This window comes from Acinetobacter sp. P1(2025) (assembly GCF_051390655.1).
Lineage (GTDB): Bacteria > Pseudomonadota > Gammaproteobacteria > Pseudomonadales > Moraxellaceae > Acinetobacter > Acinetobacter junii.
The window spans coordinates 1-57,671 of the sequence record NZ_JBPKBJ010000006.1 but is presented as its reverse complement, the minus strand read 5'-3'; the positions used below and the strand labels follow the sequence as shown (position 1 = coordinate 57,671).

49 protein-coding genes, 6 tRNA genes and 1 pseudogene (1 of these 56 running past the window's edge) are annotated in these 57,671 nt (G+C 38.9%); 36 read left to right on the top strand and 20 right to left on the bottom strand.

Annotation, left to right across the window (positions count from 1 at the left end; translation table 11 throughout):
• The 3 genes from dapE to ACSC97_RS02855 form a co-directional block, all read right to left on the bottom strand.
• Positions 1 to 881 carry the 5' portion of a succinyl-diaminopimelate desuccinylase gene (dapE, locus tag ACSC97_RS02865; protein ID WP_087539791.1) on the bottom strand. Its footprint begins 256 nt before the window's first position, so the window shows 881 of its 1,137 coding nt (coding positions 1-881); the start codon lies at positions 879 to 881; its stop codon lies beyond the left edge, outside the window.
• Positions 882 to 1,005: 124 nt separating this feature from the next.
• Positions 1,006 to 1,149 carry an entericidin A/B family lipoprotein gene (locus ACSC97_RS02860; RefSeq protein ID WP_005402122.1) on the bottom strand — a complete coding sequence of 48 codons (144 nt, stop codon included), beginning with the start codon at positions 1,147 to 1,149 and terminating at the stop codon, positions 1,006 to 1,008.
• A 118-nt stretch (positions 1,150 to 1,267) separates the two neighbouring features.
• Complete coding sequence (locus tag ACSC97_RS02855) at positions 1,268 to 2,125, bottom strand: DUF1853 family protein (protein WP_378223779.1); 858 nt, start codon at positions 2,123 to 2,125, stop codon at positions 1,268 to 1,270.
• Positions 2,126 to 2,226: 101 nt separating this feature from the next.
• Here ACSC97_RS02855 and ACSC97_RS02850 point away from each other — a divergent pair, with 101 nt between their 5' ends.
• The 9 genes from ACSC97_RS02850 (at position 2,227) to ACSC97_RS02810 (ending at position 4,810) form a co-directional block, all read left to right on the top strand.
• Positions 2,227 to 2,598: a YbaN family protein gene (locus ACSC97_RS02850; protein ID WP_233738931.1), complete on the top strand. Its 372-nt coding sequence runs from the start codon at positions 2,227 to 2,229 to the stop codon at positions 2,596 to 2,598.
• Between the two features lie 196 nt (positions 2,599 to 2,794).
• Positions 2,795 to 3,298 (top strand): cell wall-recycling L,D-carboxypeptidase ElsL, encoded by a 504-nt coding sequence (elsL, locus tag ACSC97_RS02845; protein ID WP_378223776.1) that lies wholly within the window; start codon positions 2,795 to 2,797, stop codon positions 3,296 to 3,298.
• 169 nt (positions 3,299 to 3,467) lie between these two features.
• Positions 3,468 to 3,543 (top strand) — tRNA-Val (locus ACSC97_RS02840).
• 23 nt (positions 3,544 to 3,566) lie between these two features.
• Positions 3,567 to 3,643 (top strand) — tRNA-Asp (locus ACSC97_RS02835).
• Between the two features lie 42 nt (positions 3,644 to 3,685).
• Positions 3,686 to 3,762, top strand: a tRNA-Asp gene (locus tag ACSC97_RS02830).
• Between the two features lie 79 nt (positions 3,763 to 3,841).
• Positions 3,842 to 3,917 (top strand) — tRNA-Val (locus ACSC97_RS02825).
• Between the two features lie 40 nt (positions 3,918 to 3,957).
• A tRNA-Asp gene (locus ACSC97_RS02820) sits at positions 3,958 to 4,034 on the top strand.
• 138 nt (positions 4,035 to 4,172) lie between these two features.
• Positions 4,173 to 4,248: transfer RNA gene (locus ACSC97_RS02815), tRNA-Val, on the top strand.
• Positions 4,249 to 4,342: 94 nt separating this feature from the next.
• Complete coding sequence (locus ACSC97_RS02810) at positions 4,343 to 4,810, top strand: DUF2750 domain-containing protein (protein ID WP_436659221.1); 468 nt, start codon at positions 4,343 to 4,345, stop codon at positions 4,808 to 4,810.
• A gap of 31 nt (positions 4,811 to 4,841) precedes the next feature.
• Here the strand turns inward: ACSC97_RS02810 and ACSC97_RS02805 are convergent, their stop codons facing one another.
• From ACSC97_RS02805 to yccS, 4 genes are all read right to left on the bottom strand, one after another.
• Positions 4,842 to 5,627, bottom strand: a complete 786-nt coding sequence (locus tag ACSC97_RS02805; protein WP_004950576.1) for a YdcF family protein — start codon at positions 5,625 to 5,627, stop codon at positions 4,842 to 4,844.
• Positions 5,628 to 5,751: 124 nt separating this feature from the next.
• The gene (locus ACSC97_RS02800; RefSeq protein WP_436659219.1) at positions 5,752 to 8,289 is read right to left on the bottom strand and encodes a PepSY domain-containing protein; all 2,538 of its coding nucleotides are present in this window, start codon (positions 8,287 to 8,289) and stop codon (positions 5,752 to 5,754) included.
• Positions 8,290 to 8,451: 162 nt separating this feature from the next.
• A complete protein-coding gene (locus ACSC97_RS02795) occupies positions 8,452 to 9,036 on the bottom strand; it encodes a YcxB family protein (protein WP_004908704.1) in 585 nt (194 codons plus the stop codon).
• Positions 9,037 to 9,115: 79 nt separating this feature from the next.
• Positions 9,116 to 11,290, bottom strand: coding sequence for a YccS family putative transporter (yccS, locus tag ACSC97_RS02790; RefSeq protein ID WP_005402127.1), 2,175 nt, complete (start codon positions 11,288 to 11,290; stop codon positions 9,116 to 9,118).
• 143 nt (positions 11,291 to 11,433) lie between these two features.
• On the opposite strand from yccS, the gene ACSC97_RS02785 reads away from it, so the two are divergent.
• Complete coding sequence (locus ACSC97_RS02785) at positions 11,434 to 12,648, top strand: multidrug effflux MFS transporter (protein WP_436659216.1); 1,215 nt, start codon at positions 11,434 to 11,436, stop codon at positions 12,646 to 12,648.
• 21 nt (positions 12,649 to 12,669) lie between these two features.
• Here the strand turns inward: ACSC97_RS02785 and ACSC97_RS02780 are convergent, their stop codons facing one another.
• Positions 12,670 to 13,377, bottom strand: a complete 708-nt coding sequence (locus tag ACSC97_RS02780; protein ID WP_099949078.1) for a nitroreductase — start codon at positions 13,375 to 13,377, stop codon at positions 12,670 to 12,672.
• A 424-nt stretch (positions 13,378 to 13,801) separates the two neighbouring features.
• On the opposite strand from ACSC97_RS02780, the pseudogene ACSC97_RS02775 reads away from it, so the two are divergent.
• From ACSC97_RS02775 to sbmA, 5 genes and pseudogenes are all read left to right on the top strand, one after another.
• Positions 13,802 to 15,130 (top strand): annotated as a pseudogene (locus ACSC97_RS02775) (DcaP family trimeric outer membrane transporter).
• Between the two features lie 179 nt (positions 15,131 to 15,309).
• Positions 15,310 to 16,545, top strand: a complete 1,236-nt coding sequence (gene gltS, locus ACSC97_RS02770; protein WP_004950593.1) for a sodium/glutamate symporter — start codon at positions 15,310 to 15,312, stop codon at positions 16,543 to 16,545.
• A 95-nt stretch (positions 16,546 to 16,640) separates the two neighbouring features.
• Positions 16,641 to 18,116 carry an alanine/glycine:cation symporter family protein gene (locus tag ACSC97_RS02765; RefSeq protein ID WP_004950597.1) on the top strand — a complete coding sequence of 492 codons (1,476 nt, stop codon included), beginning with the start codon at positions 16,641 to 16,643 and terminating at the stop codon, positions 18,114 to 18,116.
• 134 nt (positions 18,117 to 18,250) lie between these two features.
• Complete coding sequence (locus ACSC97_RS02760) at positions 18,251 to 19,228, top strand: patatin-like phospholipase family protein (RefSeq protein WP_087539813.1); 978 nt, start codon at positions 18,251 to 18,253, stop codon at positions 19,226 to 19,228.
• 225 nt (positions 19,229 to 19,453) lie between these two features.
• On the top strand, positions 19,454 to 20,653 hold the full coding sequence (gene sbmA / locus ACSC97_RS02755) for a peptide antibiotic transporter SbmA (RefSeq protein ID WP_004908683.1): 1,200 nt from the start codon (positions 19,454 to 19,456) through the stop codon (positions 20,651 to 20,653).
• A gap of 44 nt (positions 20,654 to 20,697) precedes the next feature.
• On the opposite strand, the gene ACSC97_RS02750 is transcribed toward sbmA, so the two are convergent.
• Both ACSC97_RS02750 and ACSC97_RS02745 read right to left on the bottom strand, forming a co-directional pair.
• Positions 20,698 to 21,213, bottom strand: coding sequence for a chromate transporter (locus tag ACSC97_RS02750; RefSeq protein WP_112987287.1), 516 nt, complete (start codon positions 21,211 to 21,213; stop codon positions 20,698 to 20,700).
• Complete coding sequence (locus ACSC97_RS02745; protein ID WP_436659212.1) at positions 21,210 to 21,782, bottom strand: chromate transporter; 573 nt, start codon at positions 21,780 to 21,782, stop codon at positions 21,210 to 21,212. The genes ACSC97_RS02750 and ACSC97_RS02745 overlap by 4 nt, the downstream gene beginning before the upstream one ends.
• Before the next feature lie 102 nt (positions 21,783 to 21,884).
• On the opposite strand from ACSC97_RS02745, the gene ACSC97_RS02740 reads away from it, so the two are divergent.
• The gene (locus ACSC97_RS02740; protein ID WP_436659210.1) at positions 21,885 to 22,805 is read left to right on the top strand and encodes a LysR family transcriptional regulator; all 921 of its coding nucleotides are present in this window, start codon (positions 21,885 to 21,887) and stop codon (positions 22,803 to 22,805) included.
• On the opposite strand, the gene ACSC97_RS02735 is transcribed toward ACSC97_RS02740, so the two are convergent.
• Positions 22,795 to 23,544, bottom strand: coding sequence for a DUF4850 domain-containing protein (locus ACSC97_RS02735; protein ID WP_436659208.1), 750 nt, complete (start codon positions 23,542 to 23,544; stop codon positions 22,795 to 22,797). The genes ACSC97_RS02740 and ACSC97_RS02735 overlap by 11 nt on opposite strands.
• A 135-nt stretch (positions 23,545 to 23,679) precedes the next feature.
• On the opposite strand from ACSC97_RS02735, the gene ACSC97_RS02730 reads away from it, so the two are divergent.
• From ACSC97_RS02730 to ACSC97_RS02715, 4 genes are all read left to right on the top strand, one after another.
• Positions 23,680 to 24,756 carry a DUF1176 domain-containing protein gene (locus tag ACSC97_RS02730; RefSeq protein ID WP_436659251.1) on the top strand — a complete coding sequence of 359 codons (1,077 nt, stop codon included), beginning with the start codon at positions 23,680 to 23,682 and terminating at the stop codon, positions 24,754 to 24,756.
• Between the two features lie 36 nt (positions 24,757 to 24,792).
• Positions 24,793 to 25,563 carry a hypothetical protein gene (locus tag ACSC97_RS02725; protein WP_436659206.1) on the top strand — a complete coding sequence of 257 codons (771 nt, stop codon included), beginning with the start codon at positions 24,793 to 24,795 and terminating at the stop codon, positions 25,561 to 25,563.
• 122 nt (positions 25,564 to 25,685) lie between these two features.
• Positions 25,686 to 26,207 carry a hypothetical protein gene (locus tag ACSC97_RS02720; protein WP_436659204.1) on the top strand — a complete coding sequence of 174 codons (522 nt, stop codon included), beginning with the start codon at positions 25,686 to 25,688 and terminating at the stop codon, positions 26,205 to 26,207.
• A 263-nt stretch (positions 26,208 to 26,470) separates the two neighbouring features.
• Entirely contained in the window at positions 26,471 to 27,880 is a 1,410-nt protein-coding gene (locus ACSC97_RS02715; RefSeq protein WP_436659202.1) for a hypothetical protein, read from the top strand.
• 101 nt (positions 27,881 to 27,981) lie between these two features.
• Here ACSC97_RS02715 and ACSC97_RS02710 read toward each other — a convergent pair whose 3' ends face one another.
• Entirely contained in the window at positions 27,982 to 28,848 is an 867-nt protein-coding gene (locus tag ACSC97_RS02710; RefSeq protein WP_436659200.1) for a metal-dependent hydrolase, read from the bottom strand.
• Positions 28,849 to 28,960: 112 nt separating this feature from the next.
• Here ACSC97_RS02710 and ACSC97_RS02705 point away from each other — a divergent pair, with 112 nt between their 5' ends.
• The gene (locus ACSC97_RS02705; protein WP_436659249.1) at positions 28,961 to 29,581 is read left to right on the top strand and encodes a TetR/AcrR family transcriptional regulator; all 621 of its coding nucleotides are present in this window, start codon (positions 28,961 to 28,963) and stop codon (positions 29,579 to 29,581) included.
• Positions 29,582 to 29,623: 42 nt separating this feature from the next.
• On the opposite strand, the gene gatB is transcribed toward ACSC97_RS02705, so the two are convergent.
• From gatB to gatC, 3 genes are read right to left on the bottom strand one after another with little or no spacing between them, the layout of a single operon-like run.
• The gene (gene gatB / locus ACSC97_RS02700; protein ID WP_099949067.1) at positions 29,624 to 31,093 is read right to left on the bottom strand and encodes an Asp-tRNA(Asn)/Glu-tRNA(Gln) amidotransferase subunit GatB; all 1,470 of its coding nucleotides are present in this window, start codon (positions 31,091 to 31,093) and stop codon (positions 29,624 to 29,626) included.
• A complete protein-coding gene (gatA, locus tag ACSC97_RS02695) occupies positions 31,093 to 32,571 on the bottom strand; it encodes an Asp-tRNA(Asn)/Glu-tRNA(Gln) amidotransferase subunit GatA (RefSeq protein WP_005402135.1) in 1,479 nt (492 codons plus the stop codon). Before gatA ends, gatB begins: the two co-directional genes overlap by 1 nt.
• 53 nt (positions 32,572 to 32,624) lie before the next feature.
• Complete coding sequence (gene gatC / locus ACSC97_RS02690) at positions 32,625 to 32,942, bottom strand: Asp-tRNA(Asn)/Glu-tRNA(Gln) amidotransferase subunit GatC (RefSeq protein ID WP_004908649.1); 318 nt, start codon at positions 32,940 to 32,942, stop codon at positions 32,625 to 32,627.
• 133 nt (positions 32,943 to 33,075) lie between these two features.
• Here gatC and ACSC97_RS02685 point away from each other — a divergent pair, with 133 nt between their 5' ends.
• The 6 genes from ACSC97_RS02685 to ACSC97_RS02660 all read left to right on the top strand — a co-directional run bounded on the left by ACSC97_RS02685 (position 33,076) and on the right by ACSC97_RS02660 (position 37,833).
• Entirely contained in the window at positions 33,076 to 34,116 is a 1,041-nt protein-coding gene (locus ACSC97_RS02685) for a rod shape-determining protein (RefSeq protein ID WP_004908648.1), read from the top strand.
• 17 nt (positions 34,117 to 34,133) lie between these two features.
• Positions 34,134 to 34,991 carry a rod shape-determining protein MreC gene (gene mreC, locus ACSC97_RS02680; protein WP_004908644.1) on the top strand — a complete coding sequence of 286 codons (858 nt, stop codon included), beginning with the start codon at positions 34,134 to 34,136 and terminating at the stop codon, positions 34,989 to 34,991.
• Positions 34,978 to 35,469 carry a rod shape-determining protein MreD gene (gene mreD / locus ACSC97_RS02675; protein WP_004908641.1) on the top strand — a complete coding sequence of 164 codons (492 nt, stop codon included), beginning with the start codon at positions 34,978 to 34,980 and terminating at the stop codon, positions 35,467 to 35,469. Before mreC ends, mreD begins: the two co-directional genes overlap by 14 nt.
• A complete protein-coding gene (locus ACSC97_RS02670) occupies positions 35,457 to 36,023 on the top strand; it encodes a Maf family nucleotide pyrophosphatase (protein WP_436659196.1) in 567 nt (188 codons plus the stop codon). Before mreD ends, ACSC97_RS02670 begins: the two co-directional genes overlap by 13 nt.
• Before the next feature lie 45 nt (positions 36,024 to 36,068).
• Positions 36,069 to 37,523: a ribonuclease G gene (gene rng, locus ACSC97_RS02665; protein WP_019383818.1), complete on the top strand. Its 1,455-nt coding sequence runs from the start codon at positions 36,069 to 36,071 to the stop codon at positions 37,521 to 37,523.
• Between the two features lie 136 nt (positions 37,524 to 37,659).
• Positions 37,660 to 37,833, top strand: coding sequence for a PA1571 family protein (locus ACSC97_RS02660; protein WP_004775299.1), 174 nt, complete (start codon positions 37,660 to 37,662; stop codon positions 37,831 to 37,833).
• A gap of 33 nt (positions 37,834 to 37,866) precedes the next feature.
• Here ACSC97_RS02660 and ACSC97_RS02655 read toward each other — a convergent pair whose 3' ends face one another.
• Together ACSC97_RS02655 and ACSC97_RS02650 are read right to left on the bottom strand one after the other, a co-directional pair.
• A complete protein-coding gene (locus ACSC97_RS02655) occupies positions 37,867 to 39,252 on the bottom strand; it encodes a WS/DGAT/MGAT family O-acyltransferase (protein ID WP_004950647.1) in 1,386 nt (461 codons plus the stop codon).
• A gap of 183 nt (positions 39,253 to 39,435) precedes the next feature.
• Positions 39,436 to 40,167, bottom strand: coding sequence for a phosphoadenylyl-sulfate reductase (locus tag ACSC97_RS02650; RefSeq protein ID WP_004950650.1), 732 nt, complete (start codon positions 40,165 to 40,167; stop codon positions 39,436 to 39,438).
• A 172-nt stretch (positions 40,168 to 40,339) separates the two neighbouring features.
• Between ACSC97_RS02650 and thrH the strand changes: the two genes are divergently transcribed.
• Positions 40,340 to 40,957, top strand: coding sequence for a bifunctional phosphoserine phosphatase/homoserine phosphotransferase ThrH (gene thrH / locus ACSC97_RS02645; protein ID WP_087543234.1), 618 nt, complete (start codon positions 40,340 to 40,342; stop codon positions 40,955 to 40,957).
• An 86-nt stretch (positions 40,958 to 41,043) separates the two neighbouring features.
• Here the strand turns inward: thrH and ACSC97_RS02640 are convergent, their stop codons facing one another.
• Positions 41,044 to 42,327, bottom strand: coding sequence for a transporter (locus ACSC97_RS02640; protein WP_436659191.1), 1,284 nt, complete (start codon positions 42,325 to 42,327; stop codon positions 41,044 to 41,046).
• Positions 42,328 to 42,623: 296 nt separating this feature from the next.
• The gene (locus ACSC97_RS02635; RefSeq protein WP_436659189.1) at positions 42,624 to 43,823 is read right to left on the bottom strand and encodes an OmpP1/FadL family transporter; all 1,200 of its coding nucleotides are present in this window, start codon (positions 43,821 to 43,823) and stop codon (positions 42,624 to 42,626) included.
• 492 nt (positions 43,824 to 44,315) lie between these two features.
• Here ACSC97_RS02635 and kdpA point away from each other — a divergent pair, with 492 nt between their 5' ends.
• Genes kdpA through ACSC97_RS02610 form a run of 5 tightly spaced genes read left to right on the top strand, consistent with a single transcriptional unit; the run spans position 44,316 to position 52,035 of the window.
• Positions 44,316 to 46,019, top strand: coding sequence for a potassium-transporting ATPase subunit KdpA (gene kdpA, locus ACSC97_RS02630; RefSeq protein WP_436659187.1), 1,704 nt, complete (start codon positions 44,316 to 44,318; stop codon positions 46,017 to 46,019).
• Between the two features lie 13 nt (positions 46,020 to 46,032).
• A complete protein-coding gene (gene kdpB, locus ACSC97_RS02625) occupies positions 46,033 to 48,042 on the top strand; it encodes a potassium-transporting ATPase subunit KdpB (RefSeq protein ID WP_436659185.1) in 2,010 nt (669 codons plus the stop codon).
• A 9-nt stretch (positions 48,043 to 48,051) separates the two neighbouring features.
• Positions 48,052 to 48,663, top strand: a complete 612-nt coding sequence (gene kdpC / locus ACSC97_RS02620; protein WP_436659183.1) for a potassium-transporting ATPase subunit KdpC — start codon at positions 48,052 to 48,054, stop codon at positions 48,661 to 48,663.
• Between the two features lie 13 nt (positions 48,664 to 48,676).
• Positions 48,677 to 51,319, top strand: coding sequence for an ATP-binding protein (locus ACSC97_RS02615; RefSeq protein WP_436659181.1), 2,643 nt, complete (start codon positions 48,677 to 48,679; stop codon positions 51,317 to 51,319).
• An 11-nt stretch (positions 51,320 to 51,330) separates the two neighbouring features.
• A complete protein-coding gene (locus ACSC97_RS02610; RefSeq protein ID WP_436659179.1) occupies positions 51,331 to 52,035 on the top strand; it encodes a response regulator in 705 nt (234 codons plus the stop codon).
• A gap of 61 nt (positions 52,036 to 52,096) precedes the next feature.
• Here the strand turns inward: ACSC97_RS02610 and ACSC97_RS02605 are convergent, their stop codons facing one another.
• Complete coding sequence (locus ACSC97_RS02605) at positions 52,097 to 53,557, bottom strand: coniferyl aldehyde dehydrogenase (protein WP_125298514.1); 1,461 nt, start codon at positions 53,555 to 53,557, stop codon at positions 52,097 to 52,099.
• Positions 53,558 to 54,191: 634 nt separating this feature from the next.
• Here ACSC97_RS02605 and ACSC97_RS02600 point away from each other — a divergent pair.
• The 3 genes from ACSC97_RS02600 (at position 54,192) to ACSC97_RS02590 (ending at position 57,537) form a co-directional block, all read left to right on the top strand.
• Positions 54,192 to 55,529 carry a CitMHS family transporter gene (locus tag ACSC97_RS02600; RefSeq protein WP_004908617.1) on the top strand — a complete coding sequence of 446 codons (1,338 nt, stop codon included), beginning with the start codon at positions 54,192 to 54,194 and terminating at the stop codon, positions 55,527 to 55,529.
• A gap of 142 nt (positions 55,530 to 55,671) precedes the next feature.
• Positions 55,672 to 56,781: a porin gene (locus ACSC97_RS02595; protein WP_436659176.1), complete on the top strand. Its 1,110-nt coding sequence runs from the start codon at positions 55,672 to 55,674 to the stop codon at positions 56,779 to 56,781.
• A gap of 195 nt (positions 56,782 to 56,976) precedes the next feature.
• Positions 56,977 to 57,537, top strand: coding sequence for a phosphatase PAP2 family protein (locus ACSC97_RS02590; RefSeq protein ID WP_004963780.1), 561 nt, complete (start codon positions 56,977 to 56,979; stop codon positions 57,535 to 57,537).
• The last annotated feature ends 134 nt before the right edge of the window (positions 57,538 to 57,671 follow it).

The window sequence follows — 57,671 nt, the reverse complement described above, 5'->3', positions numbered from 1 at the left end:
AAACCAGACAAGGTCCATTGAATGTCGTAGGTTAATTGGTGTTTATCTAAAGTTTCGATAACACGTTGTTTTAATATTTCAGCTGTAACTTCAGTCGAATAACGGAAGTTAAAAGTCACTTTCAAAGTCCCTGGTACGACATTGGTTGCGCCAGTTCCTGCATGAATATTTGAGATTTGGAAAGAAGTTGCAGGGAAGTATTCATTACCATTGTCCCAAACTGTTTCACATAACTCATTAATTGCTTTAGAGGCGAGGTGAATTGGATTCTGTGCAAGATGAGGATAAGCCACATGTCCTTGCTTGCCGTGGATGGTTAAAACTGCATTTAAAGATCCACGACGACCATTTTTTACAATGTCACCCAATTGATGAGTACTCGAAGGTTCTCCAACAAGACACCACGTCATTTTCTCATTGCGCGCTTCTAAGGTTTCAACAACTTTGACAGTACCATTGATTGATGGGCCTTCTTCATCAGAGGTAATTAAGAACGCAATAGAACCTTTATGATTTGGATGTTTTGCTACGAAACGCTCAGAAGCAACAACCATTGCTGCCAAAGCTGTTTTCATATCAGCTGAACCACGACCATATAACTTGCCATCACGAATGCTTGGCAGAAATGGATTTGAGTTCCATGCATCTAAATGACCTGTTGGGACTACATCTGTGTGCCCAGCAAAACAAAAAACAGGTTGTTCTGTACCCCGACGCGCCCAAAGATTATCAACGTCTTCAAAGCGCATATTCTCAATTTTAAAACCTGCTTTCTCTAATCGATCAGCCATGATTTTTTGACAATCATGATCGACTGGAGTGACAGAAGGTTGACGAAGAAGTTGTAAACTGAGTTCTAAAGTATCGGAATGCTGGTTCATGCGAGATGTAGCTAGATCTGGTGAATTCTGAACCGATATAATAGGGGAATCTGATTAAGAAAGGTATGTAAAAATAAACCTTATCTGAGATGAGATAAGGTTTTGTGAACTTGCTGGATCAAGATTACATTTTTTCTTGAGTTTTTTCAGCAGTCTGAGTAACTTTGTCACCTGCTTTAGATACGTCCTGACCAAAACCTTTAAATGTATTACAACCAGTTAAAACAAAAGCAGTCATGATCGAAGCAACTAAGATTTTTTTCATCATCTTCTCCGTTTAAATGTAATTATGATGTTCTTAGAGGCTAAAAAAAATACTATAAAATGAACATGATGGTTTGTTTGTAGAACTGTTATGAAATGTTACTTTATAAAAGTTAAACAACTTAAGTTTGCTTGAACAATGATGTCCTAAACATATAAAACTGAGGTTCACTATTGGGATCGTGATAGAGCCCATCTGTCCACCATTTAGTTGAGGTAGAACTTACTTCACGATTTGGGCACAACCATTCATGCCGTTGTAAGCGATGATATTGAGCGATTGGAATATGTGTTCCCCATTTTCCTATTCTGCGACGATTATTTATCCATGTGGGGAGGGGGCTTTGACCGTTGCAAACAGTCGGTAAATACAATTGACCTTTTAAAACACAAAATTTTCTTTGAATTTTATAATCATTTATTTCAGAAAACTGAAATTGTCGTTCAGTGAAATGTTGTAATTTCCTGTTCAATGTATCTTGTCGGTTGAGCCCGTACCAATGTTTTAATTCTAGATCCATTTCACCTAGATAATACTTTAATGCCACCTCCCAATGTTCAATTTCATTACTTCGCTGATTTAAAACTAAAAAATCGAGCTCTCCAATTGTTACTGCGCCGTTGATGATTTGTATGCTATGACCAAGTAATTGATAATGATGAAAATCCTGATCTAAAAGCCAAAACCACAGTAAATTTTCGAAACGCAACCCAAGTCGTGTGCTTTTTAAGCGAGCTATAAATTCGATTAAAGGGCTTGGATCATCATCTAACTGAAATAAACGTGCTTCGTAGGATTGGTAAAGCTCTTGCCAATGATGGTCATCGTGTAGCTCAAAATTGTTTTTTATTACTAATTCATGTGGCTTTTGTGAAAGGATATTCGGGCACGAGATGCAAAATGCGAGCTGCCTGACGATTGGAGTTTTAAATTGTATCCAAGGTTCAAAAAACAGCGGCGTAGAATCGGCTTCAGACATCATTTAATCCAATCATAGAAATAAGCCAGCCAAGTTTAAGAAAGCAGCTTAAAAACACTTTATACTAGCACGCTTGTGTTGACGTATTGGTTAATAGCGCAATGAAAACTTTATTTTGGCGAAGTCTGGTCGTAATTTTCATTACGCTCGGTATTATTGGTGCAATTTTACCAGGTATGCCAACAACGGTTTTCTTGATCCTTGCTGCTTGGGCTGCATCAAAAGGATGGCCACAAATGGATGCTTGGTTACTCAATCATCCCAAATATGGAGCTACTTTACGCAACTGGCGTGAATATGGCACTGTGCCACGCAAAGCAAAATGGATTGCATCAATTATGATGCTAATCAGTGGAGTTTTGATGTTATTTACCAATGCACCAATCTTAGTCAAAGTATTCACTGATGTGACGATATTGATCGTTGCAATTTGGCTGTGGTCACGCCCTGAGCCTGATTCAAAAAATGATTAAGTAAATCTTAGAGATGGCTTTAATGCTGCGTTGATTTACGCTTAAATTTAACAAACCAAATGCTACAATGAGAATACTCATAATTTTTTAGTCATTTTAAACGCCGATAGATCCAAATTTTTAAAAAATCAAAACTACAGAAATCAGCTATTATTTGTGTTGAAATAATTTAGCGTTATTTAATCTTGAGATAAAAATGTCGTATACCATCGAACAAGCTGATATTTTGATCGATCTAGCACAACAAACCTTATATTTGCCCAAACATAATAAGTTCTATGTGATTTCATCTGGCAAGAATGGCATTGGTGAACAAGAAAATAGTGGTAAAACACCACGAGGCTGGCATCGTGTTGCTCAGAAAATCGGTCAGAAAGCAGCAAAGAATTCAGTCTTCATCGCTCGTCAACCTACTGGTGAAATTTATAATCAGCAATTAGCGGAACAGTTTCCAGAACGGGATTGGATTTTATCTCGTATTCTTTGGCTAGATGGCTTAGAAGTTGGTTTTAATAAAGGTGAGGGCTGCGACACGTTCAATCGATATATCTATATTCATGGAACACCTAAAAGCCAACCAATGGGTATTCCAATGTCGCATGGCTGTATTCGTATGCAGAATGATGAGATTCTTGAATTGTTTGAACTGGTTCCTGAACATGCACTGGTCTACATTTCTGAATCGCCTTTAGAAATTTAGCTGTTAGAAATCGAATAAGTGTTTAAATAAAATACTGAAATATTAGATTTTATCGTGAATTACCTATTTTTTAATCATTCACACTGTTTTTTTAGAAAAGATGAGGAAAAGCGTTTGACAGGCTGTAAAGATTCTCTATAATGCACCTCACAAACGATGAAGACGTTAAGGGCGCTTAGCTCAGTTGGTAGAGCGTCTGCCTTACAAGCAGAATGTCGGCGGTTCGATCCCGTCAGCGCCCACCAAGCCTTTACGTTAAAACTCAAGTGCAGCGGTAGTTCAGTTGGTTAGAATATCGGCCTGTCACGCCGAGGGTCGCGGGTTCGAGCCCCGTCCGCTGCGCCACTTAAGTTTTAATAATCGTTTTTGAAATTGCAAGATTATAGTGCAGCGGTAGTTCAGTTGGTTAGAATATCGGCCTGTCACGCCGAGGGTCGCGGGTTCGAGCCCCGTCCGCTGCGCCACTTAAGGATTGCAAATTCAGTTAGAGTTAAGTAAATTAGACGTTTACTTAAACAAAGCCAAGCTTTGTTACCTCGCTCAGGGCGCTTAGCTCAGTTGGTAGAGCGTCTGCCTTACAAGCAGAATGTCGGCGGTTCGATCCCGTCAGCGCCCACCATAATTTGTGACATTAACTATCAAATAGATAGTTACCCAGTGCAGCGGTAGTTCAGTTGGTTAGAATATCGGCCTGTCACGCCGAGGGTCGCGGGTTCGAGCCCCGTTCGCTGCGCCATTTTCTTGATACCTTATTCAAGAAAATAAATGTTTTAACAAGTATCTTTATACTTGATCTCTGATACGAGATGCCATTAGGGAAATCAAAGATTTTTCTCTTGCGCTCAGACAAAGCCAAGCTTTGTTACCTCGCTCAGGGCGCTTAGCTCAGTTGGTAGAGCGTCTGCCTTACAAGCAGAATGTCGGCGGTTCGATCCCGTCAGCGCCCACCATAACTTCCATACAATATCTTGCTATCTTGATTGTGATTTTAAGTCATTTCTTTTATCATTAGCCGCAATAATGATTCTAAAATTGAAGTGATTTATGAGAAATCCTTATCAACGCAAGGCTGCGTCGAAATCTCAAACTAATTCTAATCATTCTCCAAAAGATACTTATCGTCAGTTCATTGAACAAATTGTTATGCAGCGTCAAGTGATTGCTTTGTATCATGATGGGTGGGCGTTGTGTGCAACACCTTCTGGGCAACATGCTTTATCAATCTGGCAAAGTAAAGGATTGGCAAAATTATTAATTAAAGATAATTGGGCAAACTATCATCTACAGGAAGTTCCATTATTGGCTTTTATTGAAAAGATGATTCCCTTTTTAAAGGAAAATAATACGATCCTTTCTTTAGATCTGACACCTGAAGGTAATAATTTATTGGTGCCACCTGATACATTATTGTTAGATATTAAAAACTTTCTTTATCAAGTCTATTTACAGCGCCCTGATGTATTTGCTGAGTTAAAATTGCCCCTGCCACGTGATATCCGTTTGCATAATTAAATCAAAAAAAGATTGGGGCAGAGCCCCCCAATCAATATTCATTTAATATCCATCCGCTTGCATAAGCGAAATACTCTCTTAACCATGCATTATATCGAGTGCTTAAAGGCGTAGTTGATCCAAGTAAAATGGTTTGGCTATAACCTTGTTTTTTTGCAATCGCTTGCGCACGTAAGGTATGAAAGTCACTGGTTACGATTGCAATGGGTTGTTGAAGAGTAATGTGATGCGCTGATAGCAGAGGCTGGCTATTCTTGAGGTTAAGTTCAGTGCTGGTGCTTTTGTCTTCGAGTAAAATCTGAGTGGCAGGGATTTGATGTTTTTGCTGCAAATAGCGTGACATAACAATTGCTTCGCTATCTTTCTCGCCAAAATCAATTCCACCAGAGACAATCACTTTTGCATCTGGTTGAGCTTTTGCCAATGGTGCTGCACGATCAAGACGTTTTGCAAGTGTTGCTGATGGTTGACCATTCTCGATGCCTGTTCCTAAAACAATAATTGCTTTAACAGGTGGAATAGATTGAGGTTTCTGATTGTTATCTGTCAGATAATTAAAGAAATACCCTAGACTAATGATCCAAATCCAAAAACATGCCCATGCAAAGCGCCAAATAGAATGCAGACGGAAGTGATAAAAGAAAAACCGTTCAAAATGATAATAGAAATAAGCGTAAATACAGAAAAATAGTCCAATTAAAAAGGGTAAAACTGTACCGATGTGAATTTTTTTAAGCGCAATTAGAATAGCTCCATCTAGGAATAAAATAGAACCGACTATAGCTAAAATGATACGAATCCATGAGCTTGCTTGCATAATCTTTTTCGTAAGCGATATAAAACGTGCTAAGTGTATGCAAAATTCATCGAAAGGCAAACGCTTCTATTGATGAATAAAAAATGGGTGAATATCACCCATCTTTATCTATATTCAATAAAGCTTAGTAAACATCTCGACGATAACGACCTGATAATCGTAATTCATCCAATTTTTCCTCTCCTAGAAGATCGATCAATGCAGCTTCAACACCTGTTGCCATACCTTCAATGCTTCCACAAATGTATATGACAGCATCTTTAGCGATCCATGCTAAAAGCTCTTCAGCATTGTTGCGAAGAATATCTTGTACATAAATACGTTGAGCTTGATCTCTAGAGAATGCCAAGTCTAGACGTTTTAGAGTTCCCATGTTTTTCCATGCTTCGATGGTATCTTTATAGAAATAGTCACATTCACGTTGACGCTCACCAAAAATTAACCAATTTTCAGTGTAATTTTGACGATTACGTTGTTGCAACAGGCTCATCAAACCTGCGATACCTGTGCCATTACCGATACAAATGATTGGACGATTATCACCAATCAGATGGAATGATTCATTCGTGCGAATTCGTAAAGCTAGTTTATCTTTGATTTGGATATGTTCTGTTAACCATCCAGAGCCTAACCCAAGTTCACCTTGTGGGTCACGCTGTTGACGAACGACAAGTCTGAGAATTTGCTGCGGAGGAATACTAGCGATAGAGTATTCTCGAGTGGGTAGGGTAGGAAGCTGCTCGATAAGCTCATCAAGATGATTGTATGCCAGAACATCTACGCGTAAATTTTTATTCCGTAATGCCTGATCAATTTTCTGATTCAATGATTCGATTTTGGATTCAGCTGAGATTTGGTACTTTTCTAAAAAGCGTTGAATCTCTGTAGGAGTATTTTCTGGTTGAATTTCTGCAATATCACCAGGATGCCAAGTCATATCATGAGGAGCGGTGAATTCAATATTGTAAGCAGGTTGCCCAAGACTATTTGGGTTGAGGAGTGTACGAGAACTTAATGTCCAGTGATCAAATACTTTTTCAATGTTCATTGCATGTAGTTCTGTGTGCGTAATCTCTGATAAAGCCTGATTCCAGCGTTGGATATCATTAGGATTGACGTTATCGACTTCAATTAAGTCAAATAAAGGTGATGCCTTCGATGCTAATAACCATTGGTTTATTGCATGCCCAAAACTACAGAAACTTTCAGGATATTCTTTAGAACCCAATGCAAGCACTGCAAACTGCATTGAACTTAAATCTAGTGATTGCTTCATCATCTTTTTGCTGAAGCTAGTTGCTAAGTCAGGTGCCTCACCAGTTCCATAGGTACTCACCACAAATAAGACAAGCTCAGCTTGCTGAAGCTCACGCTCAGTCAACTGTTGAAGAGGTTTAACAATTGTTGCTTGCTGTGCTTCTTGTAAGCATGTTGCTGTACGCCATGCGAGTTGCTCAGCCACACCTGTTTGACTTGCGTATGTGATGAGCCATGGTTTTGTATTTGGGTCAATAACTTGAGAACCGATCGTATTTCGTACCGCGAGTGTGAGTTTTTTTTGTTTGCGACGTTTTAAATAAAGCATCCAACCTGTGACGAAAAATAAAGGCATTGTTAAAGATGCCAGCATTGCTAAAAATTGATAAGTGTCACCAAAAAAGCTTCCACGATGTACAGGGAGCATACTGCTCATAATCTTTTCATTTAGCTTCTTATCTTCGTAGAGCTCAAATTTCTCAAAAGTGTTGGATTGATAATTATAAATAGCCTGGTTACGAGCACGTTCATGTTGGGGGATAGCATCAACAAAAGATAGCTCAAGCTTTGCATCGTTCTTTTTCGGAATATTAAACGTTAATGATGAATATTCACGTCCAATTTGGGCATTCACGCCTGTCCACGATTGCGACAATATGTTGGTCACTTGCTCAGGTTTAAGTTTTTCTTTTTCAGGTTTTTTTCTATCTTGGTTCGGTTCGTTGCGTTTAGGTTGTTCAACTCCCATGACTTTGAACATACCAGCACGCCACCAGTCATATGACCAATACAAACCAGTGCATGCAAATAAGAGATAAAAGACGACAAGCCAAGTTCCAACTACAGCATGTAAATCCCAAATAAAATTGCGACCCTTAAGTTTAGGCTTAATAAAGAACCATTGTTTAAAAGAATGTTTTTTAGGGAAGCGGAGATAAAGTCCACTCAGCACAAAAAAGATAAGCATCAAGGTTGATGCACCTGTAATTTGTGCTCCAAACTCGCCTGCTGTTAAGTTCCGATGCAATCGTTGGATAAATTGTAATACTTCACGACCTTTGACTTCTGGTAACACTTCAGCTGTATATGGATTGACCATCATGTTATGGCCACGACGAGCACCTTCTTTTTTAATATTTACTGTAGAAGATGCGGTAGGGTCAGCTGCGATGGTAATACTATTAATCTCAATATCGGGTTGTTTTTTATTGAAGTGTTGAAATATCTGGGCTGGGGTTAACTTTGGAGTAGAAGCAGCTTCAACAACATAGCTCTCTTTATTGATGAATTCTAAGATTTGCTGATCATATGAATAAATTGCTCCAGTTATGCCCATCAATGAAAGGATTAAACCTGCAGTGATCCCTAAAAACCAATGAATTTGGAAGAAGACTTTTTTAAGCATGGTCAAAAAATGTAAATAAAGTGGAGTTCATGTAAAAAATTATAACTCAAGATTGAGAATATAATATGGATTTTGTAGGTAATATTGATTTTGATTCTCATTTAAATTTTTCATATTAAAAAAAACCTCTCATTTTGAGAGGCTTTTTTTGAATATTTTTAATTATAGCGTTTTCGGAGCGCCTACAGTTTCATTCAAATGTTTACGAACAGTATTGAATGAAAAGTTTTTTGAATCCATGCGTTTAGGAAGGATATATGCACCTTGTTGTTCATCACCTTTTGGTGTTTTTACTTTAAAGTTCACCAAAATGAAGTCAGGTGAGCTATACCACTCATAAATATCTTTCCAACCGATTGTTGCAGTACCTTCTTGAACGCCCATTTTTTGGCGCATGACGATACCGTGTGGTTGAACACCAAGACGAAGACCTTTAATTTCCTGAACTGGGAATTCATTCATTTTACGTTTCACATACCACTCAAGACCGAATCGTTTAATCAGGTAGAAGAGGGCAACGAACACGATAACAACCCAACAAAATACAGTTGAGTAAGTAGAGTAGTAGTTAATCAGTCCAGCGGTCACTAAAGAAAGCACCACAAGCGAAATCATAATGATCCACGCTTTGCGACTAAATTTATTAGTACTACGCCAAATCATAAGTTGAGCTTGACGTTGTTCAGCTTCGGAAACTTCGTAGGGAACAGGTTGTAGCGTATAAGCGTATAGCGTTTTGGCGGTCATAGTATAAAAAATGAGTGTAGAACTAGGTTAAGTTTAGCATTAATTAGCAGTCAAAGATATTATGCCAATGGTGGATAAATCAAAGAGATGCAAACTCAGTGCCATCCTGATTTGGCTCATGACTCAAGCTTTGTTTAAGCATGCTTAAGCGAGTCAAAATACCAAACATGAGTGATAATTGTTGCAAAATAATCAAGGATTTTGGATCCCCTTCATCATGAGTACTGAGTCGTTGACGTATGGTTTGTAACATGTTTTGCGCGGATAAATCTGGAACCTCATCACGCAATAATGTGCCTTTAATATCATCTAGGGCTTGATCAAGTAAAGCCAATACTTCTTGATCATGGATTTGTGCACGATGTGCACCTAAGGCTGCGATATAGCTCAAAAAGGTATGACTCAAACACAAGAACTCGAATGCAAGTGACTTTTGTGTTGGATCAATATTTGGCTCAGTTGCTAATGTGGAAATTAAAGAAGCAACTTCCGCATCGGTATTGTGCGCTGCGCGACGAACTACACGATAATTCAGTGCATTATTTTTACCTTCGTGGTATTGCTGAACCACTTCCGTAAGATAATTACATTGAGCTTCTATAGAACGCTGGATGGTACGAGGCAGCCGGCGAAATTTCCAATCGGGCCAAATAAAACTCACGCCAAACCATGCGAGGGCACATCCGATAAGTGTATCGATAAATCTTGGAAAGCCAGCAGCAAATGCAGAACCATCAAGATTAAAGTTGATCAGTGCCAAGATAGTGATGAATGCAGTTGCTTGAGCATATTGCTTACTTCTTAGTTCGAAAAATAACACACCGCTTAAAACAAGCATCACCAATTGCCCTTCAAGTGAAGGAATAAAATAGATAATCGCCAATCCAACAATAATGCCGATTAATGTACCCACTATACGCAAATATAAGCGGCGTTTTGTGGCGTTGAAGTTTGGCTGACATACGAACAGTGCAGTGAGTAAAATCCAGTATCCATATGCAATATTGGTAACTTGAATAAAAATATAGCCAATAAATAAAACGATAGATAAACGGACCGCGTGTCGGAATAAAACAGATTCAGGTGTGAGATGCTGTTTGACTCGAACAAAAATATCATTCCAACCTTTGAGATCATCATCTTTAAGTTGGTGTTCAGTCTGTTGAGCGTTGATCAGTTGCAAATCGCGTTCTGTTTCTAAGTTTTGCAGTTGGGCATCGATCGATTTTAAATTTTGATAGAGTGCAAATAAGGCATTCACACGTACTTGATCATAAATATTATCTTCACGTAATTTTTCTAATGACAGTCTAAGATTTTCAAAACTATGTTGAAATCTTTTGTTATGCGTATAACGTGTGCGATTCAAGATACATTGCGCTAAGTCCTGACATGCTTTACCTTGAATGGTAAGAATACGTTGGAAACGAAATAAAATATCACTGTGCTGAAACAGTTTAGCGAGTTTTTGGTAATCAATATGAGCGGAATCAGCACGCTCGTGAATATCTTGAGCTACAAAATAATACTGTAAGCTGCGTCGCGTATCTTTTTGACCTCGGTCTCCTTTGAGGCGAGTGACTAGTGCTACACGTAAATTATTGAATAATGTAATTAATTTTCCATTTTCTAGTGCTAAATCAATCATGCTTTGTTGGTAGCTTGATGCGGTCATATCCACATCAAACAGGTTTGATTTAGCATATAAAAAACTACCTAAAGCATTATAAGATGCTGATAGTTGATCTTGTAACTGACGGACTGGAAATAATAAGAAGCTGATAGTTGAAATCAGACCATACCATGCTGCTCCGATCACAAGTAATGCAGGTTGCAAATACCAGTCTTCAAATAGATGAACACCAAGCATGGTATATACCGAAACCACCAAGCATCCATAAGCAATCGTTGCGTAACGTCGCCCTAACGAACCTAACAGAATCCAGCCAATACAAGAGGCGATCAAACCAAAAGCAAATGCGAAAGGGTATGGAAATAATAATTGAACGGATGCTGCGGTAATAAAAAAACCGATGTAGGTGTAGATTAAGTTCATGATCCGCACAGAAAAGCGATCATCAATATCACTGATACCCGCAGCGACTACACCTAAAGTTAATGGAATCGTAGCCAGTTGAAAATCCAATAAATAAGGAACAAAAGCTGTACCTACAAAAGCGATCAACATCCTCACGTTATACATAAACGTGGTGTTATAAGTTAATTGTTTTAAACGTCCAAACCAAGGATTCAAGCGCTGTCCTTTTCGTATCGTGTCATGGAATTATTGTATGGGAACTGACATCTCAAAAGTGCTAGTCAGCCTGTATTATTATGCACAAAATAGCATGAGAGTGTTAAGCTTAGATCAGGAATAAACTTGAAAAGTGAAGTATTATGAAGGTCGAGCAGTCTAATTCACGTCAATATTCAACAACTTGGATTATGTTGCTTGCACTCCTTACCGCTTTAGGTCCTTTATCAATTGATATGTATTTACCCGCTTTGCCTGAAATGGCAGAGGAGTTTGGGGTGAGTACACAAATGGTCGCAAATACTTTGCCTGCTTATTTTTTAGGGCTTGCGATTGGTCAACTTATCTATGGTCCAGTGAGCGATCGGATTGGTCGAAAAAAACCTTTGTATTTTGGTTTAACCCTTTATGTGATTGCCAGTTTGGCATGTGTGTTTGCAAGTAATGAATGGGCATTAATCGTTGCACGTATTTTTCAAGCGCTTGGGGGCTGTGTCGGTGTCGTTATTGCGCGCGCTGCGATTCGTGATCGACTGGATGTTCAAGGTTCAGCTCAAGCATTTTCAAGTATGATGATTGTCATGGGGCTAGCACCTATTTTAGCACCTATGTTTGGCGCTTGGATTCTGAACTTTTTCCCTTGGGAAATGATTTTTGCTGCATTGGCTATTATTGGTGTGATCTGTTGGTTATGTGTCCATTTCTTTTTTAAAGAATCTTTGCCAATTGAGCGTCGTCTCAAGCTTTCCACTTATCAAGTCACAACGCTTTATGCCGCAATTCTAAAAGATGCGAGCTTTAGAGTCCCCATGTTTGCAGGCTGTCTGACAGGTGCAGCTTTGTTTTGTTACATCAGTTCTGCATCAGCGGTCTTTATGGGACAATATGGATTATCTCAACAGCAATTCTCCTATGCATTCGCTTTTAATGCTGCTGGAATTATGTTGATGTCTTCTTTGAATAAGCATCTCAATACACGAATGGATATTTATCCCCGTCTTCGTTTAGGCGGTTCGATTCAGTTCCTTGGTGCTGTATGTGTTGTGTTTGCAGGATCAATGCATAACGCTCCGTTGTGGATATTGATGTCTGGTTTATTTTTTGTAGTGTCTGGAATTGGTTTGACTGGTCCAAATGCAATGGCTTTGGCAATGTCTAAACAAGGTGCTCGAGCTGGAACTGCGAGTGCGATCATGGGAAGTATGCAGTTTGCATGTGGTTTATTAGGTGGTGTTATTCTGAACTTTTTGATTTGGAAAGCATCATTGAACATGGGGCTCATGATGTTGATGTTTACTTCAGCAGGACTGGTCGCTATCTTTAAGGTTGGAAGACAACAGAACAGTATCTCTCTGTAGAGATACTGTGGTCATTAAAGTTTACTCACCAACAAAGACAGTAAAATTTTCGACAGGTTCGCGCGGCGTAATAAAGGTATTCACGATGTGATCTGGATCGGCATATCCTAATGCAATTGCACAAATAAGCTCTTCATCATCTGGTGCTCCAAGTACATCTAAGACAATTGGATAAAAGTGATTCCATGCAGCTTGAGGGCAAGTATCCAAACCACGTGCTTTAGCAGCGACCATCACATTTTGAATCATCATCGAAATATCCATCTTCGATCCGATTCCCATCGCTTTGTTGACAGTAAAGAAAAGTCCAACAGGCGCATCAAAAAGCTGAAAGTTACGCAGTTGTTGTGCTGCCATTTTTTCCTTTTCGCCTTTTTGAATACCTAATAATCCGTATAGACCCCAACCATTTGCACGACGACGATCAATAAACGGTGAAATCCAATTTTCTGGATAATATGCAAAAGTTTCTTTGTACTGCTCTGCTAATTCTGGTTTTTGAAATAACTCAAGCTGAGCTGCACAGACGCGTTCAATCATCTCTGCGCGTTTGTTTCCAGTAAGCACATAAACCTTCCATGGTTGAGTGTTTGTACCTGATGGTGCTCGGCTTGCGACTGACAAAATGTCTTTAATCGTTTGTACATCAACAGGTGTGTCTAGAAATGCACGTACTGAGTGGCGAGAAGTTATTGCTTCATCAACATAACGGACTTGTTCCGTATTCATATAAACTCCAGCTCTTTTAGCTATTTTCTCATTGGGTGAGACTATAAATGAATCTGGTGTTTTTGCAGATGGTTTTTTAGTCGTATTGCAAAATTTGTTTTAAAAGTAATCGTATTTTCGTTTCATTAGTAAAAGCTGAATAATTTATGCGCGGTTTTGTTTTGTTTGTGTGAAAAAGAAATATATTTGTAACATAATGAAATAGAACTATTATTTAGCCAAAATTGTTTAAAACTGAGTTTTTATTCGAATAAAAAAATACACACAATATTCTAAATTTATGCATAATACGCCCTTTTTAAAAATTGATTAGGCTTTCCTTACTGATTGGGTGAGGGGGATTTTCTATTACAAACATAGTGAATTTATCCAATTTTATGTTTGTAGAAATGTTGAAATATACATCGAATACAAGGAGCTTCTCATGAGTTTACCTCTCATCCGCAAGCCGTTCTTGATTCAGGGTTTGGCATTTACTGTTGCTATCTTGATGATGAACACGACACAGGCTGCTACTGAGCAAGAGCAAATTCAACAACTTCGTGAGGAAGTGAAAGAGTTGCGTGCTTTACTTGAACAATATGTTCCTCAATCAAAACAAAAAACTACATTGCCTGTTTCAGATTCAGCTCAAGTTCTAGCTGCTCAGACTACAACTCCATCATCTGATACAAATAAAAAATCGCCACTCTCTTTTCAAACAGCATCTGGTGCTGATGTAAAGTTATATGGTTTCTTGCGTGGAGATGCTTCTTATCAAGCCAAAGGTGGCGATGGTATTTTTAACTGAATTAATAAAGTCGATCTCGAAAATAATGAGAAAAATAGTGACCGATTTTATAGCACTGCGACTGTGACTCGTTTGGGCTTAGATTTTAAAGCACCTGTACAAGGTGCAGATGTTGGTGGAAAGCTAGAAGTTGATTTTCGCGGTGGAACTAACAACGATACAATCCGTATCCGCCATGCGTATTTGACTTATAACGACTGGTTGTTTGGTCAAACTACATCAACATTCTTGGCGACAGATCTGCAACCTGAGATGCTTGATTTCAATTCACCTTTAGGTATTGGTACATATCGAACTCCAATGGTTCGCTACAGTGGTTCTTTGAATCCTGTCACGAGTTATGCGATTGCATTGGAAAAAGGTAGTGATGATAATCGTGCACCTGCACTTAGCTCGAAAATCAAATACGATTTTGCAGAGGGTAAGGGGACAACTTCAGCTCGTGCACTTTTAACAGAAGTGCGTAGTAAAGAAGCCTTTGATAAAGATTATCACCAACTCAGTGCAAATGAATCTGACTTAGGTTGGGGGATTGCGCTGGGTGCAAAATACAAATTTACAGATTCTTTGCAAGCGATGCTTGATTACTCACATGTGAAAGGTGATAGCAAATTTTTGCTTTACACCAATAATGCGTTCAATGTGAATCCGACAAATTATGATTTAAATCTCAATGAATTTGATGCTGTGACTGTGGGCACAACGTATCAGATCACGCCAAAAGTTCGTAGCACTTTGGCGTATGGCGCGATGTTTGCTAAAGATAACAATGCATTTGCTCAACAAGCATTGCTAGATACTGCGCAAAACAAAACGCTACAACAAGGTTGGTTGAATGTAATGTTTTCACCTGTTACGCCAATCACGTTCGGTTTAGAGTATATCTATGGCGAACGCAAAACCTTCAATGGTCAAAAAGGTAAGGATAACCGTGTAGGAGCAATGGCTCGCTATAACTTCTAACCTATCCTATAGGTGTAATCATCCGTGAAAACCATCTGTTAATACAGGCTGGGTTCTTACAAAGAACTGTATGTTTTTTATTAACTTGATTGAGTTTTCACTCATTTTGAGAGTTACTGTTTTATTAGTTGTGTGATGGAAAAACTATCTAAAAACTAATGAAATAAACGGAAGAGGATATGGAATTTACTTTCAATGGTTTTTATACCCTAATTTCGGCGGTTATCGTCTTGTTATTAGGGCGTCTGCTCGTTAATAAAATTGACTTCTTAAGACGTTACAACATCCCAGAGCCTGTCGCAGGTGGTTTGGTTGCAGCAGTTGTATCTTTGCTGGTGCACTCAATGTGGGGATATAGCATTGTTTTCAGCAGTCAATTGCAAACAAGTTTTATGCTGATCTTCTTTGCTTCAATTGGTCTAAGTGCTAATTTTATGAAGCTTCGTGAGGGTGGTATTGGACTCGTTATATTCTTGATCTGTGTGGCTTCTTTTATCGCAGTACAAAATGCGGTAGGTATGAGTCTTGCGTCATTGTTAGGTATTGATCCATTGGTTGGTTTGATCGCTGGTTCGATCACGCTCACAGGTGGTCATGGTACTGCTGGTGCTTGGGGTGAAATTCTTGAAACCCAACATGGGATTCAAGGTGCATTAGCACTAGGAATGGCAAGTGCGACATTTGGTCTAATTATTGGTGGGATCATTGGTGGTCCACTGGCTAAATTATTGATCAATCGTTATAGCCTTGCACATGAAAAAAGTTCATTAGAAATCAAAGATCGCGATACGCATCTTGATAAACATCCTGATGAACTTGCTCCATTTGAAAACCCACATCAAGTACGTTTAATCACAGCAGATAATGCAATCACAACATTGGGTATGTTCGCTGCCTGTCTTGCATTTGCTGAGTTTATGACGGGTTATAGCAAAGGGACATGGTTCGAGTTACCAACCTTTGTTTGGGCGCTTGGTGGCGGTGTTATTCTCCGAAATATTCTTGAAAGCGTATTGAAAATTGATATTTTTGATCGTGCAATTGATGTGTTTGGTAACGCGTCGCTTTCATTGTATTTGGCAATGGCATTGCTTTCGTTGAAGTTATGGCAATTGGCAGATTTGGCTGGACCACTTGTTGTTATTTTAGGTGCTCAAACCATTACTATGGCTCTATATGCAGCCTTTGTAACCTTCCGTGTGATGGGTAAAAACTATGATGCTGCTGTTCTTGCTGCGGGTCATTGTGGTTTTGGTATGGGGGCAACACCGACTGCGGTTGCAAACATGCAAGCCATTACGAATATGTATGGACCTTCCCATAAAGCGTTCTTAATTGTTCCGTTATGTGGTGCATTCTTTGTTGATTTAATTAACGCAACAGTAATTCAAGTTATCTTGAAATTCTTTGCCTAAGTCGGATCAAAAGCCCCATATGGGGCTTTTTTGATTCATCCATTTTTATCGTATATGTGTTTGATATACATATAATTTATTAAAGCGAATAAGTGATGAATGAACAATTAAATGCCACGCTGATGTCGTGGGTGCAATTCTTTAATGATCCGCTCTGGAATTTCTTGGTTGTCTTGTTGGTTGCAGTGGGTGTGTTTTACACATTGATCACTGGTGCGGTACAGCTTCGCTTATTTTTACACAGTATTCGTGTCATGAAAGGCAGCCGTAAAGAATGTGTGGACGAGCACGGGATCACACCGTTTCAGGCATTCGTTACAGGACTGGCAAGTCGTGTAGGGGTAGGTAACGTTGCTGGTGTTGCGATTGCGATTGCGATTGGTGGTCCGGGTGCGGTGTTTTGGATGTGGTTTACTGCATTCTTAGGTATGAGTTCTGCATTTGTGGAATCATCGCTCGCACAGTTATTTAAGGTACGAGATCATCAAAATAAACAATTCCGTGGTGGACCTGCGTATTACATTACTCAAGGTTTAAAACAAAAATGGTTAGGGATTGTTTTCGCACTTTCTCTCATTTTAGCTTATGGTTTTGTGTTTAATGCTGTACAAGCGAATGCGATTATTGGTGCAACTTCTCATGCTTGGGGATGGGATAAAGCCAATCTAACTTTAGGTTTGGGTGGTTTAGACCTAGAAATCTCATGGGTTGGCATTGGACTAGTGACAATGACAGCATTGATTATTTTTGGTGGTATTAAACGTATCGCAAAAGTTGCTGAAGGTATCGTGCCATTCATGGCATTGCTTTACATAATCGTGGCTTTGTACATTGCCATCATCAATCTGCCAATGTTGCCAGAAATCTTTAAACTTATTTTCACAAAAGCTTTTGAGTTTGAAGCGGCAGCTGGTGGTTTCTTCGGTGCTATGATTTCTATGGCAATGATGATGGGGATTAAACGTGGTTTGTTCTCAAATGAAGCAGGTATGGGTTCTGCCCCAAATGCTGCTGCTGCATCAGATGTAAAACATCCAGTAAACCAAGGTTTAGTGCAAATGCTAGGTGTCTTTGTAGATACCTTCGTTGTGTGTTCATGTACTGCGATTATCATTATGGTGTCAGGCATGTATCACGAAGCTGGTTTTGAGGGCGTAACGTTAACGCAAAAAGCGCTTGAGAGTCAGATTGGCAGTTGGGGCGGTGGTTTCCTCGCTATTATTCTGTTCTTATTTGCCTTTACGTCGATTATTGGTAACTATGCATATGCGGAAAGTAATGTGCAGTTCATCAATAACAATCCTAAAATCATGCTGATTTTCCGTATTTTAGTATTAGTTATGGTGTACTTCGGTGCAATCACTAGTGTTCCATTGGTTTGGTCTATGGCAGACTTATCGATGGGATTGATGGCAACTATTAACCTGATCGCAATTCTATTGCTGACTCCGATAGCATTGATTTTATTGAAAGATTATACCTCTCAGCTTAAAAAAGGGATTAAAGAACCTGAGTTTAAGATTGATAACTATCCTGAATTGAAGAAAAAAGTCGATTCCGATATTTGGTAAATTGATAAAAAGCTCCTGTAAAGGAGCTTTTTTTGTGGCATAGAAATCAGTCAGCAAAGAATTGATACAGCTTTTAAAAATCGCTCGGAGTAAAATTTGAGAGTGATATAAAGTGAATATGGCATCAAATGCAGATGAAACAGCTTAAATTATTGACTCTAGGACTATCGATGATGTTTGTGGCGGGTTGCCAAACCACATCACAACTACGACCTGTTGTAGAAGATGCTCAGGTACAAACCATGAGTCAACCTTTTGCTGCGATCAAAAAACAACAGAAACGTCCTGTCATTGCGCTGGTATTAGGAAGTGGTGGTGCGAGAGGATATGCTCATATCGGAGTGATCGAAGTGCTTGAACAGCAAGGCATCCGACCTGATTTGATCGTAGGTACAAGCGCAGGCAGTATCGTGGGTTCAATATATGCCAGTGGTAAAAGCGCAGCTGAATTAAGAGATATTGCACTCAAACTCAAAGCCAATGATGTACGTGATGTAAATGTGAGCCTCAAAGGTTTCTTTGATGGTAAAAAAGTTGAAGACTATGTCAATCAACAAGTGCTTAACACGCCACTACAAAAGTTAAAAATTCCAATGTATGTGGTTGCAACTGAACTCAAAAATGGGACGAAAACCGTATTTAACTATGGCAATACAGGTCAAGCTGTGCGTGCATCGACTTCTATTCCAAGTATGTTTGTACCGACTAAGATTCGTAATGTCGAGTATGTTGATGGTGGGCTAGTGAGTCCTGTCCCAGTTGAAGTAGCACGGGAACTAGGTGCGGATATTGTGATTGCTGTAGATATTTTGGCGCAGCCAATTCATACCGAAACCAACAATGTATGGGGCTTGTTCAATCAAAATATTAATATCATGCAAGGGCGATTAGCCGAAGAAGAATTGAAAGATGCGGATGTCGTGATTCAACCTGATCTACGTGAAAAGGCACATATCTTTGATGTGAAAGGACGTGAAATGACTATGCAAGCTGGGATTGATGCAGCACAGGCTAAACTTGCGGATATTCAATCGACAATTCAAAGTAAGCAAAATTCAGCCACTCAAGCGCAGCAAGATTTTGCATTGAAAATAAATTCTGTAGCACCTTAATTTGCTATTTTGCTGCCAGTAAATCAATACAAGATAAGGCTTGGTTTGCTGGCAGATGTTTTCTAATAAAACAATTTGTAAATCCTCTACAAAAAGCTATGAAAAAATCAAGAAAACAGGTAAATAACTACAATTCATTAAACTTTTTATTAAACAAATTTAAGTTTTGCATTATAGGATGATGCATCGACGTCATCAGTAACACCACAAGGATTGTTAAACACGATGTTTAAATCATTTTTTCCTAACCCACGCCTTTTTTTTATATCGGTGATTGTATGGTTAGCGCTCAACATGCTGCTTTGGTACACAGGTGGGCATGGATGGGGAGAGTACTTGGGTTTTCCGAAAGGTTATGCTGAAGCTGAATTACCGATTGGCGTGAGTCGTTTTTGGTCCGCAGCCTTTATTTGGTTCTATATTTGGTTTTTAGTATCAACAGCATTATTCGCTGCCTTTTGGCGATTTTTATCTGATAATAAATGGCAAAAGTGGTCGATTTGGGGATCGGCATTCATTCTGTTTAATATCTGGTTTGGTGTTCAGGTGAGTGTTGCGATTAACGCATGGTATGGTCCATTCTGGGACATGATCCAAAAAATGCTCAGCGATGGTGGTGGTGACATCAATGATCTTTACAAAGGCACTTTGACCTTTCTTTATATCGCGATGGTGGCAGTCACATTTGCAGTCATTAATGCATTTTTTACCAGTCACTACGTATTCCGTTGGCGCACAGCAATGAATGAATACTACACTGCCAACTGGGATAAGCTGCGACATGTAGAAGGTGCTTCACAGCGTATACAAGAAGATACCATGCGCTTTGCGACCATCATGGAAGACTTAGGGGTGGAGTTAATTAAGTCAGTGATGGTACTGATTGCCTTCTTACCTTTGTTGTTCCAAATCTCGCAGAAAGTTCCAGTCTTACCGATCGTGGGGGAAATTGAACATTCTTTGGTGTGGGCGGCTGTTGTATGGGCGATTGCTGGTACAGTTATTCTAATGTTAGTCGGGCAGAAACTTCCTGGTTTGCAATTCAATAATCAGAAGGTTGAAGCTGCTTATCGTAAAGAGTTAGTCTATGGTGAAGACCATGAGAATCGTGCTGATCCTGTTACGTTAAAAGAGTTATTTAGTAAGGTACGAGTCAATTACTTTAGACTTTACTTTCATTATGCCTACTTTAACTTAGTGGCAATTTGGTACAAGCAACTCGATATTTTATATAGCCTTGTCGTATTATTCCCTGCAATCGCATCTGGAAAAATGACGCTTGGTTTGATTAACCAAATCAGTAATATTTTTGATAAAGTCCGTGAATCATTCCAATACCTGATCAGTTCATGGAAAACGATTATTGAACTATTATCGATTCATAAGCGTCTAAAAGCTTTTGAATCAATTCTTGATAAAGACTAGATACTACAAAGAAAAAACCTGCTTCGTGCAGGTTTTTTTATCGCTTAAAGTAGACAAATTCCTAATCCAGCACCTAATGCCATGACCCACAAAGGATGAACTTTTTTAAACATCCCAAGAATTGCAGTCAAGATCACAATTAAGATCAGTAAGGCATTTTGTGCAGAGGCATCTGCAATTAGCCATGCACTGACTAAGACTAAACCGACTGTAATTGGCTTTAAGGCTTTTTCAAATCTTGCTCGTAAAGGATGGTCCTTAAAGCGTTGCCAAAATTTAAGCACATACACTGTGATAATAGATGATGGACCAAACTTCGCTAAGGATGTAACCAATAGACCCGCTGGACCAGCGACATGCCAACCAACTAGCGGCACGATCATCATATTGGGGCCGGGTGCAGCCTGTGCCATTGCAAAAAGCGAACTAAATTGTTCCGCAGTCATCCATTGATGTACGGTTACAACTTGATGCTGCATTTCAGGAAGGATGGCATTACCACCACCAAAAGCTAGTACAGAGAGTTGTGTAAAGACGATCACTAATGTCCATAAGATCATGATTTTTTCACTCCAAGTACCAACAAATTAATCGCAACTAAGATAAATAAAGTCAGTGCCAAAGGAAGTTTGATTAGCAGCATAAATACCAAGGTCAATGCAATCGTCAAAACGGTGAGATAGCTTTTTAAAATGGGGCGTAACATTTTAAATCCTGTGACAAACAATAAGCCTGCGGCAGCTGCCGCTAGTCCTTGGATCATGTGTTGTACTGCAGTTAAATATTGGAAATGCTCATAGACTTGGTAAATGATCAAGACAATCGCTGTTGGCGCTGAAATTAAGCCTAGTACAGAACTGATAGCACCTTTAATACCTTGGAATTCCATGCCTATCGCAACTGACATATTGATAATATTACCGCCAGGAAGTAACTGACATACGCCAAGTAAATCTGTAAATTTTCCTTCATCTATCCATTTTTTATCTTCAACAATAATGCGATGGGCTAAGGGTAATACCCCACCGAATCCCATTAATCCTAACTGCATAAATCCCGTAAATAATGCCTTGCAATCAGGCGCTTCTGATACTGGTTCACGCTCCATTGATATTGCTTCGGCTTTCATCGGGACACCTCCTCATCTCTTTTACTCATGATAGGATGGTTGAATAGTGGTATATTTACAAATGCTATTTTTTACATCATCTATACTTTTAAGGTATGTTTAATGGATATTCATAAGCTTCAAGCATTCGTTGCTGTGGTTGAAGAAAGTAATATTTCAAAAGCTGCTGTTCGTCTGCATATGCAACAACCACCATTAACTCGTTTAATCAAAAGTTTAGAAGAAGAACTCAATACCGCTTTATTAAAACGTTTACCTCGTGGTGTAGAAGTTACAGAAGCAGGAAAGGTCTTATATCAAGAAGCGATTACAATTTTGGCACATGCCCAGTCAATTCCTAAAAGAGTCAGAAATATTGCACAGGGTCTCGAAGGTCAGATTAATATTGGCTTTACCAATTCAGCAGGATTACATTCATTTTTACCTGCGTTGTTACGCCAGTTTCGTGAAGAGTTTCCTACTGTGGCCATTCATTTAGAAGAAGACAGCAGTAGTGCATTAACAGATGCGGTGATTATTGAAAAACTAGATATTGTATTTCTACGGAAGCCAGCGCCCATTCATAAAGATGTGCAAAGTCTCCATGTGTTAGATGAACCGCTGATCGTGGCTTTACCAAGCAATCATCCATTGGTAGAAAAAAACGGTACGATTCGCTTACTTGATTTGGAACCATATGAATTTGTACTTTACCGCCGTTTAGCAGGGCAAGACTTATTCGATAATATTTTGGCAAATTGCTATCAGGCAGGTTTTAGTCCGAATATCATCCAAGAAGCCCCACGTTTAACTTCAAGTCTCAACTTGATCGCAGCAGGGATCGGACTCTCAATCGTACCGGCTTCGATTCAAGACTTTTGGAATAAGCAGATCATCTATCGACCTTTAGAAGCGAAAAAACCGTGTATTGCACCGATCTATGTAATTTATCGAAGGAGAGGCAACAACATTCGTATCGAACAGTTTTTACATTTACTCAAAGCGAGCCAAGTATTAGAAAATGCGTCTACTACTAATGCGTAAAGTGATAGAAGTTTAAAATTGGTCCAATCAAATGCTGTTGTGATTTACCCAAAGTGACTTTGATTTCTCTAAAATTAAAATCACCATCATCAATATATTTGGCTACGCCGTGCGTTTTATAGCTCAAGTTAGGCACTTGATAACTAAAGAAAGCAACTTGTTTAGATGGATGTACGATATTGATTAATTTGTGTCGATCTTGATAGCCACCATATTCGTATTCCAGACTTTGTTTGAGCAAATTCGGAAAATAAAGCGTGGCATAAGGCATACCGCAACCCACACAAACTGATGAATCATAAAGTTCAATCGCTTGTTTTTGGTTTAGACTCATCAGTAAAGCTGAGCCAGTTCCATTGGCTCCTGCACTTGCCTGAACATCTTGCCAATCTTTAGGAACGAGAATGACACCAAGCTCAGGTAAAGCAACCAGTTTGAGTTGTGATGCATGTTCAGCTTTCAACTTAAAATTAAAATGACAGCTTTTTGCTGTACACGATTTAAAGTCTTTTAACAGTCCATCATCGAAGGGATTAGGCGCGGTAACACCATAAAAAGGAACGCGAACATCATTGCTAAAGGAGACTTCACCCAATGCATATATTTGATTCATTGCTTGGCGTTGTTTTATCGTATTTGAAAATTGAGGAAAAATTGGTTCAAATTGACTGACTCCAGCGTGAGTTATTGGAGCAGACAACAGTAATAAAATCGTGGAAATAGAGCATAATAATTTCATTTTTAAAATTTGGTCAAATCAACATGGTTTGAATCTTCTATCTTCTGCAATAATATGATTTAAGACAAGGGTGCCGTAGCCATTTAAACGCTTTACCATACTTTATAAAAATACGAGTGATAAAAAATGAATCCGATGAAAAATATACTTTCTCTTTGCTGTTTTGTGGCGCTAAGTTCTCCTGCTTTTGCGCAGGAAATCAAAGGAATTTCATTTTCGCATCAGGATTGGGAAATATATTGTACCAATACAGGAACATGCCGAGCAGCAGGCTATTCGGATGAATATAGTCATGAGTCTATTGAGCCAGCATCACTCTTACTGACACGTAAGGCTGGAGCAAAGCAAGCCGTCAGTGCTGAATTTGCGTTAGGTAATTTGGAGCAAGAATCTCTATCTCCAGCTAAACTTAAAAATTTACGTTTTTATGTGAATGGAACAGATTTAGGGCAAGTGACTGTTGATGGTGCCGACTTCCCAATCATGGGAAAACTCACTGCCGCGCAGGTCAATGCATTGCTGCAACAAGCCAAACAAAAGACTGATATTGTATTTAAAAACACCAATGTCCAATGGCGTATCTCTGATGCAGGCATGACTGCTGCATTGTTGAAAATGGATGATTTTCAAAAGCGAGTCGGTACGGTTGGGGCACTAATTAAACAAGGCAAAGCAGATGAATCAAAAGTGTTATCTGCTCAACCCAAACTTACTGTGAAACAAGTAAAAACCTCAGATCAGCCATATTTAACTTTAGAACCAACACATAAACGTTATGCTGCCATTCACCAAAACTTAATGGCTGCTCAACCATCACCCCAAGAAGATGATTTCTGTAATGGACTTTATGATTACGATTCTGATGGATCGAAACCTCAAGCAATTCAATTCTACAAACTCACAAATCATAAAGTTTTGGCGATGACGATCTGTTGGCGTGGAGCGTATAACGAAGGATATGGTGCTTGGGTGTTAGATGAATCACTCACGGGTAAAGCAACTTTTGTGACGGAACATGCTTCGGATTTTTATGAAGGTGTAATTCAGAGTGCTCAAAAAGGTCGTGGCATCGGGGATTGTTGGTCAAGTGATGAGTGGGTATGGGATGGTCAGAAATTTGTACACACCAAAGATATGTGGACAGGCATGTGTAAAGGGCTTGCTGCGGGCGGTGTATGGGAGCTTGATAAAATCGAAGCCGTTGTAAAATAAAGTATTACATCAATAAAAATAGCCTAAGGAAATATCATGCTGAATAATAAAATTCATTTAAGTAGGCTGATTTTAACGGTTTCACTCAGTTGTTTTAGTTCTTCAATTTTGGCTGTGCCATTGCAGATATTAGAGTTTAAAAAAGGACAACTCAGTCAGGTTGAGCAGATGCAAATATGTGAGCAACTTAAAGGTGTTTGTCCACATAAAGCGCAATGGCGCATTTTGAAAACTGAGGATCAAAATCTATGGCTATTGTTAGGAAATGATATTGCGCAATTTCGTCTATCGACAACTGGACTTAAATTAACCAATCAGTGGCGTATACAATTAGCACCCTCTGAGGAAATGGAACGGACTAGCCAATATATTTTTCCTAAACTATTTCCAATGACTGAAAACCGTTATGCGATTGCTCAGATTGATACCTTTTCAGAAATGTATTCAGGTGGTGGTGCAGGGATTGAGCGTGCTAATTTTTATGAGTTAAAGGATTCAGGGCAGACACATCGCTTTATTGAAAATTATCCTTTTAGTTTTAATCGCATGATTCGTGCGTGTTTCTCTGAGCGGGATTATGAAACTTCAAAAGGTAAATGTCACGATGAAGATAGTTTGAGTCTAGATATTCGTCCGCTTAAGCCGATGTTGTGGCAATTCCGTTATCGTTATAGTTTAGATGTATCACCAGCATCAGATTCAGGTGAAAAATCATTTAAGGGTAGTCGCAATCTCAATATTGATCTAAACAAAGCACCACAGCAGCCAAATATTCCTGCACATTGGGATTATCAAGGACAAGGTTAAGTTCGGGTTTTACATTTTGCCTAATTTTTTAGGCTTTGAGCTTACGCAATTTACAGCGTCATAACATATGATTTGTATAGTGCGTGGTACAAAGAGACTGACTGCTTTTTGGAACTTTGCTCATGTCTCCTATTTATACCTCATCTCGCCCTAAATTTTCTCATTTGAGTCGTTCTGTGATCATGGCTGCGGCTGTGTTGGGGACAACGCAAGTAGCTATAGCAGGGCCAACAGTTGATCAACTTAGTGATTGTTTGGTGAAAGCCACTACAGCAGCAGATAAAACCACGGTGTTGCAATGGACGTTTACGGCTTTAGCAGCACACCCTGATTTAAAGGGTTTTAGTAGCGTTACACCTGAGCAAAAGAATCAGTTAGATCAGAAATTGGCGCAGGTGTTACAGCGTGTGATTGTTGAGCAGTGTTCGACACAGACTAAGGCTGTGATTCAGGCTGAGGGGATTCAAGCGGTTGGAGAGGCTTTTCAGCAGTTAGGTCAGAGTGCGGGTGAGGATATTGTGAAAGACCCAGCGGTCAGACAACAGTTACAAGGTACCTTACTTTATATTGATTTAAATAAATTGGTCACGACTTTTTTAACACCTGATATTTGGAATAAGTTGGGTGTGTTAAGAGGGAAGTAGTTTTAATCCTCTCCCTAGCCCTCTTCTTTAAAAAGGAGAGGAGACTTCGCGTATCAATTTAATCACATGATAAAGTCTCCCTTTTTTAAGGTGAGAAGCGAAGCTTTGCAAGTAGAGGGATTTTAAAATTTAAGCATAAAAAAAGAGGTGGAAAGTTGAATGAGTCTTAAGTCATCGAGTTTGATGAATGAAAATAATTTTTTAATTAATAAATAATCATATGCTAAGTTTATATTAGTTATAAGAAATGAGTTGGTAGATAAATGTCAGTATATATACAGCGTGATACAAGTTTTACTGAAAGTGAAAAGTTAGTAAATGAAATAGGAGCTAAATCTTTTCTGAGATTTTGGACATGGCCAAACTTATTTAGAGATCAAGAAGGTGGTAAAGAAATTTGCGATCTTATTGTTGTTTTTGGCAATGACATTTTACTAATTAGTGATAAAGAAATTGAGTTTAAGAGTGAAAAGGGTGAGCTTGTAGGATGGAAAAGATGGTACAAAGATGCCATAACAAAATCATTTAAGCAGACGAAAGGTGCTGAAAGATGGATTAAGACATATCCAGACAGACTTTTTGTTGATAAGAAGTGCACAACAAAATTTCCAATCAATATTGATCTCAGCAAGGCTAAATTTCATCATATTTTAGTTACACATGGTTTAGAAAATATACTAGAAGAAAAATTGGGCTACGGAAGCTTAAGGTTTAATAATGATATTAATTTGGGTGACACTGAACCCTATAACATAGGGAAAATTAACAATGAGCCTTTTGTTCATGTTTTTACTGAAAAAACTTTAAAGGATTGTTTGGAGCATTTTGATACTGCAAATGACTTTATAGAATACTTAAAACTAAGAGAGGTTTTTTTTCTTACAGATAAAGATGTGATTTTAAATGCTGAAGGTGATCTAATAACTTTATGGTATGAAAGTTACGATGAGAGTACACAAGACAGAAATATTTTGTCACATTCAGAAATGAGGAAGGATTCGATCAATTTAAAATATCCTCCTTTTGATAAGTTCATTGATAGACAAGATTTTAAGTTAAGAAAAGAACTAGACAAAAACAGTTATTTTTGGGATGCCTTAATTGAGTCTTTTAGTTTTCATATTTTAAATGGGACTTCTGTTGCAAATGATAATTGGACAGAAATATATGAGATTGAAGAAAAAATTAGAAATATGGCTTTTGCTAATAGATTTCAAAGAAGAATTTTAGGCGATGCATTTGTTGGAATGTATTATAGTTTTAAAAATAAAAGGGGAACAAGACAACTTCTAGTAGATGGATTAGAACAAGCGTATTTATTTTTTTGTTTACCTATCTCAAAAAATTATGGCACGTTAGAAAAGTATCGCGAAGTTAGAAAAATGATGTTAGGTGACTACGCTGTAATTTATAAGTTGAGATATCCAAATATTTCGAGTTTAGTGATGATTGGTTATGCATCTGCAAGAGATGATTCGATTTTAGATACTCGTTTTATTGAAGAGGGCAATGATTTCGGATATATCGATTTTTCAAATTGGTCTGAGGAGGATAATAATCAGGCACAATTAGTACTAGAAGAATATGAAAAGCATAACTTGGTAGGAAAAAACCAGATTACTGAAATGACAGCAGAAGAGTTTAGACCGACCTATAAGAAAACCTGCTCTTAAGCAGATTTTCTTTTTAAAAGATCAGATTACGCAATAAATTTATTCATTAATTTATATATTTAATAAAAATAATCAAATTTTCTTCAATTCTGTAAAATTGTTTAGCTTTTGAGCGCACTTTTTAAAATACCATTTTCGCCAAAGAGTTTTTCGCGGTATTCTGCTTCGAGTTGCTCAGTCTGCATATCCAATGGATCGAAATGTTGATCTCTGACATCAAGCATTTCGATAAACGTACGAGAAAAAATACCTAAACGATTCACACCACCAAATGCTAAATAAAATGCATCTTTTAGTTCTTTGGCTGAAAACTTAATATCTTTACGTTTTAAAATCTGTATCCAATAATCAAAAGTGATTGGCGCAATAAATCGAGCTACTCGAATCAAAGCAGTTTTTCGATTTCTAACCGTATTACCACCAATTGCTTTCAGCGAATCAAAAGCAACAGATTTATGTTCTAATTCTTCAAGCGCATGCCATTCCCAAAGGCTTCGACTTTCTTGGGTGGTTTTCTGTTTGATTAACGGATCAGTCAACAGCAAGCGAGCAAGAGTAGCAGTGAAATGCTCCATCACTACAGTCGCCGCTAATTGCTCAACTTTGGGAAGTTTACGAAATTTATCCAATCTTGCTTTGGTTAAGGCTTCGATTTCGACTACTTCTGGATAATTTGATTGAATCAGATGCTCATTGAGAGATTTATGTTCTCGACTATGAAAAGCTTCTTGGGCAATAAAATTACGTATATCTTCAAGCAATTTTTCATCCGTAATTTGATCACGAACATTACGTACGCTCTCGATGAAGAACATTTCGCCCGGTGGAAACATCGCAGATAAAACTACAAAAAGAGAAGTCACAATAGAATTATCTTCATAGTAAAAAGAAAACTTCTTGTTTTTGTCTAAAGGAATAATCACATTGCGACGGACGATTCGTTGTAGAGATTTTACTGATATATTCATCTTTTTTCCTTGTCATCTGTAGAAGATAATTTGAACAAAATTTAGTATGTATATAGAATCTATCAGTGAATTTATACGGAAAAAAGACGGATTTAAGGATGAGGTTTTTATAATGGTAACTATAAGAAAACCAAAACAAAGTAGGTCTAAAAATACTTATAGGTCTATAGTTGATGCAGGATTTATATCAGTAAAAAATAATGGATTGGATCACACTACCGTGTTGAAAGTTTGTGAGATTGCGGGTGTAGGTTCTGGAAGCTTTTATGAATATTTTAAAAATAAAGAAGCCTTGTTTGTAGAGATGCAACAACACTTTATCGTTGAGCTTGCTAAAGTCATTTACGAGGTCATTCCAACTATTCAGGAAATGGAAATTCCTGAAGCAATTCGATCTATTTTTTTACATATTGGAGAGTTTTTAGCAGCGGATGAGAATAAATATTTTCATTGGCTGAGCGTTTCAAGTAAATACAGTACCGAAGCCAGTCATGTAAAAGCCGTCAAGGCGATCAATACATTAGCGATTGAATATGCGGTGAAACATCCTGAGGTATTGAGAATAAAAAATCTAAAAATGATGGTTTATATTTTAATTAATTCTAGTGTCGCACTGACGATGAATTTCTTTTCATCTCAAAATATGGGTTTTACTTTTGAAGAATTAATTGATTGTCTGATTGATATTACAATGTCCTATATTGATGATGATCGTAATAAGTTAAAAATATAAAAAACCCGCTCTAAAGCGGGTTTTGTTAGAAATTAGATCAGTTTAACCAATCAATTTCTTCATCAATTCATTCACTTGTGCAGGGTTAGCTTTACCTTTAGCAGCTTTCATGACTTGACCAACAAGACCGTTAAAGGCTTTTTCTTTACCAGACTTGTACTCTTCAACCATTTTTTCATTGGCTGCAAGTACTTCTTTGATAATCGCTTCAATCGCACCTGTATCAGTTTCTTGCTTTAAGCCTTTCTCAGCAATAATGTCATCTGCAGATTTTCCTTCTGCTTCCCACATAAAACCAAATACTTGCTTCGCAATTTTGCCGTTAATTGTGTTATCCACAATACGTGCGATCATGCCACCCAATTGCTCAGCAGAAACAGGAGAGTCTGCTAAATCTAGACCTGCTTTGTTTAAAGCACCTGAGAATTCACCCATCACCCAGTTTGCTGAAACTTTACCTTGTTTCGCACCGCCAGCAGCAGCTACAACAGCCTCGTAGAAGTCTGCCATTTCGCGTGACAGCGTTAATACATGTGCATCGTATTCAGTCACGCCGAAGTCAGCAATAAAGCGCTCACGACGTGCAGCAGGCAATTCTGGCAGGGCAGCGCGTGCCGCTTCGATTTGCTCATTTGAAATGATCACTGGTAACAAGTCAGGGTCAGGGAAGTAGCGATAGTCGTTCGCTTCTTCTTTTGAACGCATTGAGCGAGTTTCCATCTTGTTCGGATCGAACAAACGAGTCTCTTGATCAATCTCGCCGCCGTATTCCAAGATTTCCATTTGACGTTCAATTTCAACATTGATCGCTTGTTCAATGAAACGGAATGAGTTGAGGTTTTTCAACTCACAGCGTGTACCGAAAGGTTGACCTGGACGACGCAATGATACGTTACAGTCAGCACGGAAAGAGCCTTCAGCCATGTTCCCGTCAGAAATACCTAACCAACGCACAAGGGTGTGAATGGCTTTGATATAAGCAACTGCTTCTTCAACCGAACGCATATCAGGTTCAGACACGATTTCAAGTAACGGTGTACCTGCACGGTTTAAGTCAATCCCTGACATCCCTTCGAATTGGTCATGGATTGATTTACCTGCATCTTCTTCAAGATGGGCACGAGTCACGCCGATGCGTTTTACAGTGCCATCCTCAAGTTGGATGTCGATATGACCTAAGCCTACGATTGGATTGTCCATTTGGCTGATTTGATAGCCTTTTGGGGAATCAGGGTAAAAGTAGTTCTTACGTGCAAATACTGATGCTTGATCGATATACGCATCGATCCCCAAGCCAAAGCGAATCGCAAGATCAACGACTTCGGCATTCAATACAGGCAATACACCCGGCATCGCCAAATCAACAAGGCTGGCTTGTGTATTTGGGTCTTGACCAAATTCAGTTGATGAACCAGAGAAGATTTTAGACTTGGTCGCCAACTGCGTGTGGATCTCAATCCCGATAACGACTTCCCAACCGTCAATTAATTTCAACTTTTGAGCTTCAGCCATTATGCATTCTCCTCAGCAATTGCCGCACGTTTGGTATGCCAGTCTGTGTTTTGTTGATATTGATGCACAATCGAAAGCAATTGTGATTCTGACCAGTAGTTACCAATCAACTGTAAACCAACAGGCAAGCTGTCTTTATCAAAACCTACAGGTGCATTGATGGCTGGTAGACCTGCCAAGTTCACAGCAAGGGTGTAGATATCGCCTAAGTACATTTCAGTTGGACTAAGGTTCGCACCGATTTTGTACGCAGTCGTTGGTGCAGATGGCGCTGCAATCACATCGACATTTTCAAATGCTTTGAGGAAGTCTTGTTGGATTAAACGACGTACTTTCTGTGCTTTCACATAGTAAGCATCGTAGTAACCTGCAGACAGAGCATAAGTACCGATCAAAATACGGCGTTGTACTTCAGCACCAAAACCTTCTGAACGTGAACGTTTGTAGAGGTCTAAAATGTCTTTTGGATTTTCACAACGGTAGCCATAACGAACACCATCGTAACGTGACAAGTTTGATGACGCTTCCGCAGGTGCGATCAAATAGTAAGTCGGTACATAGGCTTCAGTCATGTTGAGATCAATCTCAACCAAAGTCGCGCCCATTTCCTCAAGCTTTTTCAATGACTCTTCAACGCGGGCTTTAACGTCTGCATCCAAACCAGCGACATTGAAGTATTGCTTTGGAATACCGATGCGTAAACCTTTCACCGCTGTACCGTTTAGGTTAGCAACGTAGTCATCGACTTCTTTGTCTACAGAAGTTGAGTCTTTAGCATCATGACCAGCAATCACATTCATCAAGTATGCACAGTCTTCTGCTGAGCGTGCCATTGGACCACCTTGATCCAATGATGATGCATACGCAATCATACCAAAGCGAGATACACGGCCATAAGTCGGTTTTAAACCAGTTAAGCCGCAGAATGAAGCTGGTTGGCGAATAGAACCACCTGTATCAGTACCCGTCGCAATAGGCGCTAAATCTGCTGCCACAGCTGCTGCAGAACCGCCTGATGAACCACCTGGAACATGATCTAATGCCCAAGGGTTACCTGTCGCACCAAAGTACGAGCTTTCAGACGTTGAACCCATAGCGAATTCATCCATATTCACCTTACCTAAAGTCACAAGACCTGCAGCCTTAGCTTTAGCAACCACAGTTGCGTCATAAGGTGAAATGAAGTTATCGAGCATTTTTGAACCCGCAGTGGTTTTGATCCCTTGAGTACAAAAAATATCTTTATGAGCAAGTGGAATGCCTGCGAGTGCATGTGCATGACCTGCTTTCAAGGCAGCATCTGCGGCATCCGCTTCTGCTAAGGCTTGTTCTGCTGTAACCGTCACATAACTCTTTACTTTTGCGTCAATTTTGGCAATACGTTTTAAATAATGTTCAGTCAATTCACGTGACGAAAATTGGGCTTGTTTTAAGCCTTCAGAGAGTTCACGGATGGATAAGCGATGTAAATCTGTCATATGAAAAATTTCTTTACATTCTAAATATAAAATATGAGTTAATTGAATAGAAATTATTCAATTACGCGAGGGACAAGGTATAGACCTGCTTCTGTAGCAGGGGCTACAGCCTGATATTCATCACGATGATTCGTTTCGGTGACCACATCGGCACGTAAAGGCTGAGGATTGTCAAATGGGCTCTTTAAAGGCTCAACATTATCGGTATTAATGCCTTTTAAGCTTTCCATCATACCAAGGATTTTATTTAAACTTTCAGCATATTCAGTAGATTGCGAGTCGCTTAGTGATAAGCGAGCAAGGTGCGCGATTGCTGAAACGGTCTGTGCATTTAAGTCCGTTGTCTGCTGAGCATCAGATGATGTAGACATAACTTTACCTAATTCAGTATCAAAAAATTGCAAAATATCGTGCGTTATAATAAGCGATTGACTTGTTCAAAGCATCACATTTCGTTAAAGTTGCCACCTTGCATCCATACAAAGTTTAATTGAGAACGCCCCCGTGATTCTAAAACGACTAATTGGCCTGTTTTCGCCGGATTTAGCCATTGATTTAGGTACTGCAAATACACTTATTTATGCACCAGGCCGTGGCATTATATTAAATGAACCAACTGTGGTGGCAATTCGCCATAGCGGTTCGCAAAAAATTGTTGCTGCTGTAGGTCTTGATGCTAAACAAATGTTAGGTCGTACACCAGCGAATATATCAGCAATTCGTCCTATGAAAGACGGTGTAATTGCTGATTTCGAAGTAACTGAAACCATGTTGAATCAGTTCATCGGCAAAGTACATGAAAAGCGTTTGTTCCCACCTGCGCCACGTGTTGTGGTGTGTGTGCCATGCAAATCAACTTTGGTTGAGCGTCGTGCAATCCGTGAAGCAGTATTTAATGCTGGTGCGCGTGATGTACGCTTGATCGAAGAGCCAATGGCGGCAGCGATCGGTGCAGGTATGCCAGTTGAACAAGCATGTGGTTCGATGGTCGTAGATGTAGGTGGTGGTACCACTGAAATCGCAATTATCTCGCTACAAGGTTGCGTATACGCAGATTCACTTCGTATCGGTGGCGATGTATTTGATGAACAAATCATTAATTATGTTCGTAAAGCACATGGTTGCGTGATTGGGGAAACAACGGCTGAAGTCATCAAGAAAGAAGTCGGCATGGCTGTAACAGATGGCAAAACACTTGAAATCGAAGTACGTGGTCGTAACTTGGCTGAAGGTGTACCTCGTGCTATCACTGTAACTTCTGATGAAATTACCCAAGCGATTGCTGATCCATTACAAAGCATTGTAAGTGCAGTTAAATCAGCTCTTGAACAGACACCTCCTGAACTTTCTTCGGATATCGCAGAGCGTGGTATCGTGTTGACTGGTGGTGGTGCATTGCTTCGCAACTTAGATAAGCTTCTTGCTCAAGAAACTGGTCTTCCAGTTGTTGTTGCAGAAGATCCTTTAACTTGCGTGACACGTGGTGGCGGTAAAGTTTTAGAATTCTTTGATAATCCAAACCATGACATGCTTTTTGTTGGCTAAATCATAAGGACTAGGCGGTGCAACCGAATCTTTTTTCAAGACAACCGCCATCTTTTCGCTCATTTGTCATTGCGGTAATTACATGCTTGGTTGTGCTGTTCTTTGACTGGCGCATGCCTTATGTGATTCAACCTGCAAGGGATGTCTTGTATGCCGCGTATAATCCAATTTATGCGCTGGCAAGCTATCCTGTACTGTCGAGAGAATGGCTTAACCAACAAACCAAATCTGAAGCCCAATTGCGCCGTGAAAACACCGCAATGCAAGCTGAACTTCTACAAGCTCAAGTTCGATTACAGAAACTATCTGAACTCTCTGCGGAAAATAACCGTTTAAGAGGGCTTTTGGATACGCCATTAATTATTGATGGGCGTATGCAGATCGCAGAAGTGATTGGAACAGATGCTGATCCATTACGTCACATTATTATTATCAACCGTGGTTCTGTTGATCATCTAAAAGTTGGACAAACAGTTTTGGATGATAAAGGGATTATGGGGCAGTTGGTTGATGTCTATCCGCATAGTTCACGCGTCATGTTGCTTTCTGATAAGGAACATTCATTGTCTGTTCGCTTAGAGCGTACGGGGATGCGAGCGATCGTTTCTGGTAAAGGCGATTTAGGGCAACTCAAAATGGATTATGTCCCAACCAGTGCCAATATTAAAATCGGGGATAAGGTCTTTAGTTCAGGTTTAGGTGAACACTTTCCTGCGGGTTATTTAGTCGGAACAGTGTCTAAAGTGAGTCGTCATACATCGGGTGAATTCGCGGAGATTGGTGTTCAACCAGCAGCACAATTGGCCAGTGGTCATCACGTCGTGATTCTGTTTTCAGAGTCTTTAGCGAAGGAGCAACCTTATGCCGATCGCTAGACTAAATTATGAGAAACGAAAAGATCCACTTTGGATGATCATTATTTCGATTTTGATTGGTTCAGTACTGCTCATCTATCCAATTTCATATGAAGCAGCGGGTTGGCGCCCGCCAATCATGATGATGATCATGTTGTTTTGGATTCTTTATCAGCCTGTATGGTGTGGGGTGTGGTTTGCATTTGCAATAGGGATTTTTACTGATCTATTGCTCGATGCACCACTGGGATTGAACGCACTTAGTTTTGTGTTTATTACGTTTGGAACACGTTATTTTATTCGCGAAAGACGTATTCTCACTTTTGGCAATTCATGGGTAATTGCGATACTTGCGATTATCGCGCATTTGTTGTTTTTATGGATTAGTCAGACTATTTCAGGTACTCATTTCTCAATTGCTCGTCATTGGCAACCTATTTTGACGACAACTTTGGCATGGCCTGTTGTGTATTACTGTTTACATAAATGGCGAATATAATTCTTGCGTCAAGCTCGCCTCGACGGCAGGAGCTGTTAACACAACTGGGCTTGGACTTTAAGGTTCATAGTCCTGATGTGGATGAGACGGTTTATCCTGATGAAAGCGTTGAGTGTTATGTTGAACGCTTGGCTCGTGAAAAAGCCCAAGCTGTTTTAACTCTGTATCCTGATGCAATTGTGATCGCTGCTGATACCAGTTTGAGTTTTGCAGGTAAAATTATTGGTAAGCCTGATTCAAAACAGCATGCTTTTGAGATTTGGACTCAGTTATCAGGTCAATGGCATGACGTATATTCAGGCATATGTGTTGCATCTCGATCTAAAATGTTAAGTGATGTGGTGCGTACTCAGGTTGAATTTATGCAGCTTAGCTCAAGCGTAATGGAAGCGTATTGGGACACGGGTGAACCTATAGGCAAAGCAGGGGCATATGCTATTCAAGGTATTGCTGCGCGATTTATTCCTCAAATAAGAGGAAGTTATAGCAATGTTGTGGGTTTGCCTTTACATGAGACAGCACAGTTATTAGAAAGCGTTAAGGCATTTGGCTAATACACTTTCGGGTATAAGAATTTTTATAAAAGTTTTGAGTTGGTTATGGCAGAAGAATTGCTGATTAATGTTACGCCGATGGAATGTCGTGTAGCTTTAATTGAAAACGGTACAGTAAACGAGTTATTTGTCGAACGTACTGTGAAACGTGGTCTCGTGGGGAATATCTATAAAGGTAAAGTTGTGCGTGTGTTACCAGGCATGCAAGCTGCTTTTGTGGATATTGGTTTATCTCGTACAGCATTTCTACATATCAACGACATGGTTTGGCCGCGTTCACAGCCTACGCCAAATGTTTTCGAGCTATTGCATCCTGGACAGACCCTTACTGTTCAAGTGATGAAAGATATGTTGGGGACTAAAGGCGCACGCCTGAGCACTGATCTTTCAATACCTTCTCGTTATTTGGTTTTGATGCCATATGGAAATCATATTGGTGTATCGCAACGTATTGAACAAGAAGAAGAGCGTGACCGTTTACGCGGTATTATTGAGCATATTCAGACTGAACATAAACTACCTGGTAGCGTGATTGTACGAACTGCAGCTGAAGGCGTGGATGAAGCTTCGATTGCTCAAGATATGTGTTATCTGAGTAAATTATGGGAATTTATTCAACGCAAACAAAAAGAAGTTTCTACACCAGAGCTGATATTCGAAGAACTACCTCTACCTCAACGTATTGTTCGTGATTTAGCTAGCGATGAAACTGCCAAAATATATGTCGATTCACGGGAAATTCATGGCAAGTTGAGTGAATTTGTCCATGAGTTTGTGCCTTCTATTGAAAACCGCTTAATCCATTATCCTGGTGAAAAACCGTTATTTGATTTATATAACGTTGAAGAAGACATCCAAAAAGCATTACAGACGCGTGTCGCATTGAAGTCTGGTGGTTATTTGATGATTGACCAGACGGAAGCGATGACCACGATCGATGTAAATACTGGGTCGTATGTGGGTGGTCGTAGTTTAGAAGACACTGTATTTAAAACCAATATGGAAGCAACACAGGTAATCGCACGCCAACTTCGTTTGCGGAATCTGGGTGGTATCATCATTATTGATTTTATTGACATGCAAGAAGCCGAGCATCGTGCCGATGTCATGCGACAGTTTGAGAAAATGCTAGAGCGCGATCATGCTAAAACCAAAATTACTCAGGTTTCTGAGCTTGGTTTGGTCGAAATGACGCGTAAAAGAACACGCGAGTCTTTAGAACATTTGCTTTGTGAATCCTGCCCAACTTGTCAGGGGCGTGGATATGTGAAAACAGCAGAGACAGTGTGTTACGAAATATTTCGAGAAATTCTGCGTTATGCACGTGCTTTTGATTCGAAGAGTGGCTTTACTGTTGTTGCGCATCCAGCCGTGATTGATCGACTTTTAACAGCAGAAGCCCCAGCCGTCGCGGATTTAGAGCATTTTGTGAACCGCGTCATAAAATTCCAAGTTGAAAATTTATATACGCAAGAGCAATACGATATCATTTTAAGCTAAAGTTGTAACAAGATTTCGCTTAATCCTTGTTACAACTGAAATTTTACTTTCTATCACGAATTTTAAATACTAGAACCATAAGATTAGCCATAGGCATCTTCGGATGTCTTAGCCAACGATAATGAGGTCTATAATTATGAATGTGAGTGAAAGATTAGTGAACCACGGTTTTAAACATGTTTTGGATAGTAACCCAGTAAATACATGTTACATGGTGGATAGCCAAGGTAAAGAAGTGCAGATCACAACTGCGATGATTCGATCAGCCTGCCATCAGCTTTTACAGCGTTGCAGAACGATTAAAAAATAAGGGGCAATTTAAAGCCCCTTAATTTTTTCAGGTCTAACCTTCGGCTGCCTGTTTAGGCAAACTCAAAATTGCGCTTTCAAAGCGTTGAATTTCGTCTTCTAGATGAGTCAGTAAGTTTTGCATTTTAGGTAATGCATTACGGCAAGCAATTAAACCCACTTCTAATTTATCTAAATAACTGGTCATTGTGATATTTAACGCCTGACCATCCATCACAATTGATGCTGGATAAAGTGCATCAAGCTTCGCTCCATTCCAATACAAAGGTTCACGTGGACCAGGTACATTGGAAATCACAAGGTTAAATGCTTGGCGTTTAGGCAACATACCCGAAACAATATTGAGTCCTGCTGGACCATATACAAGCGCACTATAATTCAAAATTTCATTGGCTGTCATACGGCTAAAACGTTGTTTAGAGTTTTGCACGCTACGACGAATGATTTGCAGACGCTCGATAGGATCTTCAATGTGTGTTGCTAGATTTGCCAAAATCATGGTGATGCGGTTACTTACATCAGAATCATCTGTACGCAGTGAGGCTGGAACCATTGCGATAAGCGGTTTCTTTGGTAAGCTTTCATGGCTAATTAGGTATTCACGTAAAGCACCAGCACAGACTGCTAATACAACGTCATTGATCGTCACACCTAATGATTTAGCAATATTACGGAAACGATCAAGCTCAAAAGATTGAGCTGCAAAACGACGTGAAGAACTGACACGTTGGTTTAAAATCGAAGGTGGTGCTTGGAATGTTGAAACGTAATCTGGATTTTTACCAATTTCTTTGAAGATGGTTTGTGAAAGCTCTTGCATGACTTTCGGCGTTACTTCAAGTTGTGACTTGATACCATCCATAATGCCTTTAATTTTACTAACAGATGGTGGTTTTGGTGCTTTTAAACGTTTTGTACGTTTACCCTCAACACACCACAAAGGCACTACATGCTTTTCATTTGGATCTTTAGATAATGATTTTTCAATTAGACGCATACCCGCTACGCCATCGACCATCGCATGGTGGATTTTGAAATACATTGCAAAGCGATTGCCTTCAATGCCTTCAATAATATCACATGTCCAAAGTGGCTTAGCACGATCAATCAATGAGCTATGCTGTTGTGAAATATAAACCAGTAATTCACGAATACGGCCAGGGTTGGGCAGGGCGATATGGCGGAAATGGTGGTCAATATCAAACTCTGGATCTTCTCCCCAAAAAAGACCATTGAGCTGATTATTGAACGGTGGCACAGGAATGCTTTTGGATTGACGAATATCTTGAACTAAGTCATGTACAAAAGTAGGTGACGCATTTTCTGGAATCTCAAATAGAAAAAGACCGCCAACATGCATTGGCTGTTGTCGTTTTTCTAGAGATAGAAAAATGAAATCAATAGGGTGTAATGGGCGCATAGCAGATATAGCCTCTCATTGCATTTTTTCTAAGATACTCTTGGAGCTCTTAATTAGAATTATTGAACCGTTAAACGAAGTATATACGGTTTGTTCTGGTTAAAATATGACTTTGTACACAGTAGTCAATAAAAATAAAACCACTGATGAATCAGTGGTTTTAGTTATTAATCTCGTGATTTTTTATTTTTTGAGATTGCCTGCATGAAGCCCGCATTCTTTGTGGGTCGCTTCTTCCCACCACCAGCGACCTTCACGTTCGTGTTGGTTCGGGAGAACTGCGCGTGTGCATGGCTCACAACCAATGGAAATAAAACCACGTTCATGTAGTGGGTTGTATGGAATTTCCATCATGCGGATGTAACTCCACACATCGGCACTTGACCAGTTTGCAAGTGGGTTGTATTTAATAAGTTGTTTACCTTCACCTGAGAACCCAACGTCAGCTTGAACTACAGGTACATCACTACGTGTCGGGCTTTGATCTTTACGCTGCCCTGTAATCCAACCATCTAAAGTCGCTAATTTTTTGCGTAGAGGTTGTACCTTGCGTACACCGCAGCATTCTTGATGACCATCTTCAAAAAAGCTAAATAGCCCTTTTTCATTGACCAATTGTTGCACTGCAGCAGATTCGGGAAAACAAATTTCAATATTGATATTATAGTGTTTACGGACTGTTTCGATGAATTGGTAGGTCTCTGCATGCAAACGACCCGTATCTAAACTGAAAACACGAAAAGGTTTGCCAATTCGAGATGCGATGTCAATGAGAACCACATCTTCTGCACCTGAAAATGAAATAGCAATTTCACCTTCTTGACTCAAGGCTAATTCTAAAATTTCTCTTGGTGATTTATCTGCATATTCAGCAGCGAGCGCATCTACATGGTCAATAGTCGGAATAACAGTCATAGGTGTTCCTGGCGAAAGGCTTGGGTACAATTGTAAATCATTCTAAGCAAAGCCATTTGCTTGTCTTCGATTTTAATCTTGCAGAATAAAATCGTTTTATTTAACAACAGCGCAAAAAATGAAAATCTTAATGGTATGATACAGCAATTTTTAATCAACATTGGATGCATTCATGGAAATCGTATGCCTAGACCTTGAAGGGGTACTTGTACCAGAAATCTGGATTAACTTTGCCAAGAAAACAGGAATTAAAGAATTAGAAGCGACGACGCGCGATATTCCAGATTACGATGTTTTAATGACTCAACGTTTAAACATTTTAAAAGAGCATGGTTTGGGTTTAAATGATATTCAAGCTGTGATTGCTGATATGGGACCATTTGAAGGTGCAAAAGAATTTGTTGAATGGGTACGTACACATTTTCAACTCATTATTTTGTCAGATACGTTTTATGAATTTGCGCATCCGTTAATGAAACAACTGGGTTGGCCAACGATTTTCTGTCACAAACTTGAGACAGATGAGAATGGTATGATTACGGCATATAAATTACGCCAGCCTGATCAGAAACGTCAAGCGGTGAAAGCATTACATGGTTTAAATTTCCGTGTAATTGCGGCAGGTGATTCTTATAATGATACGACCATGTTGGGTGAAGCGGATCATGGTTTCTTATTTGATGCGCCAGAAAATGTGATTGCTGAATTCCCACAGTTTCCACCTTTGCATGGCTATGAGGCACTAAAACAAGCGATTCGTGCTGTTTCACAACGCGATATTCCAGAATAATTAAAATTTCTAAGCTTTTTATGAAAGGTAAAGGAAATTTAAAAATAAAAGGCGCTTCTAAGCGCCTTTTATTTTTTTACTATTTATTAAAATTTATAACCGATTTTCAAACCATAAGCGATCGCATCATTATTTTCAAACTCAGCTACGTAGTTTGGCGTATTAAATTGAGAACCTGATTGAGCTTTAGCATCTCCTAACCAGAAATACTTTACGCCACCAGCAATAAAGTAATTCGGGGCAGGGCTATATTGAACTCCTAGGCCTACATTCCAATAACCTTCTGTTGGTCCGAGTGTTGTAACTGGGTTACCTGCACCAGAATCCCAACCTACAGATACATTACCAGCCCAATGATCATTGACTTTACGACCTACGCCGGCAGTTACAGAATATTGGTCGTCAGCATAAGCTACTAGGTCAAATCCATCTTTTTTACCAGTTGAGTCTACAACTGGTTTTTGTTGTGATGCAAAACCAAATTTAGGAGGTCGTACTGAGAAATCTTTCCAATTGACCCAACGTAAATTAGCAAAAGCAATCGTATTTGCCATAATTCCTGTTTGGAAATCTAAATTGACCGATTGTGGTGTTGTAATGTCTGTATTCTCATTGGGTAAAGCATTTAGACCATTAAATAACCCAGCACTCTTAAAATGTTCAGTCGTTTCAGCTGAATGCTTTATTTTTGAACGATATGTTGCAGATGCTTTTAACGCAATTTCTGGAATTTGATATGCAGCACCAGCTAACCAGCCCAATTCACCATTTTCCTTAGTAATAAAATTATAGCCACCGAAGGTCGCACTACCCCCGTATGCTGTGCCTCGAAGTTGTACATCGACAGTTACGGTCTGATAGACAGGACCCGCATATAAGTTGAAATTCTTATTTGGCTGAAAACCAAAAATTAATGATAAATTTTGTGTATCAACTTTAGCGCTAGTTGTTTCAATACCATTATGGAATGTACCTTGTCCTGCTAAAGCTGCAGCAGCTGGAGGTAATGTGTTTGGAAGTTTTTCTGGAGTTAGAGAATATTTTGCTTTTGAGCCAAAAGGTTGGTCGTAAATGAAACCAAATGAAAATTGATCTGTAACTTGAAGTTTGAGTGCAGCTTGGACAGTCTGGTACGATTCTGCCATCTCACCGACTGAAGCATTTGAAATTGGTGAACCAATAAATGGATAATTATCTTTGGTTTTTCCTGATACATTTGGATCAAGAACTGAAATACCTGCTTCAAAATAGTTGCCTGCTTGTAAAAAAGGGGCAATAGATTGACCTGAACGGTCTAAAGCTGCCGCAAAAGCTGAAGTGGTTGGGAGTAAGCTAAGTAAAAGAGCGTGCTGAATCGCATTAATCTTCATTGGTATTTTCTCTCATATCACTCTGTAACAAGAATGTTGCGAAAAGTAACATAATTTTTATGGCTCAAAATATTTTACAAATGTCCATAAATGAACTGATAAAGTCATGAAAATTTCTTGAGAAGTGTAGTGTTATATACTATTCGGTTTATTTGTAAATTCTTGTTAAGACTTTGATTAATCATGTTTTTCTATATTTTAAGAATAATCCATAATAAATTTTGAATAGTATTTATTTTTAGCATAGCAATAAAAAAGACCATCAAATGATGGTCTTTTTTTATTGGATGTGTTGATTAGAAACGGTAACCGATTTTCATACCATATGCGATTGCATGGTTATCGGTGAAGTCTGCAAGATAGTTATCAGTGTTAAATTGAGCACCAGATTGAGCTTTAGCATCACCCAGCCAGAAGTATTTCACACCACCAGAGATAAAGTAGTTAGCTGCTGGACTAAATTGAACGCCTACACCAAGATTCCAATAACCTTCTGTTGGACCAAGTGTTGTAATAGGGTTTCCTGCACCAGAATCCCAGCCTACAGAAACATTACCAGCCCATTGTTCATTTAATTTACGACCAACACCTGCATTTACAGACCATTGATCATCAGTGTAGGCAACTAAATCAAATCCTTTTCCACCAACTGCAGCTGTCGCTGCATTAGCTGCAACACCAAATGCATAAGGACGGATTGCAAAATCTTTCCAATTTACCCAACGAGCATTTGCGAATGCAACAGTGTTCGCCATAATACCTGTTTGAAGATCTAAGTTTACAGATTGAGGCGTAGTGATATCTGTAGAACCTGTAGCATTATTTAAAATCGCTGCGATTGGTCCAGCACCAGCAGATGACTCATCAACATTAACTTTATGTTTAATTTCAGAGCGATATGTAACAGAAGCTTTTAAAGCAATTTCAGGAATTTGATATGCAGCGCCAGCTAACCAACCAGCAGCAGAATCTTCTGGAATATCGGCATTATAGCCACCAAAAGCATTTATCCCACCATAACCAGCACCACGTAATTGAACATTACCTTTTACAGTTTGGTAGACACCACCTGCATAAAGATTAACGTTCTTAATCGGTTGAACACCAAAAAGCATAGAGATGTTTTGTGTGTCAACTTCAACTTTTGTATTGCCTGCAGCATTAGTAAATAATGTTGAATCTTGATATTCAGCATCTGCACCAAATGGTTGATCATAAATTAAACCAAATGATAAGTAATCAGTTAATTGCAATTTGAGTGCAGCATTATAGAACGTGTAATCATCGCCCATATCGCTGATGCTTTGGCTACCTGTTGCAGTAGTTGATTTACCTTCTACAGTTGGATCTAGAACCGAAAGACCAGCTTCAAAATAATTACCTGGTTGGAAAAAAGCTGACATTGATTGACCTGAGCGGTCTAAAGCTGCTGCAAAAACTCCAGTTGCAGGTAGCGTCGCTAAGATCATGGCAGTGCTAAGATGTTTTAATTTCATTTTAAATCTTTCCTTGAATTTCAAGATTTTCTAAGTAAAGAAGCTATGATTGGCACGCCAAACTGATTATTAAATGTATTTGGCTATAACTTCATGTAACAAAAATACCATAATTAGAATAAGAGTAAATGTTCTAAATGAACTATCCAGTACGAATGATTGCATGAAAATGGATAAAAAAAATGCTATAAATAATTATATACATATGTGTTTTTATTGATAATATGATGAAATATATAAAGTATTAGTTTGAATTTTCGTACTCAAATAATTGCATTTTTGCAAAAAAAAAAATTTCTATTAGGTCAAAGATTTTTTGTAAAAAATTAGATTCTATCTACATAATTTGTCATATATGTGCAAATTCTCTGATCAAATAATTTTACATATAAATTTTACAGAAAATTTACGCGGTTCACTTTTTCTAACATAGAGAATTTACGCAGTCAATTTCCATACTAGTGCTGACTTATTTTTTTAATGGCATGTGCTATGTGGGAATTTATTTCCGTATTTATCCTTGCATTGGTTTTAGCCTATCCATTAGGACGCTATCTTGCAGATGTGATGCAAGCTCAACCAATGAGAAGCGATCGTTTCTTTAAATGGATCGAACAACCAATTTATTCCATTTTGAACGTGAAACAAGTGGGTATGAATTGGCGACAATATCTTGGTGCATTTATCCTCAGTAATCTTTTGTTGTTGGGTATAAGTATAGCGATCTTGATGACGCAAGCTTGGTTACCGTTGAATCCAGATCGTATTCCAAATATGAATTGGGATTTAGCAGTACACACAACGATTTCATTTCTAACCAATACCAATCAGCAGCATTATTCAGGACAAGCTCAATTGTCTTATCTGTCGCAAATGACAGTGATTGTTGGTTTGCAATATTTATCTCCAATTATGGGTTTGGCTTTACTAACAGCCATGTTAAGAGCTTTATTTTTACAGCCCAAAGATCAAGCTTTGGAAAATATTGAACCCAAAAATGCGTCACAAATTAATCTTGGAAATTATTGGATGGATATGATCCGACCACTGTTCCGATTCTTTATTCCTTTGGGTTTAGTTTTTTCTCTATTACTGACTTTTCAAGGTGTGCCATCAACACTTTCTGCTGGTCCAACTGCGCAAGTTTTAGATCGAAGTACTGAAGTTCAGACCCAGCATATTCCTCTTGGACCTGTTGCACCAATGGTGGCGATCAAACAATTAGGCAGTAATGGTGGTGGTTGGTATGGTCCAAACAGTAGTGTCCCTTTAGAAAATCCAACGCCATTATCAAATGTGCTGGAGATGCTTGCGATCTTACTGATCCCAATGTCAGTTGTATTTATGCTGGGGCGTTTTGTGCAACGCAAAAAATTAATGTGGATGATTTTGGGCACAATGTTGTTGATGTCATTGGTTTCCACCGTATTCATATTATGGGCTGAAAAATCATCTTTAATCCCAAATACGGCGTTAATGGAAGGTAAAGAAGTCCGCTTTGGAGCTGAAGCCTCTGCATTATGGGGAAGTTTAACCACACAGGTGAATAATGGTTCGGTCAATATGATGCATGACTCAGCTTCACCATTAACGGGTTTGGTTGAGCTATCCAATATGCTGATCAATGCCATTTGGGGTGGGATTGGTTGTGGTCTATTACAGTTCTTTATCTATCTATTTTTAGCTGTATTTATTGCAGGTTTGATGACAGGTCGCACGCCTGAATTATTTGGACGAAAAATTGAAGTCACTGAAATTAAGTTATTGGCATTGGTCATTCTTATACAACCTGTGGTGATTCTTGGTTTGACTGCAATCGCCATCGGTTTTCCATCTTTAACAGGAAATTCAAACCCTGCATCGCATGGTATTAGCCAAGTCTTTTATGAATATGTTTCTGCATTTGCCAATAATGGTTCTGGTTTTGAAGGCTTAGCCGACAACACTGTATGGTGGAATTTAAGTACCAGTGTTGCGTTATTAGCAGGTCGTTATAGCGTGTTGATCATTCCAGTTTTAATTGCAGTCAGTCTCGCAACCAAACCTAAAGCAGATGAGACCAAGGGTTCTTTACAGATTGAGTCGCCTACATTTGCGCTGACCTTAATTGGAATTGTACTGATTTTAACGCTATTGCAATTTATGCCAGTGTTGGTGATTGGACCAATTGCTGATTATTTATCTGTAAAGATCTAGTGGAGCAAGCACCATGAATCTCTCTAATGCGACACAAATGGATATCTTGAATAAAGAAATTATTCAGCAAACCTTTTATAAATTATTACCACAGCATGCCTTTAAAAATCCTGTGATGGCATGTGTTTGGATTGGAACGGTATTAACCATCGTGGCAACGTTGATGGGTAGCACCAGTTTTGGATTTGGTATTTTACTGAGCTTGATCTTATTGATAACCATTTTGTTTGCAAATTATGCAGAAGCAGTGGCAGAAGCTAAAGGGCGTGGACAGGCATCTTCTTTACGCCAAGCCCGTGAAAACTTAATGGCAAATAAAATTGCTGATCTGAATGCTACAGCAACGATGATTTCTGCAAATTTATTAAAAAGAGATGATTTGGTGATCATCAAAGCAGGTGAAATCGTACCTGCGGATGGTGAAATCATTCAAGGTTTTGCCACAATTAATGAGTCGGCGGTGACAGGTGAGTCTGCACCTGTATTACGTGAAGCCAATACGGATCGGTCAGGTGTGATTGGTGGTACCAAAGTTTTATCTGATCAAATTATTGTTCGTGTCAGTAATGAGGCAGGCAATAGTTTCTTAGATCGCATGATTGCTTTGGTTGAGGGTGCAAATCGTCAAAAAACACCGAATGAAATTGCGTTGAGTATTTTACTCAATATCATGACCATTACTTTTATTGTTGTGGTTGCCACATTACCGTTTATTGGTTCTATGGTGGGGATCAAAATCAGTCTAGTGATGTTGATTGCATTATTGGTCTGTCTCATTCCAACAACAATTGGTGGTTTGTTGCCTGCGATTGGGATTGCAGGGATGAACAGAGCCTTAAAAGCCAATGTGTTGGCGAAGTCAGGTAAGGCTGTTGAGGTTGCTAGTGATATTGATGTATTGCTGTTGGATAAAACAGGCACAATAACCTATGGTGATCGCCAAGCAACTGCTTTTTATCCATTGGCTGGTGTGAGTCCAAGTGAATTACGCCAAGCAGCAATGCTCACGTCTTTTGCTGACCCAACGCCTGAAGGTAAATCGGTCGTGAGTTTAGGTAAAGAAATGGGTGAAAGTATCCGTGAACCTAAAGACGCAGAATTTATTCAGTTTAGCGCTTCAACACGGTTATCTGGTGTTGATTTAGCGACAGGGCAAAAGATTCGCAAAGGCGCAGTGGATGCGATTCTAAAATTTACCCAGCAAGAGATTAAAGACAATATTGAGCTGAAAACTCGTGTAGAGCAAGTCGCATCCAAAGGCGCAACGCCATTGGTTGTTGCATCGAATCATACAATTTTAGGTGTGATTGAATTGTCGGATGTGATTAAACAAGGGATTAAAGAGCGCTTTGCATTGTTACGAGAGATGGGGATTAAAACCATCATGGTAACAGGGGATAATCCTTTGACCGCAGCCGCAATTGCCGCTGAAGCAGGTGTAGATGATTATATTGCTGAAGCTCGACCTGAAGATAAATTAGCTTGTATTCGTAAAGAACAAGCCGCAGGAAAATTGGTCGCGATGGTTGGCGATGGAACCAATGATGCACCCGCTTTGGCACAAGCCGATATTGGTTTAGCAATGAACTCAGGCACGCAAGCTGCAAAAGAAGCGGGAAATATGGTCGATCTAGATTCTGATCCAACCAAATTGCTTGATGTGGTAGAAATTGGTAAGCAGCAGTTGATTACCCGCGGTGCTTTAACCACATTTTCTTTAGCAAATGATGTGTCTAAATACTTTGTGATTTTGCCTGCATTGTTTGCCGTTGCGATTCCTCAGCTTGGTGTCTTGAATATTTTGCAATTGAATAGCCCAAGTAGTGCGGTGATTTCTGCATTGATTTTTAATGCACTGATCATTCCGATGTTGATTCCTTTAGCGCTCAAAGGGGTGCAATTTAAACCTGCCAGTGCCTTACAGCTATTGCGTCGTAATATGTTGATCTATGGCGTAGGTGGTGTGGTTTTCCCTTTTATTGCGATCAAATTGATTGACCTTATTGTGTCGTTGTGGATTTAGGAGTGCATCATGAATACATTAGAAAATCTTCCCTTATCGACTGAAGCACAATCCTTTTTTCGGTCTAGTCTGGGTTTAGTACTGGTTGGGTTCTTGGTCGCAGGTGTATTGTATTGCAGTGTGAGTGTATCTTTGGCTCAATTGTTATTTCCAAGACAGGCCAATGGTAGTGTCATCGAGTTAAATGGAAAAATTGTCGGGTCAAGCTTGGTGGGACAGGATTTTGCGAGTGAACAATATTTCCATAGTCGTCCAAGTGCTGTGAATTATAATGTGGATGGTGTGGCGGGCAGTAACTTGGCGGTTTCTAATCCTGAATTGCAAAAGCAAATTAAAGAAAGAACCTTGCAGTTTGCTCAAAACAATCAAATCCTTGAGCAACAGGTACCAGCAGAGATGATCACTGCATCGGGTAGCGGGATTGATCCAGATATTTCACCTGAAAGTGCACTATTACAGGTGAAACGTGTGGCACAGCAACGTGCTTTACCCGAGCAGAAAGTGAGAGATTTGGTGCAACAACAAATTCAACCTGTTCAATTGGGCTTGTACGGGCAGGCACGAGTCAATGTGCTTCAGCTCAACATCGCTTTAGATCAATTGTCATCAACCTCACGTTGATAGAGCTGAGCCTATGCAGATCGACCGAAATAACAAAGCAGATGCATGGTTGGCACATAGCCAACGTGAACAATCTGGACGTTTAACCATTTTCTTGGGTGCGGCACCTGGCGTGGGCAAAACCTTTGCCATGTTGTCGAGAGCACATGAGTTGATGCGACAAGGTCATCATGTGCTGGTAGGCGTGGTCGAAACGCATGGTCGAGCTGATACGGAAGCTTTGATTCAAGGGTTGAATGTTGTTCCTAAAAAGACTGTTGAATATCAAGATCGATTTTTAGATGAAATGGATCTTGACCAAATTCTGAAGTTAAAACCTGAAATTGTTTTGGTCGATGAACTCGCACATCGAAACGTGCCCAATAGCCGTCATGAGTATCGTTGGCAAGATGTGAATGAACTATTAGATGCGGGTATTGATGTGTATAGCACATTGAATATTCAGCATCTCGAAAGTTTGAATGATGTGGTCTATCAAATTACGGGCATTCGGGTAACAGAAACGGTGCCTGATGCATTATTAAAAAGATTAAAAGATATTCGCTTGGTTGATCTGCCTGTACCTGAACTATTGGAGCGTATGAATCATGGCAAAATTTATTTAGCGGATGTCGCTCCACATGCCTTGCAAGGCTTTTTTAAGCCAGCCAATCTTACTGCTTTACGAGACCTTGCGATTCAAACAGTTGCAGGGCAGGTGGATATTGATTATCGGGAGAAATTTGTAGCTCAGGGACAAATTATTCCGATTCAAAATCATGTCATGTTAGCCATCGATGGAACTGAATTTTCTGAAGATTTGGTCAGACGAGCACATCGGATTGCTGAAAGGAGGAATGCAACTTGGAGTGTGATTTCAATTCAAAAAAGCAAGATTGAAAACACGCAAAGCTTTGCTGTCACTAAAGCATTTAATTTGGCACGTAAGTTAGGAGCAGATACCTATTTATTGTATAGCAATCAAATTGCAGCAACGATTTTACAGGCTGCTTATGATTATGGCGCATCTAATATTCTATTGGGCAAGAGCGCTAAAAAATCTTTATGGCAACGTTTATCTTCAGATCATATTGCTGATCAGCTTTTAGAAAAACAACATCCTTTTGAGATTACTTTTGTTCAGCCTTTAAAGTCTAAGTCGCAGGAGTTAAAAAACTCACTACTTGATATGGCTCAGTCTGAGCAGAAATTTAGTGTTGACCATAAAGAATTATTAGAAAGTTCATTCATTATTTTATTGGGATTGATGATTGCTGCGATCAGTGACCGATTTATTGGATATAGTGATTTAGCATTAATCTTTATTGTCACGGTCTTGCTTGTCGCAATTCGAGCAAAAATGTTGATTACGCTTGCTAGCGTATTTATTTGTTTTTTACTCTATAACTACTTTTTTATTGAACCACGTTTCACATTTATGATTAGTGCTGAACGCGGTGTGATTACAATTATTACTTTTATTATTTCAGCACTTTTGGTCGGACGCTTAGCAAATCAATTGCGTGCTCAGGTTTTGAGTTTACGTGCTGCCAATTCAGCTTCACTGCAATTACAGGAGTTAGAAAGAAAGTTATCCAGCTGTGTCGATATTCAACAGGTTCTAAATATAGCTAAGCAACACTTAGAAAGCTCATTAAACGCATATGTATGGCTAAGAGTTGGTACTCAAGTTTCTGGTGAAATCTCGGTTCTAAATGAGAAAGATCAAATCGCGGCAGATTGGGCTCAAAAAAATGTAAAACCTTGTGGACGTTTTACCAATACTTTAACGCAGACAGAGTGGTGGTTTAATCCACTGAATCTTGTCGAGAGTCATGGGGTTATTGCAATTCGCTTTCGGGACCATCCACAGGCACTCAGTTTTGAACTACAGCGTTTGACTGAGTTGATGATCGAAGATATTGCGCAAACCTTGTCTCGTGTACAGTTATCTTTGCAATTGGAAAATTCAAGAGTTGTAGCTGAAACGGAAAAGCTTCGTTCAGCTTTATTGTCTTCAGTTTCCCACGATTTACGTTCGCCGTTGGCGGCAATGATTGGTTCAGCAGACACGCTTAAATATTATAGCGAACAAATGCCTGAGATAGATCGGCATGAATTATTAGATACCATTCATATAGAAGGTGAGCGCTTAGATCGCTATATTCAAAATCTTTTGGATATGACTCGTCTAGGTCATCAAGGTTTGACTTTAAGTCGTGCTTGGATTGGTGTTAATGAGTTAATTACTTCTGCAACTGAACGTTTAAAACGATATCAACCTCATGTAAGCATTAAGACCACATGTGCTGAGGAGCTTCCTCAGTTATATGTACATCCCGCTTTAATTGAACAAGCTATTTTTAACGTTTTAGAAAATGCAGCTAAATTCTCTCCAGATAATGTGCCGATAGAGGTGAACATTCAGCAGGTTGAGAGCTATTTACAGATCGAGATAGAAGATCAAGGTACCGGCATTCCTGAAAATGAACGAGAACAGATTTTTGATATGTTCTATACCATGCAAAGAGGTGATCGGGGTAAGACAGGAACAGGGCTTGGTCTTTCGATCGTAAAAGCGATCATCGGTGCGCACATGGGAAGTATAGAGGCTCAGAGTGGCAGACATGGTCATGGCACAGTTATTCGAATACGATTACCACTACATCAGGATTAAATACAGTTTTTATGCCGCAATTACTCAACTCAGACATGGCGATTCTCATTATCGATGATGAACCACAAATTCGAAAATTTTTGGATATTGCTTTGCGTGCACAAGGTTATCGAGTGCAAGTTGCTGAAAATGGTATGAAGGGTTTAGAGATTTTAGCTACACGAGGTGCTGATCTTTTGATTCTAGATTTGGGGTTGCCCGATATGGATGGCCATGACGTACTGAAAGAATTGCGTCAGTGGTCTGATATTCCAGTCATTGTGCTTTCTGCTCGACCTGATGAAAACCAAAAAATTAAATTACTGGATGCGGGGGCAAATGATTACGTTACCAAGCCTTTCAGTATTCAGGAACTCTGCGCGCGTATGCGTGTCTTGTTTCGTAATAAAGCGCCAACATCAGAGCAGAAGACGGTGTTTAACGATGGGAAACTGTTTGTTGATATTGCTGAACATATAGTTCGAGTTGATAATGAAGAAGTTATTCTAACTAAAAAAGAAATACAGCTTTTGGCATTACTGATTCGCCACCAAGGAAAGATTGTTACCCAAAAACAAATCATGGCTGAGCTATGGGGTGTCAGCCACGAAGAGGATACTCACTACCTCCGAATTTTAGTTAAAAAATTGCGTACTAAGATAGCTGATTCAGCACTCACGCCATCTTATATTTTTACAATTGCAGGCGTTGGATTACGTTTTTTAGATCCAAACTAAGGAAATAACCTGTTCATTCAGTTAAAAAAAGAGAGTTTAAAACTCTCTTTTTTTTTCAATTTTATTTGAGATTTGGATCGCCCTTTTTCAAAAAGAAATGCAAAGCGAGTTTTTGTACCCAAGTTCCGTAGGGTGGATAGAATAATTGGGTTGGGAAAAAGCGCTGACGGGTAAAAATAGTTTTTGCATGCGAAAGCTCTCGGAAACCTTCAACACCATGATAAGTTCCCATACCTGAATTCCCTATACCGCCAAAAGGAGCATCATGGTTGACTACATGCCAACCCCAATCATTGATCGTCACACCACCTGAATGAGTTTGTTTTAAAATATAGTCATGTTCATTGGCATCATGGGTAAAGCAATACAGTGCTAATGGGCGTTCACCCACTTTGATGTAGGTAATCGCATCATCAATCGTATCGTATGCAACGACTGGTAGGATGGGGCCAAATAATTCTTCCTTGAGAATGCGCATATCTGCTGTGCAATTCAATACAAGATGTACAGGCATACGACGAGCATCACGTTCTGGATGATATTCACCACATACAATAACCTCAGCACCTTTAGCCTTTGCATCCTCAAGTATCTCAAGCAGTCTTTTTAAATGACGATCATTGACGATGGAGGTGTAATTGCTATTTTCATCAATTGTGTTGCCATACATAGATGTGAAATGTGATTTACATTGTTCAGCAAACGCAATTACTTTTTCTTTTGGAACAAGTGCATAATCTGGTGCAACACAAATTTGCCCACAGTTGGTCGCTTTTCCATGCAGGATACGCATGGCTGCATCAGCTAAGGGATAATGACGACTCACTAAAGCTGGTGATTTACCGCCTAGTTCTAAGGTGACTGGGGTTAAATTCTCTGCCGCAGCACGCATTACCACACGACCGATCGCGGGTGACCCTGTGAAAACGATATGATTGAAAGGTAGGGTCGTGAATAGCGAAGGATCGGTAATTTCCTCGCCAAAAATAGCGACTTCATCTTCACTAAAAACTTCAGCAAGCATGCGTTTCATAACAGCATTAGTCGCAGGTGTGATTTCAGGTAATTTGATCATGACCCGATTGCCAGCAGCCAAGGCTGCCACCAATGGTCCTAAAGCCAAGTAAACAGGGAAATTCCAAGGTACAACAACACCGACCACACCTTTAGGTTGATATTGGACTCTAAGTCGATTTGATAAAAAAAGTAATTCAGTGCTTCGTTTGCTTGGACGCATCCATTTTCTTAGATGGCGGATCGCATGTTCAGCCTCTAGAACAGAACCAAGTAAATCGAGCAGTTTAGATTCATCGATTGATCGAGAACTAAAGTCGGTATTAATGGCTTCGGCGATGACATCTTGATAACGAATAATTTGCTTTTTTAGCTTAAATAATTTGCTACGTCTTGAATCTAAATCGGGATATGGAAGAGCATTAAATGCGGAACGTTGTTGGTTGAAGATGTTAAAAAGTTGCTCATGGGCAGTATCGCGGTGTCCCTGAGATTCATAAAGATTCATTTTTTGTTCCTTCCATGCGTTATGTCTTTGTTTTATATCGTTTAGGATCAAACTATATATGATTATAATTAAAATTATGATTTTAGACAGTATTCTTTTTTTGATTGTAATGTTATCCGTTAGAATGTTTTTTAAGGATTGTTTTAAATAATATTTTTATTATAAAAATATAGATTTTTAATAAATAAATCTTTTTTGGATTTTTATTCTTTTTTCGGGTGTTAAATAATTGTTTGAATATTAATCTGGTCTCTGTTGTGTGTTATTTATTCATTATATGTGTTTTTCTAATTAGGTTTATTTATTTTAATTGTTATATTAATAAAATAGTTAAAAAATAACCAATATTTGCACTATTATATTGCATAGATGTGGTAAATATATAGTATTTTTAAATATTATTTTAACTAATTTTTTATCATTTGGTCGTATTTGTTTTTATATAAAAGTATTAAAATCAATAACTTGTTTTTGATTGTTGATATTATATGTTTTTTGTTTATTTTTCATGTGAATGTATTTGTTGATTGTTATAATAAAATTAAATGAATTATTTTGATTTCTATCGCATAGAATCTCGGCTGGGTTAGGAGTTAACCAGTCACAATATTAATTATGCTAAGGATTGCTTAAAATGCTTACTTTTTTAGGTATTAGCATGATCATGTGCTTTATGTATTTGATCATGTCAAAACGTCTTAGTGCGTTAGTTGCATTAATTTTAATCCCATTCTTATTTGCAATTATTGCATGGGGATTGGGTTTTTATTTTGAAAGTCTTAGTCATATTCAATTAGCCGAGCTCGGCAATACCATGTTAGATGGTATTAAAAAACTTGCACCAACGGGCGTAATGCTTCTTTTTGCAATCCTTTATTTTGCATTGATGATTGATACAGGGTTGTTTGACCCATCGGTTAGATGGATTCTGAAGAAAGTCAAAGGTGATCCACTCAAAATTACCCTAGGAACTGTTTTTCTAACCTTATTGGTTTCCTTAGATGGTGATGGTTCCACGACATACATGATCTGTGTTGCAGCCATGATGCCACTATATAAACGTGTTGGCATGAATCCACTCATTATGACTTGTTTGATGTTGTTGTGTAGTGGCGTTATGAATCTTACGCCGTGGGGTGGTCCAACAGCACGTGCCGCAAGCGCGTTGCAAGTGGATGCAAGTGAAGTATTCATTCCAATGATTCCCTCGATGATCGTTGCGGCTGCTTGGCTATTTTTCTTGGCTTATCTGTATGGTATGTACGAACGTAAACGTTTAGGTGTTATTGAGCTGGTAGATATTAGTCATGCTGATGATATCTCGATCTCAAAAGACCCTGATGCGCAACGTCCACATTTACGCTGGTTCAACGGTATTTTAACCTTGTTGTTGATGGCATCTTTGGTGAAAGGGATTTTACCGATGTCGATCTTATTCATGCTTGGTTTCTGTATTGCTTTGGTTGTGAATTATCCATGCGTAAATATGCAGAAAAAACGTATCGCGATGCATGCAGACAGTGTGCTTGCAGTCGTGGGTGTGATTTTTGCGGCGGGCGTATTTACGGGCATCTTATCGGGTACAGGTATGGTTGAAGCGATGTCGAAAGGCTTCGTCGCGATTATTCCACCAAGTATGGGACCTTATCTTGCACCGATTACAGGTGTATTGAGTATGCCACTCACATTCTTTATGTCGAATGATGCTTTTTACTTCGGTGTGCTACCGATTTTAGCTGAAGCGGCTTCGCATTATGGTATTCCACCTGTTGAGATTGCGCGCGCATCGATTATTGGTCAGCCGATACACTTATTATCACCACTTGTTCCTTCAACTTATTTGTTGTGTGGTTTGGCAGCTGTGGAATTGGCAGATCATCAAAAATTCACTTTGAAATGGGCATTTATTACCTGTTGCGTATTGATGGGTAGTGCTTTGATTTTCGGTGTTTTCCCTTTTTATCATATGTAATTAAATTCTCGGAAAACTCATGTGTTGATTGAAATACATGAGTTTTCTCAAGTACTCACAATTCTTTTTTAAATCATAATTTTGCTGATATCAGCGAAATATGGGTTCTTTTTGTATTTTTTAGATGGTTAGGATGACTAGAATGAAGATGAAAATTGTATGTGCAGCGATCTTAAGTGTTGTCACTAGTTCAACATTTGCAGCACCAAAACTCTATGGTGAGATAGATGCAAGTTTAGATTATTTACCTGAAAATAATGCTAAATCATCTGATCGCGATGTATGGAAAATTAATAGCAATAGTTCATTTTTAGGCATTAAAGGCGAAGAAAAATTATCTGATCGTTTGAGCGCTGTCTATTTAGCAGAGTGGGCATTTTATGCTGATGGCGACAAGACTGATTGGTCTCAAAGAAATCGTTATATTGGTTTAAAAGATCAGCATTTAGGTACTATTAAAGTCGGTAAGCATAATACTCCGCTCAAAGAGTTATCCAGTCCTGTCGATAGTTTTAATAACTATATAAGTAATAAAGCCGATATCACAGGCATTATGACAGGAGAAAATCGTGTCAATAATGTGGTGGTGTACGACTCTCCAGAGCTAGCTTTTCAAGGCGGTAATATTGAAGCCAGTGTTTTGTTGGCTACAGGTGAGAGTCGAGGTATTGAAGATGATAAACGCGGTGGTGTAAATACGGCTGGACGTGGATTAGGGGATGCATGGTCTGCTTCTTTGAGTTATAGCCATCCTTTATTTTTACTTGGCGTTGGTTATGACAAAGCTATTCCAAGTGATTTTTTGGGACACGGTTTATTAAATGCAAAAGATACAGAAACCAATGTAGATGAGGTTTTTGCAGCGGCAAATACATTGCGATTAATTGGTCGAATCACACCTGTTGAGGGATTGATGATCAAAGCGCTTTATCAAACTTCTGAAGTTGAAAATAAACTTGGAAATGATGAAGCTGCTGCAAATATTGATGATTCTAATGGTTGGTTGATTGGTGCTGAGTACAAAGTACCAAATTATGCCAATTGGACAGTCAAAGCTCAGTATAGTCAGAATTCAACTTCATTTAAAACAGAACAGGCAGATTTTGATGCTCAGCAAATCTTGTTGGGTTTAGATTATGCTTTCAACAAACAAGTTAAAGTCTACGGATATACAGGTTATTCAACTTTTGAACAGGCTGATGCTAAGGATAAGCAACCTGTTGTGGGTACTGGCTTAGAATTTAAATTTTAAATCGATAAGACATTCTTGCAAATAGTTCTAAATGTTTCTATTTGCAAGAATAATTCTCAGTTACAAAAGTAAGTTTTTGATATCAATAATAATGTGAATAGTAAAGTATAATGATTTCATCATTCTTTCATCTTACTTGCCTACATTAAAACGAGTTTCTTTGTGATAGATATCAAGACCGTGGATAAACATAATATGATCTTTGAGGAAACAAATATTTATTTGTTTCATAGTATCAATTCACTTGCGACCCAATTCCCTATCATAGACAAGATCGCAGTTTTTTTAGCGGATGATCTAAATACTGTTTTTATCAGTTTGCTGGTTTTGATGCTGGTTCTAAAATGGAAAACACATCATCTAATCTTTGCTAAAACCTTATTTATAGTGCTTATCTCTTTGATATTAAGTGACTTAATCGAATATTTTTATCATCATCCACGTCCATTTCAGTTGGATTTAGGACATAAGCTGATAGGGCATGGCTTGAGTTCATCTTTTCCTAGTCAGCATACGCTAACCGTTGTCATTATTGCATTTGCTTATCTACTTGCTGGATTTAAGACAATTGGAATTATTGGCTTGTTCGTCAGTCTGGTTGTTGGTTTATCTAGAATTTATGTCGGTGTTCATTTTCCATTTGATGTGGTTGGTTCGTTTTTAATCGGTTTTTTACTGGTTGTTTTTAGCAACTATATGTTGAAAGAAATGAGCTTGCGTATAAGACGAATGAGGCTACAGCAGTTGTTTGATTAAATAGAAAATGCGATTTAATATTAGACTTCTTGCAAAAATCAAAAAACGATCAACGTTTTGTTTGTTTTTTATCCACATTAAAAAGTCATGTTCTACTATCATGAGTACATGAAATATGAAAAAGTAAAGATGCT

Excerpts from the sequence above, each read along its gene's own strand:
- ACSC97_RS02860 (WP_005402122.1), bottom strand. The coding sequence starts at position 1,149 with ATGATGAAAAAAATCTTAGTTGCTTCGATCATGACTGCTTTTGTTTTA.
- ACSC97_RS02855 (WP_378223779.1), bottom strand. The coding sequence starts at position 2,125 with ATGTCTGAAGCCGATTCTACGCCGCTGTTTTTTGAACCTTGGATACAA.
- ACSC97_RS02850 (WP_233738931.1), top strand. The coding sequence starts at position 2,227 with ATGAAAACTTTATTTTGGCGAAGTCTGGTCGTAATTTTCATTACGCTC.
- elsL (WP_378223776.1), top strand. The coding sequence starts at position 2,795 with ATGTCGTATACCATCGAACAAGCTGATATTTTGATCGATCTAGCACAA.
- ACSC97_RS02810 (WP_436659221.1), top strand. The coding sequence starts at position 4,343 with ATGAGAAATCCTTATCAACGCAAGGCTGCGTCGAAATCTCAAACTAAT.
- ACSC97_RS02805 (WP_004950576.1), bottom strand. The coding sequence starts at position 5,627 with ATGCAAGCAAGCTCATGGATTCGTATCATTTTAGCTATAGTCGGTTCT.
- ACSC97_RS02800 (WP_436659219.1), bottom strand. The coding sequence starts at position 8,289 with ATGCTTAAAAAAGTCTTCTTCCAAATTCATTGGTTTTTAGGGATCACT.
- ACSC97_RS02795 (WP_004908704.1), bottom strand. The coding sequence starts at position 9,036 with ATGACCGCCAAAACGCTATACGCTTATACGCTACAACCTGTTCCCTAC.
- ACSC97_RS02785 (WP_436659216.1), top strand. The coding sequence starts at position 11,434 with ATGAAGGTCGAGCAGTCTAATTCACGTCAATATTCAACAACTTGGATT.
- ACSC97_RS02780 (WP_099949078.1), bottom strand. The coding sequence starts at position 13,377 with ATGAATACGGAACAAGTCCGTTATGTTGATGAAGCAATAACTTCTCGC.
- gltS (WP_004950593.1), top strand. The coding sequence starts at position 15,310 with ATGGAATTTACTTTCAATGGTTTTTATACCCTAATTTCGGCGGTTATC.
- ACSC97_RS02765 (WP_004950597.1), top strand. The coding sequence starts at position 16,641 with ATGAATGAACAATTAAATGCCACGCTGATGTCGTGGGTGCAATTCTTT.
- ACSC97_RS02760 (WP_087539813.1), top strand. The coding sequence starts at position 18,251 with ATGAAACAGCTTAAATTATTGACTCTAGGACTATCGATGATGTTTGTG.
- sbmA (WP_004908683.1), top strand. The coding sequence starts at position 19,454 with ATGTTTAAATCATTTTTTCCTAACCCACGCCTTTTTTTTATATCGGTG.
- ACSC97_RS02750 (WP_112987287.1), bottom strand. The coding sequence starts at position 21,213 with ATGATCTTATGGACATTAGTGATCGTCTTTACACAACTCTCTGTACTA.
- ACSC97_RS02745 (WP_436659212.1), bottom strand. The coding sequence starts at position 21,782 with ATGAAAGCCGAAGCAATATCAATGGAGCGTGAACCAGTATCAGAAGCG.
- ACSC97_RS02740 (WP_436659210.1), top strand. The coding sequence starts at position 21,885 with ATGGATATTCATAAGCTTCAAGCATTCGTTGCTGTGGTTGAAGAAAGT.
- ACSC97_RS02735 (WP_436659208.1), bottom strand. The coding sequence starts at position 23,544 with ATGAAATTATTATGCTCTATTTCCACGATTTTATTACTGTTGTCTGCT.
- ACSC97_RS02730 (WP_436659251.1), top strand. The coding sequence starts at position 23,680 with ATGAAAAATATACTTTCTCTTTGCTGTTTTGTGGCGCTAAGTTCTCCT.
- ACSC97_RS02725 (WP_436659206.1), top strand. The coding sequence starts at position 24,793 with ATGCTGAATAATAAAATTCATTTAAGTAGGCTGATTTTAACGGTTTCA.
- ACSC97_RS02720 (WP_436659204.1), top strand. The coding sequence starts at position 25,686 with ATGTCTCCTATTTATACCTCATCTCGCCCTAAATTTTCTCATTTGAGT.
- ACSC97_RS02715 (WP_436659202.1), top strand. The coding sequence starts at position 26,471 with ATGTCAGTATATATACAGCGTGATACAAGTTTTACTGAAAGTGAAAAG.
- ACSC97_RS02710 (WP_436659200.1), bottom strand. The coding sequence starts at position 28,848 with ATGAATATATCAGTAAAATCTCTACAACGAATCGTCCGTCGCAATGTG.
- ACSC97_RS02705 (WP_436659249.1), top strand. The coding sequence starts at position 28,961 with ATGGTAACTATAAGAAAACCAAAACAAAGTAGGTCTAAAAATACTTAT.
- gatB (WP_099949067.1), bottom strand. The coding sequence starts at position 31,093 with ATGGCTGAAGCTCAAAAGTTGAAATTAATTGACGGTTGGGAAGTCGTT.
- gatA (WP_005402135.1), bottom strand. The coding sequence starts at position 32,571 with ATGACAGATTTACATCGCTTATCCATCCGTGAACTCTCTGAAGGCTTA.
- gatC (WP_004908649.1), bottom strand. The coding sequence starts at position 32,942 with ATGTCTACATCATCTGATGCTCAGCAGACAACGGACTTAAATGCACAG.
- mreD (WP_004908641.1), top strand. The coding sequence starts at position 34,978 with ATGCCGATCGCTAGACTAAATTATGAGAAACGAAAAGATCCACTTTGG.
- ACSC97_RS02670 (WP_436659196.1), top strand. The coding sequence starts at position 35,457 with ATGGCGAATATAATTCTTGCGTCAAGCTCGCCTCGACGGCAGGAGCTG.
- rng (WP_019383818.1), top strand. The coding sequence starts at position 36,069 with ATGGCAGAAGAATTGCTGATTAATGTTACGCCGATGGAATGTCGTGTA.
- ACSC97_RS02660 (WP_004775299.1), top strand. The coding sequence starts at position 37,660 with ATGAATGTGAGTGAAAGATTAGTGAACCACGGTTTTAAACATGTTTTG.
- ACSC97_RS02655 (WP_004950647.1), bottom strand. The coding sequence starts at position 39,252 with ATGCGCCCATTACACCCTATTGATTTCATTTTTCTATCTCTAGAAAAA.
- ACSC97_RS02650 (WP_004950650.1), bottom strand. The coding sequence starts at position 40,167 with ATGACTGTTATTCCGACTATTGACCATGTAGATGCGCTCGCTGCTGAA.
- thrH (WP_087543234.1), top strand. The coding sequence starts at position 40,340 with ATGGAAATCGTATGCCTAGACCTTGAAGGGGTACTTGTACCAGAAATC.
- ACSC97_RS02640 (WP_436659191.1), bottom strand. The coding sequence starts at position 42,327 with ATGAAGATTAATGCGATTCAGCACGCTCTTTTACTTAGCTTACTCCCA.
- ACSC97_RS02635 (WP_436659189.1), bottom strand. The coding sequence starts at position 43,823 with ATGAAATTAAAACATCTTAGCACTGCCATGATCTTAGCGACGCTACCT.
- kdpA (WP_436659187.1), top strand. The coding sequence starts at position 44,316 with ATGTGGGAATTTATTTCCGTATTTATCCTTGCATTGGTTTTAGCCTAT.
- kdpB (WP_436659185.1), top strand. The coding sequence starts at position 46,033 with ATGAATCTCTCTAATGCGACACAAATGGATATCTTGAATAAAGAAATT.
- kdpC (WP_436659183.1), top strand. The coding sequence starts at position 48,052 with ATGAATACATTAGAAAATCTTCCCTTATCGACTGAAGCACAATCCTTT.
- ACSC97_RS02615 (WP_436659181.1), top strand. The coding sequence starts at position 48,677 with ATGCAGATCGACCGAAATAACAAAGCAGATGCATGGTTGGCACATAGC.
- ACSC97_RS02610 (WP_436659179.1), top strand. The coding sequence starts at position 51,331 with ATGCCGCAATTACTCAACTCAGACATGGCGATTCTCATTATCGATGAT.
- ACSC97_RS02605 (WP_125298514.1), bottom strand. The coding sequence starts at position 53,557 with ATGAATCTTTATGAATCTCAGGGACACCGCGATACTGCCCATGAGCAA.
- ACSC97_RS02600 (WP_004908617.1), top strand. The coding sequence starts at position 54,192 with ATGCTTACTTTTTTAGGTATTAGCATGATCATGTGCTTTATGTATTTG.
- ACSC97_RS02595 (WP_436659176.1), top strand. The coding sequence starts at position 55,672 with ATGAAGATGAAAATTGTATGTGCAGCGATCTTAAGTGTTGTCACTAGT.
- ACSC97_RS02590 (WP_004963780.1), top strand. The coding sequence starts at position 56,977 with ATGATCTTTGAGGAAACAAATATTTATTTGTTTCATAGTATCAATTCA.